At 70.6% G+C, this 55,933-nt stretch carries 51 protein-coding genes (2 of these 51 running past the window's edge); 18 read left to right on the top strand and 33 right to left on the bottom strand.

Features of this window, described 5'->3' with window-relative positions:
* Positions 1 to 1,331, top strand: partial view of a PucR family transcriptional regulator gene (locus ACZ5VQ_RS03325; protein WP_469103430.1) — the 3' portion only. It extends 322 nt beyond the left edge of the window; only the last 1,331 of its 1,653 coding nucleotides appear in the window; the start codon falls outside the window, past its left edge; the stop codon is at positions 1,329 to 1,331.
* A gap of 7 nt (positions 1,332 to 1,338) precedes the next feature.
* On the opposite strand, the gene ACZ5VQ_RS03330 is transcribed toward ACZ5VQ_RS03325, so the two are convergent.
* Genes ACZ5VQ_RS03330 through ACZ5VQ_RS03345 form a run of 4 tightly spaced genes read right to left on the bottom strand, consistent with a single transcriptional unit; the run spans position 1,339 to position 6,230 of the window.
* A complete protein-coding gene (locus ACZ5VQ_RS03330) occupies positions 1,339 to 2,535 on the bottom strand; it encodes an XdhC family protein (protein WP_469103431.1) in 1,197 nt (398 codons plus the stop codon).
* Positions 2,528 to 4,657 (bottom strand): xanthine dehydrogenase family protein molybdopterin-binding subunit, encoded by a 2,130-nt coding sequence (locus ACZ5VQ_RS03335; protein WP_469103432.1) that lies wholly within the window; start codon positions 4,655 to 4,657, stop codon positions 2,528 to 2,530. The genes ACZ5VQ_RS03330 and ACZ5VQ_RS03335 overlap by 8 nt, the downstream gene beginning before the upstream one ends.
* Complete coding sequence (locus ACZ5VQ_RS03340) at positions 4,654 to 5,646, bottom strand: FAD binding domain-containing protein (protein WP_469103433.1); 993 nt, start codon at positions 5,644 to 5,646, stop codon at positions 4,654 to 4,656. The genes ACZ5VQ_RS03335 and ACZ5VQ_RS03340 overlap by 4 nt, the downstream gene beginning before the upstream one ends.
* Positions 5,643 to 6,230 carry a (2Fe-2S)-binding protein gene (locus tag ACZ5VQ_RS03345; protein ID WP_469103434.1) on the bottom strand — a complete coding sequence of 196 codons (588 nt, stop codon included), beginning with the start codon at positions 6,228 to 6,230 and terminating at the stop codon, positions 5,643 to 5,645. The genes ACZ5VQ_RS03340 and ACZ5VQ_RS03345 overlap by 4 nt, the downstream gene beginning before the upstream one ends.
* A 223-nt stretch (positions 6,231 to 6,453) precedes the next feature.
* On the opposite strand from ACZ5VQ_RS03345, the gene ACZ5VQ_RS03350 reads away from it, so the two are divergent.
* Together ACZ5VQ_RS03350 and ACZ5VQ_RS03355 are read left to right on the top strand one after the other, a co-directional pair.
* Positions 6,454 to 7,062, top strand: coding sequence for a TetR/AcrR family transcriptional regulator (locus tag ACZ5VQ_RS03350; RefSeq protein ID WP_469103435.1), 609 nt, complete (start codon positions 6,454 to 6,456; stop codon positions 7,060 to 7,062).
* A 128-nt stretch (positions 7,063 to 7,190) separates the two neighbouring features.
* A complete protein-coding gene (locus tag ACZ5VQ_RS03355) occupies positions 7,191 to 8,636 on the top strand; it encodes a glyceraldehyde-3-phosphate dehydrogenase (RefSeq protein ID WP_200394098.1) in 1,446 nt (481 codons plus the stop codon).
* Here the strand turns inward: ACZ5VQ_RS03355 and ACZ5VQ_RS03360 are convergent.
* Positions 8,615 to 9,109 (bottom strand): DUF6010 family protein, encoded by a 495-nt coding sequence (locus ACZ5VQ_RS03360; protein ID WP_469103436.1) that lies wholly within the window; start codon positions 9,107 to 9,109, stop codon positions 8,615 to 8,617. The two genes, ACZ5VQ_RS03355 and ACZ5VQ_RS03360, sit on opposite strands and share 22 nt — an antisense overlap.
* Before the next feature lie 272 nt (positions 9,110 to 9,381).
* Here ACZ5VQ_RS03360 and ACZ5VQ_RS03365 point away from each other — a divergent pair, with 272 nt between their 5' ends.
* Positions 9,382 to 9,876: a lamin tail domain-containing protein gene (locus ACZ5VQ_RS03365; protein ID WP_469103437.1), complete on the top strand. Its 495-nt coding sequence runs from the start codon at positions 9,382 to 9,384 to the stop codon at positions 9,874 to 9,876.
* Positions 9,877 to 9,934: 58 nt separating this feature from the next.
* Here the strand turns inward: ACZ5VQ_RS03365 and ACZ5VQ_RS03370 are convergent, their stop codons facing one another.
* Positions 9,935 to 10,789 (bottom strand): NAD(P)H-binding protein, encoded by an 855-nt coding sequence (locus tag ACZ5VQ_RS03370; protein WP_469103438.1) that lies wholly within the window; start codon positions 10,787 to 10,789, stop codon positions 9,935 to 9,937.
* Positions 10,786 to 11,229 (bottom strand): nuclear transport factor 2 family protein, encoded by a 444-nt coding sequence (locus ACZ5VQ_RS03375; RefSeq protein ID WP_469103439.1) that lies wholly within the window; start codon positions 11,227 to 11,229, stop codon positions 10,786 to 10,788. The genes ACZ5VQ_RS03370 and ACZ5VQ_RS03375 overlap by 4 nt, the downstream gene beginning before the upstream one ends.
* Positions 11,230 to 11,318: 89 nt before the next feature.
* On the opposite strand from ACZ5VQ_RS03375, the gene ACZ5VQ_RS03380 reads away from it, so the two are divergent.
* Positions 11,319 to 11,903: a TetR/AcrR family transcriptional regulator gene (locus ACZ5VQ_RS03380; RefSeq protein ID WP_469103440.1), complete on the top strand. Its 585-nt coding sequence runs from the start codon at positions 11,319 to 11,321 to the stop codon at positions 11,901 to 11,903.
* 134 nt (positions 11,904 to 12,037) lie between these two features.
* Here ACZ5VQ_RS03380 and ACZ5VQ_RS03385 read toward each other — a convergent pair whose 3' ends face one another.
* Both ACZ5VQ_RS03385 and ACZ5VQ_RS03390 read right to left on the bottom strand, forming a co-directional pair.
* Positions 12,038 to 14,179, bottom strand: a complete 2,142-nt coding sequence (locus tag ACZ5VQ_RS03385) for a DUF1996 domain-containing protein (protein WP_469103441.1) — start codon at positions 14,177 to 14,179, stop codon at positions 12,038 to 12,040.
* Positions 14,180 to 14,673: 494 nt separating this feature from the next.
* Positions 14,674 to 15,879 (bottom strand): cytochrome P450 family protein, encoded by a 1,206-nt coding sequence (locus ACZ5VQ_RS03390; RefSeq protein WP_469103442.1) that lies wholly within the window; start codon positions 15,877 to 15,879, stop codon positions 14,674 to 14,676.
* Between the two features lie 160 nt (positions 15,880 to 16,039).
* Between ACZ5VQ_RS03390 and ACZ5VQ_RS03395 the strand changes: the two genes are divergently transcribed.
* Positions 16,040 to 16,609: a hypothetical protein gene (locus ACZ5VQ_RS03395; protein ID WP_469103443.1), complete on the top strand. Its 570-nt coding sequence runs from the start codon at positions 16,040 to 16,042 to the stop codon at positions 16,607 to 16,609.
* A gap of 33 nt (positions 16,610 to 16,642) precedes the next feature.
* Here the strand turns inward: ACZ5VQ_RS03395 and ACZ5VQ_RS03400 are convergent, their stop codons facing one another.
* A complete protein-coding gene (locus ACZ5VQ_RS03400) occupies positions 16,643 to 16,885 on the bottom strand; it encodes a DUF6296 family protein (protein WP_469103444.1) in 243 nt (80 codons plus the stop codon).
* Between the two features lie 270 nt (positions 16,886 to 17,155).
* On the opposite strand from ACZ5VQ_RS03400, the gene ACZ5VQ_RS03405 reads away from it, so the two are divergent.
* Complete coding sequence (locus tag ACZ5VQ_RS03405; protein WP_469103445.1) at positions 17,156 to 19,954, top strand: SpoIIE family protein phosphatase; 2,799 nt, start codon at positions 17,156 to 17,158, stop codon at positions 19,952 to 19,954.
* 17 nt (positions 19,955 to 19,971) lie between these two features.
* Here ACZ5VQ_RS03405 and ACZ5VQ_RS03410 read toward each other — a convergent pair whose 3' ends face one another.
* A complete protein-coding gene (locus tag ACZ5VQ_RS03410) occupies positions 19,972 to 21,627 on the bottom strand; it encodes an MFS transporter (protein ID WP_469103446.1) in 1,656 nt (551 codons plus the stop codon).
* A 119-nt stretch (positions 21,628 to 21,746) separates the two neighbouring features.
* Positions 21,747 to 22,118: a helix-turn-helix transcriptional regulator gene (locus ACZ5VQ_RS03415; protein WP_469103447.1), complete on the bottom strand. Its 372-nt coding sequence runs from the start codon at positions 22,116 to 22,118 to the stop codon at positions 21,747 to 21,749.
* A 133-nt stretch (positions 22,119 to 22,251) separates the two neighbouring features.
* Between ACZ5VQ_RS03415 and ACZ5VQ_RS03420 the strand changes: the two genes are divergently transcribed.
* The gene (locus ACZ5VQ_RS03420; protein WP_469103448.1) at positions 22,252 to 23,127 is read left to right on the top strand and encodes an anti-sigma factor antagonist; all 876 of its coding nucleotides are present in this window, start codon (positions 22,252 to 22,254) and stop codon (positions 23,125 to 23,127) included.
* 201 nt (positions 23,128 to 23,328) lie between these two features.
* Here the strand turns inward: ACZ5VQ_RS03420 and ACZ5VQ_RS03425 are convergent, their stop codons facing one another.
* Positions 23,329 to 23,706, bottom strand: a complete 378-nt coding sequence (locus ACZ5VQ_RS03425; RefSeq protein ID WP_362084072.1) for a winged helix-turn-helix transcriptional regulator — start codon at positions 23,704 to 23,706, stop codon at positions 23,329 to 23,331.
* A 150-nt stretch (positions 23,707 to 23,856) separates the two neighbouring features.
* Between ACZ5VQ_RS03425 and ACZ5VQ_RS03430 the strand changes: the two genes are divergently transcribed.
* Positions 23,857 to 24,732, top strand: coding sequence for an NAD(P)-dependent oxidoreductase (locus ACZ5VQ_RS03430; protein WP_469103449.1), 876 nt, complete (start codon positions 23,857 to 23,859; stop codon positions 24,730 to 24,732).
* A gap of 173 nt (positions 24,733 to 24,905) precedes the next feature.
* Positions 24,906 to 25,985 (top strand): AraC family transcriptional regulator, encoded by a 1,080-nt coding sequence (locus ACZ5VQ_RS03435; RefSeq protein WP_469103450.1) that lies wholly within the window; start codon positions 24,906 to 24,908, stop codon positions 25,983 to 25,985.
* 55 nt (positions 25,986 to 26,040) lie between these two features.
* Here ACZ5VQ_RS03435 and ACZ5VQ_RS03440 read toward each other — a convergent pair whose 3' ends face one another.
* Genes ACZ5VQ_RS03440 through ACZ5VQ_RS03450 form a run of 3 tightly spaced genes read right to left on the bottom strand, consistent with a single transcriptional unit; the run spans position 26,041 to position 29,680 of the window.
* Complete coding sequence (locus ACZ5VQ_RS03440; RefSeq protein ID WP_469103451.1) at positions 26,041 to 27,483, bottom strand: aldehyde dehydrogenase family protein; 1,443 nt, start codon at positions 27,481 to 27,483, stop codon at positions 26,041 to 26,043.
* Positions 27,459 to 28,337: an SDR family NAD(P)-dependent oxidoreductase gene (locus ACZ5VQ_RS03445; protein ID WP_469103452.1), complete on the bottom strand. Its 879-nt coding sequence runs from the start codon at positions 28,335 to 28,337 to the stop codon at positions 27,459 to 27,461. Before ACZ5VQ_RS03445 ends, ACZ5VQ_RS03440 begins: the two co-directional genes overlap by 25 nt.
* Positions 28,334 to 29,680 carry a flavin-containing monooxygenase gene (locus ACZ5VQ_RS03450; RefSeq protein WP_469103453.1) on the bottom strand — a complete coding sequence of 449 codons (1,347 nt, stop codon included), beginning with the start codon at positions 29,678 to 29,680 and terminating at the stop codon, positions 28,334 to 28,336. The genes ACZ5VQ_RS03445 and ACZ5VQ_RS03450 overlap by 4 nt, the downstream gene beginning before the upstream one ends.
* 272 nt (positions 29,681 to 29,952) lie before the next feature.
* Between ACZ5VQ_RS03450 and ACZ5VQ_RS03455 the strand changes: the two genes are divergently transcribed.
* Together ACZ5VQ_RS03455 and ACZ5VQ_RS03460 are read left to right on the top strand one after the other, a co-directional pair.
* A complete protein-coding gene (locus tag ACZ5VQ_RS03455; protein ID WP_469103454.1) occupies positions 29,953 to 30,756 on the top strand; it encodes an SDR family NAD(P)-dependent oxidoreductase in 804 nt (267 codons plus the stop codon).
* Positions 30,757 to 30,772: 16 nt separating this feature from the next.
* Complete coding sequence (locus tag ACZ5VQ_RS03460; protein WP_469103573.1) at positions 30,773 to 31,522, top strand: SDR family NAD(P)-dependent oxidoreductase; 750 nt, start codon at positions 30,773 to 30,775, stop codon at positions 31,520 to 31,522.
* Positions 31,523 to 31,938: 416 nt separating this feature from the next.
* Here ACZ5VQ_RS03460 and ACZ5VQ_RS03465 read toward each other — a convergent pair whose 3' ends face one another.
* From ACZ5VQ_RS03465 to ACZ5VQ_RS03545, 17 genes are all read right to left on the bottom strand, one after another.
* The gene (locus ACZ5VQ_RS03465; RefSeq protein ID WP_469103455.1) at positions 31,939 to 32,997 is read right to left on the bottom strand and encodes an MBL fold metallo-hydrolase; all 1,059 of its coding nucleotides are present in this window, start codon (positions 32,995 to 32,997) and stop codon (positions 31,939 to 31,941) included.
* Positions 32,994 to 34,580, bottom strand: coding sequence for a class I adenylate-forming enzyme family protein (locus ACZ5VQ_RS03470; RefSeq protein WP_469103456.1), 1,587 nt, complete (start codon positions 34,578 to 34,580; stop codon positions 32,994 to 32,996). Before ACZ5VQ_RS03470 ends, ACZ5VQ_RS03465 begins: the two co-directional genes overlap by 4 nt.
* Positions 34,581 to 34,758: 178 nt before the next feature.
* A complete protein-coding gene (locus ACZ5VQ_RS03475) occupies positions 34,759 to 35,079 on the bottom strand; it encodes an EthD family reductase (RefSeq protein ID WP_469103457.1) in 321 nt (106 codons plus the stop codon).
* 55 nt (positions 35,080 to 35,134) lie between these two features.
* Complete coding sequence (locus ACZ5VQ_RS03480) at positions 35,135 to 35,554, bottom strand: hypothetical protein (RefSeq protein ID WP_469103458.1); 420 nt, start codon at positions 35,552 to 35,554, stop codon at positions 35,135 to 35,137.
* Positions 35,551 to 35,901, bottom strand: a complete 351-nt coding sequence (locus ACZ5VQ_RS03485) for a nuclear transport factor 2 family protein (protein ID WP_469103459.1) — start codon at positions 35,899 to 35,901, stop codon at positions 35,551 to 35,553. The genes ACZ5VQ_RS03480 and ACZ5VQ_RS03485 overlap by 4 nt, the downstream gene beginning before the upstream one ends.
* A 131-nt stretch (positions 35,902 to 36,032) precedes the next feature.
* The gene (locus tag ACZ5VQ_RS03490; protein ID WP_143641214.1) at positions 36,033 to 36,659 is read right to left on the bottom strand and encodes a TetR/AcrR family transcriptional regulator; all 627 of its coding nucleotides are present in this window, start codon (positions 36,657 to 36,659) and stop codon (positions 36,033 to 36,035) included.
* A 133-nt stretch (positions 36,660 to 36,792) separates the two neighbouring features.
* Positions 36,793 to 37,581, bottom strand: coding sequence for an enoyl-CoA hydratase-related protein (locus ACZ5VQ_RS03495; protein ID WP_469103460.1), 789 nt, complete (start codon positions 37,579 to 37,581; stop codon positions 36,793 to 36,795).
* Complete coding sequence (locus ACZ5VQ_RS03500) at positions 37,578 to 38,360, bottom strand: SDR family NAD(P)-dependent oxidoreductase (RefSeq protein WP_469103461.1); 783 nt, start codon at positions 38,358 to 38,360, stop codon at positions 37,578 to 37,580. The genes ACZ5VQ_RS03495 and ACZ5VQ_RS03500 overlap by 4 nt, the downstream gene beginning before the upstream one ends.
* Entirely contained in the window at positions 38,357 to 39,133 is a 777-nt protein-coding gene (locus ACZ5VQ_RS03505) for an SDR family oxidoreductase (RefSeq protein WP_469103462.1), read from the bottom strand. Before ACZ5VQ_RS03505 ends, ACZ5VQ_RS03500 begins: the two co-directional genes overlap by 4 nt.
* Positions 39,130 to 40,344 (bottom strand): acyl-CoA dehydrogenase family protein, encoded by a 1,215-nt coding sequence (locus ACZ5VQ_RS03510; RefSeq protein WP_469103463.1) that lies wholly within the window; start codon positions 40,342 to 40,344, stop codon positions 39,130 to 39,132. The genes ACZ5VQ_RS03505 and ACZ5VQ_RS03510 overlap by 4 nt, the downstream gene beginning before the upstream one ends.
* A gap of 12 nt (positions 40,345 to 40,356) precedes the next feature.
* Positions 40,357 to 41,328 carry a phosphotransferase family protein gene (locus tag ACZ5VQ_RS03515; RefSeq protein WP_469103464.1) on the bottom strand — a complete coding sequence of 324 codons (972 nt, stop codon included), beginning with the start codon at positions 41,326 to 41,328 and terminating at the stop codon, positions 40,357 to 40,359.
* Positions 41,325 to 42,536 carry an acyl-CoA dehydrogenase family protein gene (locus ACZ5VQ_RS03520; protein ID WP_469103465.1) on the bottom strand — a complete coding sequence of 404 codons (1,212 nt, stop codon included), beginning with the start codon at positions 42,534 to 42,536 and terminating at the stop codon, positions 41,325 to 41,327. Before ACZ5VQ_RS03520 ends, ACZ5VQ_RS03515 begins: the two co-directional genes overlap by 4 nt.
* A gap of 31 nt (positions 42,537 to 42,567) precedes the next feature.
* Positions 42,568 to 43,716 carry a thiolase family protein gene (locus ACZ5VQ_RS03525; RefSeq protein WP_469103466.1) on the bottom strand — a complete coding sequence of 383 codons (1,149 nt, stop codon included), beginning with the start codon at positions 43,714 to 43,716 and terminating at the stop codon, positions 42,568 to 42,570.
* Positions 43,713 to 44,084, bottom strand: coding sequence for a Zn-ribbon domain-containing OB-fold protein (locus ACZ5VQ_RS03530; protein ID WP_469103467.1), 372 nt, complete (start codon positions 44,082 to 44,084; stop codon positions 43,713 to 43,715). Before ACZ5VQ_RS03530 ends, ACZ5VQ_RS03525 begins: the two co-directional genes overlap by 4 nt.
* Entirely contained in the window at positions 44,069 to 44,872 is an 804-nt protein-coding gene (locus ACZ5VQ_RS03535; RefSeq protein WP_469103468.1) for an enoyl-CoA hydratase/isomerase family protein, read from the bottom strand. Before ACZ5VQ_RS03535 ends, ACZ5VQ_RS03530 begins: the two co-directional genes overlap by 16 nt.
* Before the next feature lie 79 nt (positions 44,873 to 44,951).
* The gene (locus ACZ5VQ_RS03540) at positions 44,952 to 46,103 is read right to left on the bottom strand and encodes an acyl-CoA dehydrogenase family protein (protein WP_469103469.1); all 1,152 of its coding nucleotides are present in this window, start codon (positions 46,101 to 46,103) and stop codon (positions 44,952 to 44,954) included.
* A gap of 146 nt (positions 46,104 to 46,249) precedes the next feature.
* Positions 46,250 to 47,050: an SDR family NAD(P)-dependent oxidoreductase gene (locus tag ACZ5VQ_RS03545; protein ID WP_469103470.1), complete on the bottom strand. Its 801-nt coding sequence runs from the start codon at positions 47,048 to 47,050 to the stop codon at positions 46,250 to 46,252.
* Positions 47,051 to 47,137: 87 nt separating this feature from the next.
* Between ACZ5VQ_RS03545 and ACZ5VQ_RS03550 the strand changes: the two genes are divergently transcribed.
* The 6 genes from ACZ5VQ_RS03550 to ACZ5VQ_RS03575 all read left to right on the top strand — a co-directional run.
* A complete protein-coding gene (locus ACZ5VQ_RS03550; protein WP_469103574.1) occupies positions 47,138 to 48,232 on the top strand; it encodes an NAD(P)-dependent alcohol dehydrogenase in 1,095 nt (364 codons plus the stop codon).
* 127 nt (positions 48,233 to 48,359) lie between these two features.
* Positions 48,360 to 49,688, top strand: coding sequence for an FAD-dependent oxidoreductase (locus ACZ5VQ_RS03555; RefSeq protein ID WP_469103471.1), 1,329 nt, complete (start codon positions 48,360 to 48,362; stop codon positions 49,686 to 49,688).
* Between the two features lie 239 nt (positions 49,689 to 49,927).
* Complete coding sequence (locus tag ACZ5VQ_RS03560; RefSeq protein WP_307518809.1) at positions 49,928 to 50,797, top strand: branched-chain amino acid ABC transporter permease; 870 nt, start codon at positions 49,928 to 49,930, stop codon at positions 50,795 to 50,797.
* Positions 50,798 to 50,809: 12 nt separating this feature from the next.
* Complete coding sequence (locus ACZ5VQ_RS03565) at positions 50,810 to 53,338, top strand: ATP-binding cassette domain-containing protein (RefSeq protein WP_469103472.1); 2,529 nt, start codon at positions 50,810 to 50,812, stop codon at positions 53,336 to 53,338.
* 57 nt (positions 53,339 to 53,395) lie between these two features.
* Positions 53,396 to 54,592 (top strand): ABC transporter substrate-binding protein, encoded by a 1,197-nt coding sequence (locus tag ACZ5VQ_RS03570; RefSeq protein WP_469103473.1) that lies wholly within the window; start codon positions 53,396 to 53,398, stop codon positions 54,590 to 54,592.
* A gap of 95 nt (positions 54,593 to 54,687) precedes the next feature.
* Positions 54,688 to 55,933: the 5' portion of a serine hydrolase gene (locus ACZ5VQ_RS03575; RefSeq protein ID WP_469103474.1), read on the top strand. Its footprint extends 374 nt past the window's final position; the window shows 1,246 of its 1,620 coding nt (coding positions 1-1,246); the start codon lies at positions 54,688 to 54,690; the stop codon falls past the right edge of the window.

The raw sequence follows: 55,933 nt of genomic DNA on the forward strand, positions 1-55,933 counted from the left end.
TCCGCCGGTACCACCGTCCGCCCGAGGCGCTGGTGCACGCCTGCCGGAGCCGCGGTCTGCCGCTCGTCACCCTGTCCAAGGACGTCAACTTCCTTGAGGTCACCCAGGTCGTCCACGCGCTCATCGTCGGCAACCAGATGCACGCGATGCGCAGGACCCAGCAGATCCACGAGGCGTTCACCGCGCTGACGCTGCGCGGCGCCTCCCCGGAGGAGGTGGTCCGGGCGGCGGCGGAGACGAGCGGCCACACCGTCGTGCTGGAGAACCTGGTTCACCATGCGGTGATCTGCGAACCCTCGGGCCGTACCGTGGAGGAGTCGCTCACCGGGTGGGAGCGGCGTTCCCGGGCGACGCCTCCCTGCGACCACACGGAGGTGCTCGGTCCCGAACACTGGCTCGTGGCACCGGTGGAGTACCGCGGCGAACCCTGGGGCCGGGTCATCATGCTCCCCGCACCGGCCCGGACCCCCCGTACCCCTTCGTTCGGCCCCGAGGACGTGGCCGTGCTGGAACGGACGGCGATGACCCTGACCATCGCCCGTCTCATCCATGCCACGACCTGGGAGCGAAGCGCTCACCGCACCACGCTGCGGGACATCGCCGAGCAGCGCCACCGCTCCCCCGACGAGGCCCGGGCCCGCGCCGCCGCGCTGGGCCTGCCCACCGAGGAGTGCCGCTTCCTCGCCGTCCTGATCGACACCCGCACCCACCCGGGCGGCGAGGAGCTCGAAACCCGGCTGGCCGAGGACCTGCGGACGGTGACCGTGCCTGCCCTCGTGGGCGAACTGGCCCCCGGACGTGTGGGCGTGCTGCTGTCCCTGCGCCCCTCGGGGTCCTGGCGGCCCACGGTCGAACAGCTCGCCCGCACCGCGCTGAACCTGGACCCGGGGGCCGTCGTGAGTGTCGGCTCCGAGGTCACCGACCTCTCCCGCGCGGCCCGTTCCTTCCGAGAGGCGACGCGTGTCGCGGAGGCGGCCCTGCCGCACTCCACGGACAAGCCCTTCCACGAGCTGTCCGACATCGGCCTTCGGCACCTCCTGTACGCGCTGCGCCAGGACCCACGCGTCCAGAGCTTCGCCGAGCGGCAGCTCGCCCAGCTCATCGACCACGACAGCCGGCACGGCACCAGCCTGCTGACGACGCTGCGCCACTACCTGGACGCCGCCGGCAACAAGACCACCGCCGCACGCCGGGGCGAGTTGTCCCGGCAGACGCTCTACCAACGGCTGCACACCATCGAGCGGCTGCTCGACCTCGACCTCGAATCCGGCGAACACCGGACCGAGCTGCACGTGGCCCTCATCGCGCTCGACGTGTCCCGGCTGGGCTGACACCCCTTCAGGCGGCCACCGCGGCGCCCCGCTCGCTCCCCTCTCCCTGGATCGGCTCTCTGTGGATCGGTGCGTCCGAGCCGGTCAGCGGGACGCCCGTACCTCCCCGCCGGGCCGCGACGATCTCCGCCGCGATGGACAGGGCCGTCTCCTCGGGCGTACGGGCGCCGAGATCGAGCCCGATCGGCGAGCTGAGCCGGGCCAACTCCCGTTCGGTCAGGCCCACTTCACGCAGTCGGCGTTCGCGGTCCTCGTGCGTGCGGCGCGAGCCCATCGCGCCGACGAACGCGACCGGCATCCGCAGTGCCTCCGTCAGCAGGGGCACGTCGAACTTGGCGTCGTGCGTGAGTACGCACAGGACCGTGCGGGCGTCGGTCGTGGTGCCACGCAGATAGCGGTGCGGCCAGTCGACGACGATGTCGTCGGCGTCGGGAAAGCGGGCCCGGGTGGCGAAGACGGGGCGGGCGTCGCAGACCGTCACGCGGTAGCCGAGGAACTTGCCGACACGGACCAGCGCGGACGCGAAGTCGATCGCACCGAAGACGATCATGCGGGGCGGCGGGACGTTCGACTCGACGAGCAGCGTGATCCCGCCGGGGCAGTGCGAACCTCCCCCAGACTCCGTCCGGGGGGACCCCCATCTCGCTTCGCTCGCGGAGAGCTCGATCGTGCCGGTGCTGCCGTTGTCCAGCATGGCGCGGGCCTGCGCCGCCGCCGTCCTGTCCAGCTCGGGGTGCCCGCCGAGCCCGCCCTCGTACGACCCGTCGGGCCGCACGAGGAGCGCCTGGCCCAGGAGTTCGGCCGGGCCCCGGACGACCTGCGCGAAGGCCGTCGGCTCGCCCTGGGCGGCGGCCGACAGCGCCGACCGGAACACCGTCCGTGCGGGCGCTGTCGCGCGTATCGGTGTGACCAGGATGTCGATGATCCCGCCGCAGGTCAGGCCGACCGCGAAGGCGTCATCGTCGCTGTAGCCGAATCGCTCCAGGACGGTCCCGCCGTCCGCCAGCGCCTGTTGGCAGAGGTCGTACACCGCTCCTTCCACGCAGCCGCCGGACACCGAGCCGATGACCGTTCCCTCGCTGTCGACCGCGAGTGCGGCGCCGGGGCCGCGCGGGGCGCTGCCGCCGACGGCCACGACGGTGGCGACGGCGAAGTCCCGGCCCTCCTCGGCCCAGCCGTGCAACTCCTCGCTGATGTCAAGCATCCTCGCCCGCCATGAGGACGCGGTCGGGACGGATGGGCAGGTTCCGGTGGCGTACGCCGGTGGCGTGCCAGACCGCGTTGGCGACGGCCGCCGCCGCGCCCACGATGCCGACCTCTCCGATGCCCTTGATCCCGACGGGGTCGTCCGGGTCGGGGTCGTCCACCCAGTCCGCCTCGATGTGCGGCACGTCGGCGTGCGCGGCGACGTGGTAGCCGGCGAGGTCGGCGCCGTAGTGGCCGCCGGTGGCCCGGTCCCGGACCGCTTCCTCGTGCAGGGCCATCGAGATGCCCCACGTCATTCCGCCGACGAACTGGTTGCGGGCGGTGAGGGGGTTGACGATCCGGCCCGCCGCGAAGATGCCGAGCATGCGGCGCACCCGGACCTCGCCGGTGGTGACGTCCACGGCCACCTCGGCGAACTGGGCACCGAAGGAGTGGCGTTCCTTCGGAGCGAGGGCACCGATGGCCTCGGTCGTGTTCGACCGCGCCGTGATCCCTTCCGGCGGAATGCCGTCGGTGAGGGCGAGTTGCTCCCGCAGGTCGCCGGCCGCGGCGGTGATCGCCCAGGCCCAGGAACGGGTGCCCGCCGAGCCGCCCGCGATCATCGCCGGTCCGAGGTCGCTGTCGCCGAGGCGCACGTGGATGCGGTCCGGTGTCACCTCCAGCGCGTCGGCCGCGATCAGGGTGAGCGCGGTCCTGGCTCCGGTGCCGATGTCCGCCGCGTTGATCCGCACGGTGAAGGTTCCGTCCGCCTCCGCCGTGATCGCCCCCGTGGACGGCATGGCCATCGCGCCGAAGGAGGCGGCCGCCGTGCCGGTGCCGAGCAGCCAGCGCCCTTCGCGGCGCAGTCCGGGACGCGGATCGCGGTCCGCCCAGCCGAACCTGCCCGCGCCCGTCCGGAAGCAGGCGAGGAGGTTGCGGCTGCTGAACGGCAGCCCGGACACGGGGCCCAGCTCGGGTTCGTTGCGTACGCGCAGTTCGATCGGGTCGAGGCCGCACTTCTCGGCGAGTTCGTCGAGCGCCGACTCGATTGCGAACGACCCCGGCGCCTCGCCCGGCGCGCGCATCCAGGTCGGGGTGGGCACGTCGAGCCGTACGACCCGGTTGGCCGTGTGGTGGGCGTCGGCGTCGTACATCACCCGGGCCACGCCGGCGCTGGGCTCGACGAACTCGTGCACGGTCGAGGTGAGGCTCAGCGAGCTGTGCTCCAGCGCGCGCAGCCGCCCCTCGGCGTCGGCGCCGAGCCTGACCTGCTGTGTGGTGGGGCTGCGGTAGCCGGCCAGCGAGAACATCTGACGGCGGGTCATGACGACCCGGACCGGGCGCTGCAGGACGGTCGCGGCCATCACCGCGGACACCTGGTGCGGGCGGACGCCCTTGCTGCCGAATCCGCCGCCGACGTGTTCGGACCGCACCCGCACCGAGGCCGGGTCGAGCGAGAACAGGTTCGCCAGTTCGCCCGCGACCCACGTCGTGCCCTGGTTGGAGTCGACGACTTCGAGCCGGCCGCCGTCCCAGCGGGCCGTCGCCGCGTGGGGCTCCATCGGGTTGTGGTGTTCCTCCGGGGTGGTGTACTCCTCGTCCACCACGACGGCGGACGCGGCGAGTTCGGCCTCAAGGTCGCCCTTCGCCGTCACGCCCGGCATGTGGCCCTCCGCCGCGTACGCGTCCGGGTGTCCGGCGAAGAAGTCGACGTCGTGCGGTTCCTCCTCGTAGTGCACCACGAGTGCTTCGGCGGCCTCGCGGGCCTGTTCGGAGGTCTCGGCGACGACCAGGGCGACCGGCCAGCCCATGTGCGGCACCCGGTCGTGCTGGAAGACGGCGACGGTCGGATCCGGCGAGGACCCGAGCAGCCCCGGGTAGTCGGTCTCGACCCGTGGGGCGTTCTCGTGGTGCAGGACGGTGAGTACGCCCGGCATGCCGAGAACGGGCGCCGTGTCCACGGAGCGAACACGGCCCCGGGCAACGGTCGACAACACCAGCCAGCCGTGGGCGAGTTCGGCGAAGGGGATCTCTCCGGCGTAGCGGGCGGCTCCGGTGACCTTGTCGCGGCCCTCGACGCGGGTGTGCGCCGTGCCGACGGCTCCCTTCACGGCCCTGGTGCCGGTCGTGACGGTGGTCATCGGCCGGCCTCCTCGGCGAGTCGGGTCAGCTCGGCCACCACGAGGTTGCGCATCAGGGTCACCTTGTATCCGTTGTGCGGCAGCGGCCGGGCGGCCGCGAGTTCGGCGTCCGCGGCGGCGGCGAACGTCTCGGCGTCGGCCGGTGCCCCGGCCAGCACCCGTTCGGCCGCGCGGGCCCGCCACGGCCGGGACGCGACCGCCCCGAAGGCGAGGCGCACATCGCGTACGACGCCGTCCTGGACGTCGAGCGCGGCGGCGATCGAGCCGATCGCGAAGGCGTACGAGGCCCGCTCGCGCACCTTGCGGTAGCGGGAGTTGGCGGCGACCGGGGCGGGCGGCAGCGTGACATGGGTGATCAGCGCGCCCTGCGGCAGATCCGTCTCGCGGTGCGGAGTGTCTCCCACGGGCAGGTAGAGCCAGCTGAGCGGCACTTCCCCCGGTCCGTCGGCCGTTTCGTACGACACGACGGCGTCGAAGGCGGTCAGCGCCACGCCCATGTCCGAGGGGTGGGTGGCCACGCAGTGGTCGGAGGCGCCCAGGATCGCGTGGTTGTGGTGCTCGCCCCCGATGGCGGGGCAACCACTGCCCGGGACGCGCTTGTTGCAGGGCTTGGTCACGTCGGCGAAGTAGCCGCAGCGGGTGCGCTGGAGCAGGTTCCCGCCGACGGTGGCCATGTTGCGCAGCTGCCCCGAGGCGCCGGCCAGCACCGCCTGGGCCAACGCCGGGTAGCGGCGCCGGACTTCGGGGTGCGCCGCGAGGTCACTGTTGGTGACGGTGGCACCGATTCGCAGGCCTCCGTCCCGCGTCGACTCGACGGTGTCCAGCGGGAGTTCACGGACGTCGACGAGCCGCGCGGGCCGCTCGACGCCGGTCTTCATGAGGTCGACGAGATTGGTGCCGCCGCCCAGGAAGCGGGCGTCGGGATCGGCGTCGAGCAGCGCGACCGCGCCGGAGACGTCGAAGACCCGCTGGTATCCGAACTCCCTCATGCCGCCGCCTCCTCGGTCTGCGGGAGGTTCGCGGACGTCACGGCCTGCGTCTCGGCGGCCCCACGGGCGACGGCCTCGACGATCGACACGTACGCGCCGCAGCGGCACAGGTTGCCGCTCATCCGCTCGCGGATCTCGTCGGCGCTCAATGGTGGTGGTCCGGCTTCGGGCCGGACGTCGTCGGTGACGGCGCTCGGCCAGCCCGCCGCGTGCTCCTCGATCACCGCGATCGCCGAACAGATCTGGCCGGGCGTGCAGTAGCCGCACTGGTAGCCGTCCAGGTCGAGGAACGCCTGCTGCACCGGGTGCAGTTGATCGCCCACGGCCATGCCTTCGATGGTGGTGATCTCACGTCCCTCGGCCGCCACCGCGAGCTGCAGACAGGACACGGCCCGGCGGCCGTCGAGCAGGACGGTGCAGGCACCGCACTGCCCCTGGTCGCAGCCCTTCTTGGTGCCGGTCATGTCGAGGCGCTCGCGCAGGGCGTCGAGCAAGGTGGTGCGGTGGTCGACGGAGAGCGTGTGTTTCTCGCCGTTGATGTTCAGACTTATGGCGCTGTACGTCGTGGGGGTGGCTGGGGCCATGATCAGCCTTCTTTCACGTTCCCGGAGTGCGTCCGGGGGACGGTCCGGCGGGCAGAAGAGTCAGAGAGGGAATGCTGGTGACAACGGTCACGGGCGCCCACGCCGGCCGCGCCCAGCGCTAGAATGGGCGCAACCGGACAGTTGTCCGCTCACAGGAAACGTAACGGACAGTTGTCCGGTTGAGCAAGGTCGGGATTCGGACACGGACCCGCGAGGAGGACGAGTGCAGCCGGAGAAGGGCGCACCCCAGCGCTCGGACGCGCAGCGGAATCGCGAACGCATCCTGGAAGTGGCTCTGGTGGAGCTGACGATCGACGCGGACACCCCGCTCAGCGTGATCGCCAAGAAGGCGTGTGTCGGGCAGGGCACGTTCTACCGGAACTTCCCCAATCGGGAGACCCTCGTCCTCGAGATCTACCGCCACGAGATACAGCAGGTCGCCGACAGCGCAGCCCAGCTGCTCAAGACGCGGCGACCCGAGCAGGCGCTGCGTGAGTGGATGGACCGGCTCGCCCAGTTCGGCATGGCCAAGGCCGGCATCGCGAACGCGATCCAGCAGGCGACGAGCGGCCCGGGGAACCTGGCGAAACCGGGGCACGCCCCGGTGTCCGAAGCGGCCGAACTCCTCCTCCGCGCCAACGACGAGGCCGGCACCATCCGCCCGGGCGTCACCGCGGACGACTTCATCCTCGCCATCGGCGGCCTCTGGCTGATCGACCCCGCCGGAGACTGGCGGCCGCGCGCCACCCGGCTCCTGGACCTGATCATGGACGGGCTGCGCGTGGGAGCGCCAGGACCAGGCACACCCGGACCGACCGGACCCGGACACTGAGCGACGCCGTTCGGCCACCGCGAGCGGGCGCGCCATCCGCTCGACCAATGCCGCTGGCGATGCCGCTGGCATGATCGAAAAGGCGACGGTTTAGCATATGAGCGCCGCCTAGCTCGAAAGATAAACCTGTGACTGTCAATGACGACTCGTTCACCAACTGGAAGACCCGCGAGGAGATCGCGGAGTCGATGATCCCGCTCATCGGGAAGCTGCACCGGGAGCGGGACGTCACGATCCTGCTGCACAGCCGCTCCCTGGTGAACAAGTCGGTGGTCAGCATCCTCAAGACCCACCGATTCGCCCGGCAGATAGCCGGCGAGGAGCTCTCGGTCACCGAGACGCTGCCGTTCCTGGAGACCCTCACCGAGCTCGACCTCGGGCCTTCGCAGATCGACCTCGGCATGCTCGCCGCGACGTACAAGGCCGACGACCGCGGCCTCTCGGTGCGCGAGTTCACCGCCGAGTCCGTGGCCGGAGCCACGGGCGCCAACAAGATCGAGCGCCGCGAGCCGCGCGACGTCGTGCTCTACGGCTTCGGCCGTATCGGCCGCCTCGTCGCCCGCCTGCTCATCGAGAAGACCGGCTCCGGGAACGGTCTGCGCCTACGCGCGGTCGTCGTCCGGCGGGGCGGCGAGCAGGACATCGTGAAGCGCGCCTCGCTGCTGCGCCGCGACTCCATCCACGGCCAGTTCCAGGGCACGATCACCGTCGACGAGGCGAACAGCACGATCATCGCCAACGGCAACGAGATCAAGGTGATCTACGCGAGCGACCCGTCGGAGGTCGACTACACGGCGTACGGCATCAGGGACGCCATCCTCATCGACAACACCGGCAAGTGGCGCGACCGCGAGGGCCTGTCGGGGCATCTGCGCCCGGGTATCGACAAGGTCGTCCTGACAGCGCCGGGCAAGGGCGACGTCCCGAACATCGTGCACGGCGTCAACCACGACACGATCAAGCCGGACGAGCAGATCCTGTCCTGCGCCTCCTGCACCACCAACGCGATCGTCCCGCCGCTGAAGGCGATGGCGGACGAGTACGGCGTGGTGCGCGGCCACGTGGAGACCGTCCACTCGTTCACCAACGACCAGAACCTGCTGGACAACTACCACAAGGCCGACCGCCGCGGCCGCTCCGCGCCGCTCAACATGGTCATCACCGAGACGGGCGCCGCATCCGCCGTCGCCAAGGCGCTGCCCGACCTCAAGGCGCCGATCACGGGCAGCTCGATCCGCGTGCCCGTGCCGGACGTCTCGATCGCCATCCTCAGCCTGCGGCTCGGGCGCGAGACCACCCGCGACGAGGTCCTCGACTACCTCCGCAATGTGTCGCTGACCTCGCCGCTCAAGCGCCAGATCGACTTCACCAGCGCCCCGGACGCGGTCTCCAACGACTTCATCGGCTCACGCCACGCCTCGATCGTCGACGCCGGCGCCACCAAGGTCGACGGCGACAACGCGATCCTCTACCTCTGGTACGACAACGAGTTCGGCTACTCGTGCCAGGTCATCCGAGTCGTCCAGCACGTCTCCGGGGTGGAGTACCCGACCTACCCGGCTCCGGCGGTCTGATCCCGCGGGACCGCCCGTCCCGGCTGCCCCGCCTCGGCGTGCGGGTCGGCCGGGACGTTCGCGTCGTGGGCCCGGGTCCTCCCGGACCGCAGCTTGCGCAGGAGTTCACTCGGTGACGGGCCCCCCATGAAGCACCAGAGCGCGATGACCGGGTCGCAGATCGCGCAGCCCAGCGACGAGTCGTGGGCGAAGGGGATGATCGGGTTGCCCTTGATGTGGTGCACGACGTCCCACGCGGTGTGCAGCAGCCAGCCGATACCGATGAAGGTCCACGAGTCGAGACCGCGGTACGCGACATACGTCACGACCGCCGTGAACGCGAACTCCCAGCCGCCCATCCCGCCGCCGCTGAGGTACGCGGCGCCCGCCCCAGCGACCATGACGGCGTTGAAGCGCCGCCGGTGCGGTTCCCGGATGAGGGACATCAACAGCGCGTAGAGGACGCCGATGACGATCGGCAGGAAGTACTGCATGCCTGTGCTCTTTCCTGGAGTGTGAACGTGCCGCCGGACGTGCGCGGGAACGGCTCACCACGCTAGGAGCGCGGGCATTCACCCCACAGGGGCATTACCGACAGGTTTCAACGGATTTCCGTCCTCGACGGGACACCCAGCCACATCCCTGAACCTCTGCGTGCCTCTATCACGTTTTCATGACGGAAAATGCGATAACCCCCAATCCGACACACATCGTTCACGGCATGGCTAGGCTCCAGTGCCTCATAGCGATCTGGAGGGGGATTCTCATGCGAAAGCACCCTGTCATAGCCGTGTCCTTCACAGCCGGTGCGCTGGCGGTACTCGTTGCCGCCCCGGCCCAGGCGGCCGAGTACACCTCGGCGTTGAAGGTCCGGGGCATTCAGTACGACGCGCCCGGCAGCGACTCCAACAGATGCACCACCGGCAACACGCACCAGGAATACCTGACCATCAAGAACTACTCGTCCTCGGCGACCGTGAATCTCAAGGGCTATGTCGTCAAGGACAAGACCGGCAACCGGTTCGCCTTCACCGCGAACCACTATCTCCAGCCCGGTGACTATGTGAAGTTGCGCGGCGGCAACGGCAACGACTCCGATGCCGGCAACGTCGTCTACCGCGACAACTGCAACTTCATGTGGAACAACGACGCCGACACCATCTACCTCTACAAGCCCTCCGGCAGCCGTGCGGACGTGCACAGCTACACGAAGAGGAACAACGACCGGGACGGCAACGGCTACATCGGCTACCACGGCTGACAGCACGCGGTTCGTCGGGCGCCGGGCCGACCCGGTGCCCGGCGAACGGGTGCGGCCACTACGAGGTGACCGGATTGCTCAACTCGCGTTCGGCGACCGCGCGGAAGCCGTTCGGCGGGCGGCCGGTGAGGAGTTGGACGGTGCCGGTGGTGTGGTCCTCGGCTCCGCCGGCGATGGCGCGGTCCATGTCCGCCAGCAGCGTGGCGAACTCCAGCGGCATGAACGCCGCGAGGCGGTCACGCAGTTGTTCATGGGCCAGCGGGTGGTGGACCACGGGTCGACCGGTGACCTCCGTGACGATCGTGGCGACGTCGTCGTAACTGAGCGCCTCCGGACCGGTCAGGACCAGTTCGGCGTTGGGGGCGCGGTCGTCGGTGAGGGCACGCACGGCGACGGCCGCGATGTCGTCGGCGTCGACGAATCCGACACGGCCGGTGCCGGCCGCTGTCAGGATGGCGCCGTCCGCACGAATGCTGTCGGCGTGGGCGTGCGCTCCGGTGAAGTTCTGCATGAACCACGAGGGCCGCAGCACCGCCCACTCGTCGAACAGGCCGGGCAGGGCCCGATGCACCATTCCCACCGCCGGGCCGCCCTCGGGTATGGCCGAGGAACTGAGGAGCACCGCGCGGCGCACCCCGGCGGCACGGGCCTGCCGCAGGAAGGGCAGCATGACCGAGGCCGGGTCGGAGTCACCCAGGGGCGGAATGAGGTAGACGCGGTCGACTCCGTCGAGGGCGCCGGCGTGGGTCCCGGGATCGCCCCAGTCGAAGCGGACCGGTTCAGCGCCCGGCACCGGGGTCGCGCGACGGCCGGCGGCCTTGACGCGGTGGCCGGCGGCGGTCAGCTGCGCGGCGGTACGGCTGCCGGTCGTGCCGGTGGCACCGATGACCAGAGTCGTGCCGGTGCCGCTCATCGGGCGCCGCTCGCGGTGAAGTCGACGCCGGGTTCCTGAACGGCGATCGGGTTCCAGTAGTCGCGGTAGGAGGAGATGAGCCCGTCCCGGACGGTCACTACGGCGATGTAGGTCATGTCGTAGGGGCTGTCGGTCTCCACGAGACGGCCCACACCACGCATCTCCACCACGATGACGTCCGGCTCGGTGGTCTGGTGAATCCGCAGGTCGGGGAAGTCGTGCAGGTCGATGTGGTCGGGATAGTGGCGCATGTAGGCGGCGATGGCCTCCTTGCCCTCCAGCCGCCCGGGCCAGCCCTGCGGCGCGAAGGGGAATTCCAGGATGCCGTCCTCGGCCCACAGGTCGACCCAGGCGGGGATGTTCTTGTCCAGCAACAGCCGCAGGCTGTGGCGGTACAGCTCTGCCGGTGAGGTATCTGCCAGTGAAGTGTTCGCGGGCACGCGCTTCTCCGTCCAGTACGATACGGACCAGCGGTCCGCTTCGAGTGACGATACGGACCGTGGGTCCGCTTTGCAAATGGAGGAGCAGCATGACCGAGCGCAGACCACGCAAGGACGCAGCCCGTAACCGGGTTGCCGTGCTCGCGGCTGCCGACACGCTCTTCACCGAGTGCGAGAGCCCCGAGGACGTCACCATGGCCGACATCGCGACGGTGGCCGGCGTCGGCAAGGGAACCCTCTTCCGGGCCTTCGGCGACCGCACCGGGCTGATCCGGGCGCTGTACGCGACGCGGCTCGAACCGGTCGGGAGCGCCGTCGAGGAGGGCCCACCCCCGCTGGGGCCCGACACGCCGCCGCTTGAGCGCGTACCCGCCCTGCTCGACGCCCTCCTGTGCTTCAAGCTCGACCACCGCCATCTCGCCCTGGCCCTGGAGGCGACGGGCAGCGACAGCCCCTACCAGGCGGAGCACTACGAGCGATGGCACAGCCTGCTCCGGTCCGCACTGGAGCAGATTCCCGGCCTCACCAACAGCGACTTCACCGCGCACGCGCTGCTCGCCACCGTCCGAGCGGACCTCGTGGAGCACCTGGCCGGCCAGAAGGGCGTGCCCCGGGAAGAGATGCGGAAGCAGCTGGCGGGCTTCGTCGCGGGGGTCATCGGCACTGGCCCGTGAACGAGCGAGGAGCCGACCGGGTTTCCCCGGCCGGCTCCTCGACGCCGTTACTGCGAAACGGCGTTACTTCGTCGTGGCTCTACCGCGCTGTGGCGCTACCACCTTGTGCGCTGCCTCGTTCTGGCGTTGCCGCGTCACGTCTGCCTGCTGTTGATACGGCGGAGCAGTACGAAGCCTGCGAGCAGGAGCAACGCTCCGGCCGCTGCCGGCCACAACTGCGTCCCGGTGTCGGCGAGTCCGCCCGAGGTCGCCTGCGGTTCGAGCACCGAGGCGCCCGACGGTTCGGGGCCCGGCACGGCGCCGCCGAGGTCGTTGTCGTCGCCACCCGTCGCCGCGGCCTCGTCGCTCTGGACGGCCGACGGGGACGATTCGGCCTTCGGCACCGCTTCGGCATCGCCCTTGTCCTCGCCGGCGGCGGGGTCGGGGGCCTGCGTGCTGTCGGTGGAGGGCTTCTGCGTGTTCTCGGCGCCGTTGTCGGCGGGGTCCTCGTCCTGGTTGTTCCCACCGGACGGGGCGGTGGCCGTGGGCGACGGGGTGTTCTCGCCACCGTTGCCGTTGTCGCCGCCGTTCCCGTTGCCGTTGTCCGCGGGGTCGTCGTCGCCGTTGTTCCCGCCGGGCGGGTCCGAGGGCGTCGGCGACGGGGAGTTGCCCGGTTCCTCGCCCCCGCCGCCACCGCCCCCGTCACCCGCACCGTCGGCGGCGTCGCACTTCCGGCCTCCGTTGATGCAGTCCACCATCTCCCCCATCAGGTCCTCGTCGAAGACGTTGATGAAGTCGCCGTGGTCGGTGACCGGCTTGTGCAGCTGCTCCGGGAAGGAGTCGACCGCGAACAGCGGGGTCGTCCGGCCGCCGTCGTTCAGGCTGGGCGCGTCGATGTCGTAGACGATCCGCTGGACGAGCTGCGGGATGGCCTTGAAGCCGTTCGCGCAGACGCCGTTGGCGTCGGCGAAGGCCACATGGGTGCGGTGGTTGGCGCTGTCGATGTTGTTGCCGTCCCAGCAGCTCTGGAACTTGAAGGTGCGGACCACGTCACTGCCCTGCGGGCAGAGCGGGTACTTGTCCTTCAGCTGCCGGTCCTCGAACCCGGTGCAGCTCCATGAGGCGTTGGCGTTGGCGGTGCCGTTGACGAACGCCTTGGCGTCACCGGTGATGATGCGCAGCAGCTTCGGCATCTCGGTGACCTTGCTCTGCGGGTTGCCCACGAAGGTCATGGTCACCTGCTTGGGCGTGACGATCTCACCGGCGTTGCCCTCGATGCCGCCGCCGGGAGAACCCGCGTCCTGCTCCTGGGCGCCGTTCTGCAGACGGATCACGGGCCAGAAGTACGAGGACTTGTCGCCCTTGTTCTCGCAGGACGTGTCGCCGTTGGCCAGGTCCTGGTCGCTCGCGAAGGCGTTGTTGTCCTGGTTGCCGACGTAGTCATGGAAGTGGTGGGCGCCGTTGGTGACACCGGGGGCCACGATCACGTTGTCTGAGTTGAACAGGCCGTTCGCGTTCACACCGCAGGCGGTGCTGAAGGTGCCGCGCGAGGCGTTGCCCTGCTTGCGCGGGCTCTGCACGTTGGGCTGGACCGACTTGATGTCCACGAAGTCGGCGGCCACAGGACCGTTGCCGGCCTGGCCGCCGTTGCCGCCCTGCTGATCGCCCTGCTCGTCGCCCTGGCCCTGACCGTTGTCCTGGTTCTGGCCGTTGTCCTGGCCTTCGTCCTGGTTCTGACCGTCCTGGCCCTGACCGTCCTGATCGGCGCCGTCCTGCTGCTGGCCTTCGCCGCCCTGGTCGCCGTTCTGTCCGTCGCCGCCCTGCTCGCCCTGGTTGCCCGAGGCGCGAAGTATGCAGGCCGCGAAGGGCTCAAGGCCCTGCGGGCGGTCTCCCACCCGGTCGACGGCGATCGCGATCCGCTCGATGGTCGCGGCTCGCTTCTCCTTCAGCGGGTTCATGATCGAGTTCTCGGCGAAGGCACCGTCCTGCTGGATGGCCTGCGTCGACTGCTGCAACCGCTGGTAGGCCTCGGCGATCTGCTTGTCCAGGAGGGCGAGTTCCTTGTCGACCTCCGCCTTCGCCTCGTCCGGCACCGCCGTCAGTTGACTGCCCACGTCCGGGCAGTCGATCGTGGCGGCGCCCGAGGCCAGGACCTGACCGGCCTGGCTCTGACCACTCTCGGAGGCCGTCGCGTAGACGTTCGCCGCTACCAGCCCACCTCCCCCCAGCATCAGCGCGACCGCCCCAATGGTCGCGCGTCGTGCGCCTGTTGGGCGTCTGCGCGTGTTGCGTCCCAAGGATCTACTCCTACGCTTCTGTTGGCCGGAGCCGGCATGGCAATCCCCCGCCCTATACGGAGGGGAGGCCCCGAGTGTTCAAACGTCCCGCGGATTCATAGAAACCTCTCATGAACCAGCCCGCCCGAGGGCGCCATACGGCTTCTTGCTCCTCGTCCGCGTACGCCCTCCTCGTCCGGCAGGTGTACACGGCCGGACAATGTGACGGAGAGACACGGGCGCCTCCGAAGTGACGAGGACCTTACCCCAGAGAGCGGCGGCGAGCGCGCGTCGCGTCTGCGCCGCCTCCATCGCCACGCAGCGGGCACCGACCCGGAAACGCATTGCGGCGCCCGGCGGACAGGCCTGCCGGGCGCCGCGAAGTCATGGTGTGGACGAGGGCGTACCACCGCGTACGTACTGGGGCGGCCGGAGTTCGGCGAGAGCGATCCAGTTACTGCCGGTCACCGGCGAGGGCCGGACCGCCGGCGGTCACCGGCGTGGTGCGCCGACGGTCACCAGCGCACGGGAAGTTCGCGGGCACCCCTGATCAACAGCCCCCGCATCCACGGCAGCTCGGTCTCGTCGGCGTCCAGCCTCAGGTCCGGGCAGCGTTCCAGGAGGGTGCGGATCGCGATGCGGCCCTCCAGCCGGGCCAGCGGGGCGCCCAGGCAGTAGTGCAGGCCGTGGCCGAAGGCGATGTGGCCGCGGGAGTCCCGGCGGATGTCGAACCGGTCGGCCTGCTGGAAGCGCTCGGGATCACGGTCGGCGCCGGCCATGGCGATCAGGACGGTGGAGCCGGCGGGGATGGTCACCCCACCCATCTCCACGTCCTCCAGTGCCAGTCGGTCCGTGCAGTTCTCCACCGGGCCGTCGTAGCGGAGCATTTCCTCGATCGCGCCTTCGAGCAGCCCGAAGTCGGCGCGCAGGTCGGCCAGTTGGCCGGGGTGCGCGAACAGGGCACGCATGCCGTTGCCGATCAGGTTGACCGTGGTCTCGTGGCCGGCGATGAGCAACAGCACACACATGCCGATGAGTTCGTCGGGCGAGAGCCGGTCGCCGCCCTCGTCAACGGTGTGGATCATCGCGCTCAGCAGGTCCTGGCCGGGCCGGCTCCGCTTGTCGGCGACCAGTTCGGCGAGGTACGCCGGCATCTCCTGGTAGGCGCGCGCCTCCGACTCCGGACTCGTACGGGCGACCATCTCGTTGGACCAGCCACGGAAGGTGTCCCGGTCGAGCGCGGGCACGCCGAGCAGTTCGCAGATGACGGTCATGGGCAGCGGAAAGGCGAAGGAGGCCACCAGATCCGCCTGCCGCCCCTCCCCCGCGAGCATCGCGTCCAGGAGTTCGTCGGCGATCTGCTGGACCCGAGGGGCCAGGGCGTCGATACGGCGCGGGGTGAACTCCCTTGCCACCAGCCGCCGTAGCCGGGTGTGGTCCGGCGGGTCCGACATCAGCATGTGGGCGAGCGCCGGCTGGTCCTGCTCGGTGTTGACGATCTGGCCGATGTTCCCGGACTTGCGCCAGTCCCGGCTGAGCCGGGGGTCGGTGAAGGCGGTACGGCACGCGTCGTAACCGACGACGAACCACACCTCCTCGCCGTCGGTGTCGAGCACCCGGTGCACGGGTCCGGCCGCACGGAGTTCGGCGTAGACGGGATAGGGATCGCGGGTGAAGTCCCCTCCGAGTTGCTGCAGATCGACAACAGGCCCTGCTGACATGCTGTTTCCCCCTGATGATCGGTTGAAAAGCACGCTAACCGGGACTCGGCACAGGACCAACGGTGCTTTCGGCCAGGCACATCGCGCCGTGCCGTACATGACATGCGGCCGCTGCCCGATCACCCCCACCCACCCACCCCGGAATCCGTGAGTCGAGTGCATGAGAACCGCCCGCGTCGTGACCGACGTACTTCAGCCCCGCAATGTCCTGGTCGCCGGAATGACCGGGATCGGGGCCGCCGCCGCGGGTGACTGGACCGGCGTTCCGTGGGGTCTGCTCGGCGCCCTGTGCGCGGGGATCGTGCCGGCCGCGTACATCCAGTGGGAGCGCGGGCGTGGCACCTGGGGCGACCGGCACGTGGTGGACCGTACGCAGCGGGCGCCGATCTTCTTCGTGATCCTCGGCTCCCTCGGGCTCGGGACCCTGGTCATGCTCCTCGGCGGAGCGCCCACGGGAATCCTGGTCGCGATGCTCGGGCTGTGGGTCACGACAATCGTGCTGCTCGCCGTGAACACGGCGTGGAAGATCAGCGTGGACTCCGCCGTCGCTTCGGCGGTCGTGGCGATGCTCGCCGCCACGCACACCGTGTGGTGGCTCGCCGCGTACGTCCTCGTGGTCGGGGTGTGCTGGTCACGGGTCGCGCTCGGCCACCACTCCACCGCGCAGACGGTGGCCGGCGCCTCCCTCGGCGCGAGCAGCGCCGCCGCGCTGCTCCTCGTCCGGAGCTAGCCCGGGACCCACCTGAGGCTTCCCTGAGCTCTCCTAGGACTGCCGGAGCGGTTCGGCGGACGGCGGAACGGGCGACTGGTAGCCGCCGCTGGCCAGCATCCGCACCTCCCCCGCCGGGCTGATCTCGGCACGAAGAATGCCGGTGGGGTCGCAGTAGACCGGGTTCCCGCCCGGTCCCAGGGTGTCGGTCCGTTCGACGACCACCTTGTCCGTGGTCGCGCCGACGCCCGATCCCTCATGGGTGAAGGTCAGCCGGTACCGGTCCGGGGTGGGCATGACGACCTCCCGCGCTTGAGGCACAAATGCGCACAAATGGAACCCATCTCCATCATGCGGCACGATCGTGCCGACGGCAGCACCGGACGGCCCGCGATCATCGGCACCGGGACGCGGCCACCAGTACCGCCCCACATCCCCGAGCCGTGCCGCCCCAGGGGCCTGAGGCCCTCATTCCGCCATTGGTCTGGGCCACCCGGTCCGGGCGGTCTCCCCTCGCGGGGCATGACCCTCTCGCCTCATGGCGCCCGGCAGTGTAGACATGGGCTTATGGTGCGACTCTTGGGTCGATCCTGGGCTCGGTCGACCCCCCGCCCGGGCGGCCTGCGCGCGCGGCGCAGGCGTGACCGCCCTCGCCGAGCGCATGCGCGGCGGGCACGGCAGACGCCGCGCCATCCAGTCGATCCTCGGGGGGCCCACGACGGCGGGCAGGGGCCCTCGGCGGGGTTGCGGTCGGCGCTGGGCGGGCGCAGTGTCGCCGGCCAGGTGTTCGTCCTGCAAGTGGTGATCGTGCTGCTGCTGGTCGTGGCCGCGGTGGTCGCTCTGGTGCTGCAGGTGCGGCACGACAGCACCCAGGAGGCCACGAACCGCTCCCTGGCCGTCGCCGAGACGTTCGCCAACGCCCCCGGCACCCGCGACGCCTTGAGCACCTCCGATCCCACCGCGGTGCTTCAGCCGCGGGCCGAGGCGGCCCGCGAGCAGTCCAAGGTGGACTTCATCGTGGTGATGAACACCGACGGGGTCCGCTACACCCACCCCAAGCCCGACCGGATCGGCAAGACGTTCGTCGGAACCCTCGAACCGGCGCTGGAGGGCCGCTCCTTCACCGAGGAGATCACGGGAACCATCGGGCCGCTGGTGCAGGCCGTGGTCCCCGTCAAGTCGGACGACGGCGAGGTCGTGGGCCTGGTGTCGGCAGGCATCACGACCGAGAACGTCGGCGGTGTCGCGGACCGGCAGCTCCCGCTGCTGCTGACCGCCGCGGCCGCGGCACTCGCCCTGGCGCTGGGCGGGACGGCACTGGTGAGCAGACGGCTGCTGCGCCAGACACACGGGCTGGGCCCGTTCGAGATGACCCGGATGTACGAGCACCACGACGCGGTGCTGCACGCGGTCCGGGAAGGCGTGATCATCGCCAGCGGCGAGGGACGGCTGCTGCTCGCCAACGACGAGGCGCACCGGCTGCTGGATCTTCCCCGGAACGCCGAGGGACGGCATGTGCTCGAACTCGGCCTCGACACGGACACGGCCGGTCTGCTGGCCTCGGGGCGCGTCGCGACGGACGAGGTGCACCTGGTCGGGGACCGGCTGCTGGCGATCAACCAACGGCCCACGGACCTCAAGGGCGGCCCGGCCGGCAGCGTCGCGACACTCCGCGACTCGACCGAGCTGCGCGCCCTGTCCGGAAGGGCCGAAGTGGCCCGGGAGCATCTCAAGCTCCTGTACGACGCCGGGGTGGGCATCGGTACGGGCCTGGACGTGACCCGTACCGCCGAGGAACTGGCCGAGGTGGCGGTACCGCGGTTCGCGGACTACGTCACCGTGGACCTGGCCGACGCCGTGCTGAGCGGCGAGGAGCCGGAGGCGGGCACCGATCTGCGCCGTACCGCGTTCAGCGGTATCCGCAAGGACGCTCCCCTCTATCCGGTGGGCGAGCGGATCAGATTCGTCGCGTCCACACCTCAGGCCCGCAGCATCGGCACCGGCCAGGCCGTGGTCGAGCCCAGCCTCCGGGAGGCTCCCGGGTGGCTCGCGCAGGACCTGGAGCGCACCGCGCAGGTCGTGGAGTACGGGATCCACTCGCTGATCATCGTTCCGGTGCGGGTCGGACACCTGGTGATGGGCGTGGTCAACTTCTGGCGCTCGGAGAAGCCCGAGCCGTTCGACGAGGAGGAGCTGGCCCTCGCCGAGGAGCTGGTCGCCCGTGCCGCGGTCTCCATCGACAACGCGCGCCGCTACACGCGCGAGCACACCATGGCCGTGACGCTGCAGCGCAGCCTGCTGCCCCGCAATCTGCCCGAACAGAGCGCCCTGGACATCGCCTACCGCTATCTGCCCGCGCAGGCGGGGGTGGGCGGCGACTGGTTCGACGTACTGCCGCTGTCCGGCGCCCGGGTCGCGCTCGTCGTGGGCGATGTCGTCGGCCACGGGCTGCACGCCGCGGCCACGATGGGGCGGCTGCGGACCGCCGTGCACAACTTCTCCGCGCTCGACCTGCCGCCCGACGAGCTGCTCGGACTCCTCGACGAGCTGGTCGGCCGCATCGACCAGGACGAGGCCGCGGAGGACAGCAGCGCCGCGATCACCGGCGCCACCTGTCTGTACGCCGTCTACGACCCGACCTCCCGGAAGTGCACCGTCGCCCGGGCGGGCCACCCACCGCCGGCCGTCGTCAGCCCCGACGGCAGCGTGGAGTTCCCCGAGGTGCCCGCGGGTCCGCCGCTCGGTCTCGGCGGCCTCCCGTTCGAGACGGCCGAACTCACGCTGGACGAGGGCAGCCGGCTGGTTCTCTACACGGACGGGCTCGTCGAGGACCGGGAGCGGGACATCGACGCCGGCCTGGAGCTGCTGCGTACCGCGCTGGCCGGCGCCGACCGGTCGCCCGAGGACACCTGCCAGGGCGTCCTCAACGCCCTCCTTCCCGACCGGCCCAGCGACGACATCGCGCTGATCGTCGCCGGCACCCGCGCCCTCGGAGCCGACCGCATCGCCGAGTGGCAGGTGCCGTCCGACCCGGCCGCCGTCGGCGAGGTGCGCGCGTCGGTCACCCGGCAGCTCACGGAGTGGGGGCTGGACGACCTGGCGTTCGCCACCGAGCTGATGCTCAGCGAGCTGGTCACCAACGCGATCAGGTACGGCACCGGCTCCATCCAGGTCCGTATGCTGCGCGACCGCAGCCTGATCTGCGAGGTCTTCGACGGCAGCAACACCTCACCGCACCTGCGGTACGCGGCCAGCACGGACGAGGGCGGACGCGGTCTGTTCCTCGTCGCCCAGCTCGCCGAACGCTGGGGCACTCGCTACACCCCCGCGGGCAAGGTCATCTGGACGGAACAGCCGCTGCCCTGAGGCTCAGCCGCTGAGGTTCAGCCGCGCGAAGGAGGATCCTCGCGAGGCTCCGAGGCGTCCGAAGACCGTTCGCTCGCATCGGCCGGGCTCTCCTGTACGTCCCCGGCCTCCGGGACATCCCCGGCCGCCACGGGCGCCATGGCACCGTTTCCCTGGAGGCGTTCCAGGTCGTCGGGGCGTACCTGAATGACGATCAGGGCGATCAGGGCGCCCACGACGGCGATGATCGCCGCGACGATGAACGCACTCGAAATGCCCGAGGTCAGCACCTGGTCGCTCCAGGGCGGCGGGAGTTCGCCGGTTCTGCGGAATTCGAGGCGCTGGGCAGGGGTCGCCTCCGCCATGAAGTCGCGGACCTGATCGGTGGCTTCGTTGCGGCTCGCCGTACCGAAGACGGTCACCAGCACCGACAGGCCGAGCGAACCGCCCACCTGCTGGGTGGCGTTGAGGATCCCGGAGGCCGCTCCCGCGTCCTGCGACTGGACTCCCGAGACCGCCATCAGCGTCAGTGCCACGAAGTTGAGACCCATACCGAAGCCGAAGACCAGCATGGGTCCGAGGATGCTGCCCGCGTAGGTGCTGTCGACCTCGGTCAGGGTCAGCCAGCCGAGTCCGATGGCGGACAGGACCGCGCCCACCGTCATGAACGGCTTGGGCCCCCACTTGGGCAGCAGTTGTGAGGCGAACCCCGCGCCGATGGCGATGATCGCGCTCACCGGCAGGAAGGCGAGACCGGCCTCCAGCGGGCTGAAGCCCAGGATGTTCTGCACGAAGAGCGTCAGGAAGAAGAACATCCCGAACATCGCCGCGGCCAGGCTCAGCATGATCGCGTAGACGCCTGCCCGGTTGCGGTCGCGGAACATCCACAGGGGCGTGATGGGCTGTTTCGACCGGCGCTCGACGGTGATGAACGCGGCGAGAAGCACGACGGCCGCCGCGAAGGACGCGAGGGTCAGGCGGTCGCTCCAGCCGTCCTCCGAGGCCCGGATGAAGCCGTAGACGAGCATCACCATGCCGGCGGTGGAGGTGAGCGCGCCGAGGATGTCGAAGTGGCCCGGATGGCGCTCGGACTCCCGGATGTAGCGGGGCGTCGCCAGCACGATCAGCAGGCCGATGGGCACGTTGACGAAGAGGACCCAGCGCCAGTCGAGCCACTCCACGAGCAGTCCGCCCGCCAGCAGGCCGATCGCGCTGCCGCCAGCCGAGACCGCGGCGAACACACCGAACGCCCTGTTCCGCTCGGGCCCTTCCTCGAACGTCGTGGTGATCAGCGAGAGGGCCGTCGGGGACGCGATGGCGCCGCCAACGCCCTGCAGCGCGCGCGCCGCGAGCAACTGCCAGGATTCCTGCGAGAGTCCGCCGAGCAGGGAGGCGAGCACGAAGAGCAGGACGCCGAACATGAAGACACGGCGACGGCCGAGGATGTCGCCCAACCGCCCGCCGAGCAGGAGCAGACCGCCGAAAGTCAGCGTGTAGGCGTTGATCACCCAGGACAGGCTCTCGGTCGAGAAGCCGAGCGAGCTCTGGATGTGCGGAAGGGCGATGTTCACGATGGTGATGTCGAGGACCACCATCAACTGGCAGGAGGCGATGACGAGTAGAGCGATCCCCCTGCCTCGGCCCCGCTCCGGGGACTTGGCAGTTTCCGAGGGTGTCGTCCGAGCGCCCGTCATGGCATGTGTCCTGCGTGTACGACGACGTGAACGTCGACGTTCGCTGTACCGACGGTAGTCCTGGGCGCCCGGCCCCACCAGTCGATCTTGCCGTGGTCCGAGGGTCCCGGCGCCACTCGTCACTCGTCGGCGGTGGAACCCTGCTCGGAGACGGATGCCGTCTGCAGTTGCTGAGATCTGGTGTCGCGCTCGGCGTCGTGCTGCGCCAGCACGGAGAGCAGACCCGCGACCGACAGCCCGGCATCGGCCGGGTGGCGCAGGCCGGTCCCCGGCTGGATGTGGTACTCGTTCGTGCGCCCCTGCCTGGTGTGGGTGAGATACCCACCCTGCTCCAGATCGGCGATGATCTTCTGCACGGCCCGCTCCGTGAGCCGGCAGCGTGCGGCGATGTCCCGGATGCGGGTTTTCTGGTCATCGGCGATGGCAGCCAGTACGCGGGCGTGGTTGGTGAGGAACGTCCAGCCGGAATGTGTCTCAGGTACTCCACCCATGGGCCACAGCATAGGACCTGTCGTTCACGCATTCAAAAGGGCGAAAGAAATTTCATGTATCGCTTGACGTGTGACGCTCGGGAGCTGAGCCTGGGGGAGTCAGAGACGGCCGGATGCCTCAGGAGCGGCTGCCATGCGAGACACTGCACTCTCCGCGCAGTTCGAGAGCGGGCCCGAGCCCGTCTGCGCGGCATCGGTCGTCGCGGCGAGGGGGCGTCCGTCGGCCTCCCTGAAGATCGAGGCACACCAGGTCGGCGCGCGTACGGTCGTCGTGATCGCCGGTGAGATCGACCTCGACGGCGAACAGCTGCTGAAGCAGGAGCTGCGTCGCGCCCTCGCCCGGTCGGTCACCGGCGTGGATCTCGATCTGAGCGGAGTCGAGTTCTGCGACTGCTCCGGTCTCAACGTCCTGCTGCGCCTGCGTCGGCGTGCACTGAAGGACGCCAAGACCGTCGTCATCCAGGCTGCCGACCCGGTGGTCGAGCGGCTGCTCGCCCTCACCCGAACGTCGTCGCTGTTCGCGCCCGCATGCGCACCTACGGGTGATGCCGCCGGGGCGGCGACCCTTCCGGACCAGGACGCGCACCCCGTTCGGAAACCACGCCCCACGGAGGAGAACGTGTTGCACGACGATGCCGAGCGGGACCTGCGCGCGGAAGTCGTCCAGCTCAAGCGCGCCATGCAGACCCGGCCGGTCATCGACCTGGCCCGCGGAGTCCTGATGGCCTCCTTCGCCCTGAGCCCGGAGAACGCCTGGAACGTCCTGGTGACGGTCTCCCAGAACACCAACACCAAGCTCCACCATCTGGCCCAGGACATGGTGGGCGCCGTCCAGGGCGAGCCCCTCCCCGAACCACTCCAACAACAACTGGCGGCGGCGGTAGCCGAACTGACCACTCCCCCACCGACCGACACGACCGACGCCGGCGGCACGGCCCCCGACCACCCCAAGGACGAGGGCAAAGACGAGGACAAGGGCAGGGAGGGAGCCCCGGAATCAGAGCCGTGAACGGCGGTGACGCGGGCGGTCCGTGCCCCTCGTGACGCAGGCCCTCGTTCAGGTCCAACCCTCCTCCCGGCCACGGATCTCAGTCCTCGACGAGACGCTCCGTGGACGTCGGCTCCCGGCGCAGCGCCTCCGCCGACCTGGACGCGATCCTCAACCGCGCCCTGCCGTAGGCCGGTTGAGCCTGCCCGGCAGTTCAGGTGCCTAGCTCTGAGGGGTCCCCGCGGCGTCGACGGGGACCTTCTCGGCGCCGATCCGCCGGATGCGCTCGGTGCCCCACGCCCCGAGGGAGGCCAGGGCGGCGTTGAGCGAGACACCGTGCTCCGTCAGGGAGTACTCGACCTTCGGTGGCACCTCTCGGTACACCTCACGATGGACGAGCCCGTCCTCCTCCATCTCCCGCAGATGCTGAATCAGCATCTTCTCGCTGACGCCCGGCAGTCCGCGGCGCAGCTCGGCGAACCGGCGGACCCCGTAGTGGTCCAGCTCCCAGAGGATCAGCGACTTCCACTTGCCGGCGACCACGTCCATGGCCGCGTCGATGCCGCAGAAATAGGGACCACGCCGTGCCGAAGTCGCCATCCGTCCCCCAAGACCCAAGAACCCAAGTACCCAAGAACCAAAAGGTACTTACCAACAGGTGAGTACCCGACTAATTAGTCCGTACTGGTCAACCCTACCGGCCGTGGAGAGGATCGAACCGAACCACAAACACGAGGGGAAACGCCGGAAATGACGACCGAAAACAGCGTCCGGGTGAGTGTTCTCGGGCTGGGTGCGATGGGGACCGCTCTCGCGGGCGCCCTGGTGAAGGCCGGATACGCGACCACATGCTGGAACCGCTCTCCGGGGAAGGCGGACCAACTCGTCGCGCAGGGCGCGGAGGTGGCCGCCACGGCCCGGGACGCGGTCCGGGCCGGCCGACTGGTGATCGTGTGTCTGCTGGACCACGCGTCGGTCCACGAGGTGCTCGATCCGCTCTCCGACGAACTGGCCGGACGAACCGTGGTCAACGTGACGACGACGTCTCCGGCACAGTCACGGGAGTCGGCGGACTGGGCCGCCCGGGCCGGGATCGCGTATCTGGACGGCGGCATCATGGCCGTGCCGGACATGATCGGCCGGCCCGGGTCCTCGATCCTCTACAGCGGATCGGCCGAGGTCTTCGAGGAGTACAAGCCGCTGCTCGAACTGTGGGGTGCCAGTACCTACTTCGGCGAGGACGCCGGGCTGGCGTCCCTGTACGACCTCGCCCTGCTCGCCGGCATGTACGTCATGTTCGCCGGATTCATGCACGGTGCCGCCATGGTCGCGCCGGCCGGTGTGACGGCGGGCGAGTTCGCCGCGCTGGCCGCGCCCTGGCTGACGGCCATGACCGGTGGCTTCCAGGGGTTCGCCGAGGTCATCGACGGCGGGGACTACACCGTGGCGGGGCAGCAGAGCCTCGCGTTCTCCGACCTCGGCGACCTCGTGGCGGCCAGTTCCGACCAGGGCATCAGCACCGAGGTGGTCGACATGGTCCAGCGGCTCGTCCGGCGCCAGATCGACGCCGGGCACGGAGAGGAGGGCTTCGCGCGGATCATCGAGAGCATCAGGCAACCGGCCTGAGTCGAACGTGCGGGGCGGTGGGGCCGGATGCGAGGGTCGCCAGGGGCCGGGCAGGGGACTTCACCAGCCAGACATGCTGCCGCTGGGGTCCCGCCGCCTACAGTGGGGCGCCCAGGCAAGCGGTGGGTGTGCTCAGGCTGGACGTGGGTGTGCCCAGGCAGGAGGTGAGCGCGATGCCCGGTGTCGACGTCCCGGCGGCCCCCGCGGGAACCAGCCGCAGCACATCGGCCACGATCCAGCCGAACATCCTGCGCTATCTCACGTCGGTCACCTTCGAGCGCGGTGTCGACCTGCGGCCGCATCTGGAGCAGGTCGGTCTGGACGAGACCCTGATGCGTTCGGCGGCCCTCAGGGTCTCCTACCGTCAGGGCAGCGCCGTGATCCGGCGGGCCCTGGAGCTCACCGGTGACGAGCACCTCGGCATGAAGGTGGGCGCGGCGCAGCACCTGACCGCCTGGGGGCTGCTGGGTTTCGCGCTCATGGCCGCGGAGAACCTGCGGCGGGCCGCCGAGACCGGGGTGACGTACCAGAATCTGTCCGGGGCGATGGTGGTGTGGTCGGCCGGCGAGGAGGACGGCGGCTTCGCCATCCGTGCCGAGCTGCCCGATCCGGCCTTGGATCCAGGCGTGGCAGTCTTCCTGATCGAGGAGGCGCTGACCTCGGCGGTCACGCTGGCCCGGTTGACCGTCGGCCCCGAATTCGCCCCGCGCGTGGCGGAGTTCGCCTTCCCCGCACCGGCCCACAGTGACCCGTACGGATCCTTCTTCGGCTGTCCGGTCCGTTTCGGTGTTCCGGTCAGCCGTGTCGTCATCGATCCGGTGTGGGCCCGGGCGCCGATGCCGGGCCGGGATCCGGTGACGTTCGCGTCGGCGTTGGAGACGCTCGACGAGCAGATGGCCTCGCGTCGGCACCACCAGGAGCTGCTTGAGGTCATGGAGATCTCCATCGCGCAGAGCCTCCCGGTGGTGCCGTCGTTCGCCGAGCAGGCACGTCGGCACACGGCCAGCGAGCGCACGCTCCGGCGCCGGCTGGCCGACTGCGGCACCACGTACGAGGCTCTCGTCGACGGAGTGCGCAGGGAGCGCGTCGAACAGTTGCTGCGGCGCCCGGAACTGACCCTGCGTGACATCGCCCATCAGGCAGGTTTCTCCGACGAGCGGACCCTGCGCCGAGCGGTGCGCCGCTGGCACGGCACCTCTTCGCGGCGGCTCCGGGAGGAAGTGCTCGGCGCCGAGGGGCCGGCCCGGGGCTGACGCCGGAAGGGGCGCCACGGACGCCCCGTACGCGCCCGTGTGCACGGCGTGTCGGTCAGCGGCTCCGGATCCAGATGGTCTTCTCCCTGGTCCACTGTTCGAAGGCGTTCGTGGACTTCTCCGCGCCGCCGAAGCCGGACTCCTTCCAGCCGCCGAAGGGGGTCGTGATGTCGCCTTCGCTGTAGGAGTTGACCGAGACGACCCCGGCCTGGATGCCGCGTGCCAGGCGGAGGGCGGCGTCGAGGTCGCGGGTCCACACGGAGGCCGCGAGCCCGTACGCGGTGGCGTTGGCCAGGGCGATCGCCTCGGTCTCCGAGGTGAAGGTCTGCAGCGTCACGACCGGCCCGAACAGCTCTTTGGTGAGGACGTCGCTGCCTTCGGGGGCGTGGGTGACGACGGTCGGCGGGTAGTAGGCGCCGTGCGGCGGCAGGCCGTCGGGCAGACCCGCGGTGTGGATGTGGGCTCCGTCGGCGCGGGCGGCCTCCACGGCTCCCGCGACCCGGTCGAAGGCGCCGCGGTTGACGAGGGGTCCCATGTGCGTCCGAGGGTCGGCCGGGTCGCCGATGACCAGATCCCTCGCGGCGACCGTGAACCGGGCCAGGACGTCGTCGGCGATGCTCCGGTGGACCAGGATGCGGGAGCCCGCCGTGCAGTTCTGGCCCATCGTCAGGAACGCGGCCTCGATCATGCCGTCGATGAGATCGTCCCCGTAGACGAGGGCGTCGGCCATCAGCACCTGAGGGCTCTTGCCGCCCATCTCCAGCGAGACGCGCTTGAAGTTGGTATCGGCCGCGTCCTTGAGGATCCGCCGCCCGGTGCCGGTGGACCCGGTGAACGACAGCGCTCCCACGAGGGGGCTGCGGGCCAGGGCGGTCCCGGCGACCGGGCCGTATCCGGGCAGCACCGTGAGGACGCCGTCCGGGAGGCCGGCCTCGGCGGCCAGCCCGGCCAGGTGGAGAGCCGAACGCGGTGTCGCCTCGGCGGGTTTCACCAGCAGGCAGTTTCCCGCGGACAGCGCGGGCCCGACCTTCCATGCGGTCATGGCCAGCGGGTAGTTCCACGGCAGGATCGCCGCGACCACCCCGATGGGCTCCCGGATCGTCAGGCCCAGGCTGTCGGACCCGGTGGGGGCCACGCGGCCGAAGACCTTGTCGGCCGCCTCCGCGAACCAGCGGATCGACTCGATCGCGCCGGGTACGTCGCCCGCCCGGCACTCGGAGATCGGCTTCCCCGCGTCCTCGCTGTCCAGCCGGGCCAGCAGCTCGGCGTCGCGTTCCATCAGAGCGGCCAGCCGCAGCAGCACCGCGCTGCGCTCACGGACCGGCAACCGCGACCAGACTCCCGAGTCGAAGACCTGTTGGGCCTGCTCCGCGGCCTTGGCCACGTCCTCCGCCGTCGCGGCGGGGAGCGTGGTGTTCAGCTCTCCCGTCGTGGGGTTGAGAACGCGCAGTACGGACCGGCTCTCCACTGTGGTCATGCCTCCTCCACCAGTTCCCATCGGTCGTCGACCCGGCACGCAAGACCCCTGCGGCGCAGGTCCTCCAGATAGCGGGCCATGCCGCGGTCGCCTCTCCCGCGGAAGAGCGGGAGGACCTTGGGCAGCAGGTTCGGCGCGAGCATCGCCAACCGGACGAGCCACGACTCACCCGTCCGGGCGTACGCCTCCAGGCGGGGCCTGTCCAAGAGGCCGACCACGGCCGCCACGACGTCGGCGGGCCGCTGCGGCCGGTCCTGGAACTGCATGGAGTTTCCGCCGTCCACGGCCTCCTGGCGCAGCATCCGGGTGTCGGTGGCCGACGGGAGCACCGATCCGGCGAGGATGCCCTTGCTCCTCAGGTCGAGCCCGATGGCGAGCATCGCCCCGCGCAGTCCGAACTTCGACGCCGTGTAGATGGGGGTCTCGCCCAGCGGGAAGATCCCGCCGAGGGAGACGGTGGTGACCACCCGGGCGTCCCGGGACGCCCGGAGCAGGGGGATCGCGATCCTGGTCGCGATCAGCGGGGAGGTCAGGTTGAGCGTGATCTCCCGCTCGATGCTCTCGACGCTGCGGACGTCGAAGCGCTCGGTGCTCGTCATGCCCACGTTGTTGACGAGGACGTCGAGCCGGCCGTACGTGTCGGCGACCAGGTCGAAGAGTCCCTCCACCTGGGAGCGGTCCAGGACGTCGCAGCCGATGCCCAAGTGCCCGGTGCCGGGCAGTTCGTCGGCGGTCTTCTCTGCGCGGGCCGCGTCGATGTCGACGACCACACAGCGGGCACCGCCGGAGGCGAAGCGGCGGCACATGGCGCTGCCGATACCGCCCGCGCCGCCGGTCACCAGCATGACCTTGTGGGTGAAGTCGAAGCCGCTCACGACACCGTCTCCGCCCGTCGTGGGGACCTCACCGGAGGCGGCTGGCCCTCGGTGCGCCAGCCCATCCTGGCCGCGACCCTGGCGAGGTGCTTCACGATGGTCGCGCTGTCGACGTAGCCGGTGTGGCGGGGCGAGGCGACGAACTTCAGGCCCCCGGTCAGGTCCGGCCGGTCGCTGCGGATCATGTGCGCGAAGCGCTCCGCGTTGGGCAGCCCGTGCCGCGTGTCGTGGATGTACCCGGCGATCAACTGCGCCTGGGTGTCGAACAGTTGGTACGCGCCGGAGTTGGTCTCGATGAAGCCGACGCCGAACAGCCCCTGGTGCTCGCGGGAGAACGACGACAGGTACAGGTCGGGGTGCTGTTCGTCGCCGAAGTACTTCTGCGCGACCGGCACTTTGTGGACGTAGCCGGTGGCCATCAGGACGAGGTCGAAATCGTCGCTCGTGCCGTCGGTGAAGTACACGGTGCTGCCCTCGGCGCGGGCGATCCCCGGTCTGGCGGTGATGTCCCCGTGCTGGAGGTGGTGGATCAGCATCGAGTTGACCGCGGGGTGCGTCTCGAACAGCCTGTGGTCCGGCTTCTGCAGGCCCAGACGCCTCGGATCGCCGTTGACGATCCGCAGGAGGGCGCCGAAGACCCGCTGCTCCAGCCACATCGGCAGCTTCGGCCCGCCGGCCGCGATGGTGTCCACCGGTCGCCCGAACAGATGCTTGGGGATGAACCAGTAACCGCGCCGCATGCTGATCACCGCGTGGTCCGCGCTGCGCGCCGCGTCACAGGCGATGTCACAGCCGGAGTTGCCCGCGCCCACGACCAGCACCCGCTTCCCGCGCAGTTCCTCCGCGCTGCGGAAGCCGACCGTGTGGCGGACCTCGCCGGTGAAGTTCCCGGGCAGTTCGGGGAGATTGGGGTGCCACTGTGCGCCCGTGCACACCACGACCTGGCCGTGCACGCTCTGCCGTCCGTCGGCCCGGGTGACGGTCCAGGTCCCGTCCGCGTTCTTCTCGACGCCCTCGACGCCGACGCCGAACTCGATCCGGTCCGTCAGCCCGTAGGCGTCGGCGAACGAGCGCAGGTACGACAGGATCTGGCGGTGCGGGGGATAGTCCGCGAAGTGGTCGGGCATCGGCCAGCCGCCGTATCCCGAGAGCGTCCTGCTGGAGATGAAGTGGGCCGACTCGTACATCGGGCTGCCGGGATTGTCGATGTCCCAGATACCGCCGGGCCCGGTGTGCCGCTCCAGATGCGTGTAGGGCAGGTTCCTCTCGGCCAGGGCCCTCGCGACCGCCAGCCCGGCAGGTCCCGCCCCGATGACACAGGTGTCGTACTGGGTCTTCTCCACGAACCCGCCTCCTTTCTCCTCGCACTTCGCCGGTGTTGCCGGAAACCTATGCACCGGGCGCTCGGCGCGAACTGGTCCGCGCGGCCAGGGAGGGGACCTCAGCGGCCATACGTCTGCCTCCTTGGGTCCGGCCCCTTCACCGGACGGCGCTGGGCCCGGCGGAAGGCGCGTTCCGAGCCTTGTCGCCCTCGCGGCCCGGACCTAGACTCGACATCGAACTGAAGTTGGTTCAGTTATCTGGATCCGACGGCTCACGGACGGGAGTGAACGGCATGGTGGGTTCTCTCGACGGCAAGACCGCCCTCGTCACCGGGGCGGGCCGGGGCATCGGGCGGGCGATCGCCGTGGAGTTCGCCCGGCAGGGGGCCTCGGCCGTCGCCGTCGCCGACCGGAACGGCGAAACCGCCGCCGAGACGGCCGAGTTGGTGCGCGCGGCGGGGGCGAAGGCGGAGTCGATCGTCTGTGATCTGCGGGTGCGCGACGACATCGAGGCGATGGTGACGCGGTCGGCGGAGCGGTTCGACGGGCTCGACGTGCTGGTCAACAACGCCGGGGTGATCGAGACCACGTTCACGTCCGACCCCGGCCGGAGCGTCGAGACGCTCGCCGAGGAGGTGTGGGACGCGGTCTACGAGGTCAACCTCAAGGCCGTGTGGCTCACCACCAAGTACGCGGCGCCCTTCCTGCGCGCTTCCCGGCGTGGTCCGGCCATCGTGAACACCGCCTCCGTATCCGGTCTCACCGGCTTCCCCAATGCCCCCGCCTACGGGGTGACGAAGGCGGGTGTCATCCATCTGACGAAGGTCACCGCCGTCGATCTCGCCCCCGTGCGCTGCAACTGCTTCTGCCCCGGCGTCATCGACACACCGCTCGCGCAGGACTTCTTCGCGGCGGCCGAGGACCGTGAGGCGATGGAACGGGAGCTGACCGCACCGCAGTTGGTGGACCGGCTCGGACGGCCGGAGGAGGTGGCCCGCCTCGCCTGCTTCCTGGCGTCCGACGACGCGGCGTTCATCACGGGCTCCTCGTATGTGATCGACGGCGGCGCGCTGGCCTGGCGCGGCGTCAAGGACTGAGCACGTGGGAGACACGATGGACCCGAGACTGGCCGGGAAGGTGGCGCTGGTGACCGGCGCGACCGGAGGAATCGGCGAAGCGGTCGTACGTCGGCTCACGGCCGAGGGCGCGGCCGTGGTCGTGACCGATGTCGACGCCGACCGCTGCGCGAAACTCGCCGAGGAGGTCGGGGGCGGTGCCCTGGGCCTGGCCCTGGACGTCACCGACGAGTCGGCCTGGGAGGCGGTCGTCACCCGCGCGACCGCCGAGCTGGGCGGTCTGTCCGTGCTGGTCAACAACGCCGGCATCGCCGCGATGGGCACCGTCGAGACGGAGACGCAGGAGACCTGGGACCAGGTCATCGGCGTGACGCAGACCGGCGTCTGGCTCGGTATGAAGCACGGCGGCCCGTCCATCGAGCGCTCCGGCGGCGGCTCGATCGTCAACGTCGCGTCGATCTTCGGCACGGTCGGCGGCTTCGGTGCCCAGTTCTCGTATCACGCGGCCAAAGGGGCCGTACGCCTGATGACGAAGAACGCCGCGCTGCACTGGGCGAAGCGCGGTGTACGGGTCAACTCCCTGCATCCCGGCTTCATCGAGACACCCCGCTCCCGCGAACTGTGGCGCGGCACCCCGCGGTTGACCGCCATGCTCGACGGCACCCCGCTCGGCCGCCTCGGCACACCCGAGGAGGTCGCGGCGACCGTCGCGTTCCTCGCCTCAGACGACGCGAGCTTCATGACCGGCTCGGAGCTGTACGTCGACGGGGGCTGGACAGCGCGATGAGTGAGGCTGAGACCCGACCGGGCGGTCCCGTCATACGGGGTACGGGCCGTGCGACCCGCCCCGCCGCAGTGGGCGCGGTGGGTCGCACGGTCGTGCTCAGCACTGCGGGATCTGGGACTTCCAGGTGCCCGGGCCGCCCGTGTCCAGGTACCAGTCGTTGACGTAACCGTCACCGATTCCGTTGTCCACCCGCATCCAGTAGCGGTAGCCGTGGCCGCGAGCAGCCCGGCCCCGGCGGGCAGGACGGTGGCCGCCCCCGCGACGGCCGCCGAGCCGGTTCAGGACCTGAGTGGCCGTGACGTCAGCATCGGTTCCTCCGTTCGATGGTCATGGTCGACGACCTTGGCATCCAACGGAGATGGGCACATCCTGTGATGTCTCAGGGTGCTGGTGCGGCCGCGTCGGCGAGAGGCCCGCTAGGCAGGGGCGGGGACGACCGCGTACAGGTCGACGCCCTCCTCCTGCGTGCGACGCGCACGTCCTTCGGCCACCAGGACGTCCAGATGTGCCGCGGTCTCGTTGACGGCGAGCATCTGGTTGAACGGGCTGAGGCCGGCGAAGGCCAACTGGCGCCGGGTCCAGCCCAACTCCCCCGCGACGGCGTGCGCGTTGAGCCTGCGATCGCCGAGAACCGTGAGCGCCTCGGTGAGCCGGTCGTCGTGGTGGGCAAGCAGTTCGCCGACGCGTGCGTGGACGCTGTCGCCGACCGGGCCGTGCGCGGGCAGCAGCCGAGCGTCGGAGAGCGTGGTCATCAGCCGCAGCGAAGCGAGGTAGTCACCCAACGGCAATGTGCCGCCACCGAGTTCGAAGCCGATGGACGGGGTGATGTGCGGCAGGACATGGTCACCGGAGAACATCAGGCCTCGGGCCCGGTCGAGGTAGACGACATGGCCGCGGGTGTGGCCGGGCGTCGGAATCACCGTCAACTTGCCCTCTCCGAAGCGGAGTTCCTCGCCCTCCAGCCAGCGGTCCGGCGCCTCCCACACGCTCGGGTCGAAACCGCCGTGGTCCATCGCGGCGATGCGCTCGGCGAGTTCATGGGCACCGGCCCGGCGCAGCGTCCGAAGCGAGCCGACCGGCTGGTCCGTGCGCAGTTCCCCGAGCAGTTCCAGGCCGCGGCGCTCACCGGATCCCAGGTAGACCCGGGCACCGAGCAGTCTGCGCAGTTCGACGGCCTGGGTGTAGTGGTCGCGGTGGATGTGGGTGACCAGGACGTGACTGATCGCGCCGAGGTCGTGGCCGAGCCCGCCCAGCGCGTCCTCAAGTGCCTTGCGCGACTGGGGGATCGACCATCCCCCGTCGATCAGGACCACCCCCTCCGTCAGCCCTTCGAGGGCGTAGACGTTGACGGCCCGCAGCCCGTCGTCCGGCAGCGGGAGCGGGATGCGGTGGACGCCGGGACGTACGGTCTCGGCGCCTGCCTCCGCCCACCCGCCGCGGTCGAAGCGGGTGACACGGGTCGTGGGGGTGGTCATGCATCTCCTTGACGAGGCTGTTCCTGCTCCGACTCCGACTCCGGTTCCGGCGTCGGCGTCGGCGTCGGCGTCGGTTCCGACTCTGCGGAGAGTCGTGCGTGCAGTTCACGTGCGAGTTCGCGGGCTCCCGACCGGTCGAGCTTGCCGACGGTGGTCTGTGGCAACTCGCCCACGGTGAAGGCGAATTCGGGCCACTTGGCCTTGGACAGGCCGGTTCTGGCGAGGTGTGCGGTGATCTCGTCGAGGCCGAGTGCGTCGTCGCTGTCCTCGGGCACGACGAGGACGGCGGCGCGTTCGCCGAGCAGCGGATCCGGTACGGGTGCCACGCAGACGCGGGCCACCGACGGGTGCCCGGCGACGGCGCGCTCGATCTCGGTGATGTCGAGGTTGCGGCCGCCGCGGATGATGACGTCCTTCTCGCGGCCCATGACGGTGACCGTGCCGTCGTCGCCGGTCATGAGCAGGTCCCCGGTGGGGAAGAAGCCGTCCGGGGTGAGGACGGGCGGTTCGACCTTGCCGTCGCGGGCGTAGCCGAGGAAGAGGGAGGGGCCGCGGACCTCGGCCCGGCCCGTCCGGCCGGGGCCCAGGACCGTTCCGTCCGGAGCGACCGCACGCAGTTCGGTGCCGGGGAAGGGCCGGCCGTCGCGGTCCAGGCGGAGCTCCTCGGTGTCCTCGGGCCGCGGCGAGGTGTGCCCGAGGCACTCGGACATGCCGAACACCCGCAGGATCCTCGTACCGAGGGAGCGTTCGGCGCGGGCGAGCGCGCCGCGGTCCATGGGGCCGCCGCCGACGGTGATCGACCGAACGCGTTCGAGGACACGCGATCCGGCCGCCGCCGAGCCCATCTGGAGGGCCATCGTCGGCACGCACATGGTCCACCGGACGTCGTGGGCCGCCATCCGCGCCGGTGCCTCCTCGCGGTCCCATCGTCCGCTCAGGACGAGCGGTCCGCCGAGCATGAGCGCCATGCTGACGCCGAAGCAGTACGCGGCTGTGGAGGAGAGGGGAACTACGGCGGCCACGGCGTCACCGTCGCGCAGCCCGTTGATGTCGGCGGTGCTGGAGCAGGCGTACCGCAGTGCGCTCTCGGACTGGACGACACCCTTGGGCCGTCCGGTCGAGCCGGAGGTGAGGCCGATGAGGGCGCCGCCGGACCAGCGGGAGACATCGCGCGGACCGCGGCCTGCGAGGACCGTCCAGCCGTCCAGTGCCTCGGCCTGCCGCGCCCCCGGCAGGCCCTCCCTGCCGTGCCACTCCTGGAGGGGGGCCGGTTCGGCGATCACGACGTCGGGGCGGATGTCCTCCAGGGCGGCGGCGAACTCCGCCCGGGTCGTATGCCGGTTGACCAGGGCCAGGACGCCGCCGGTCATCCCCACGGCGAGGGTTGCCGCCACGGTGCGCCAGGTGTTGTCGGCCTGGAGGAGGACCGTGCCCCCGGGTGTTCCGTCAGGTGTCATGGTGTCGGCCAGGTCGGCCGCGCGCGCCAGGAGTTCGCGCGCGGTGTGCGGCCCGGTGTCGTCGACGACGGCCGTGAAGTCGGCCTCCTCGGCCCGCTCCTGGAAAGCTCGTACTGTCTGTCGCATCCGCTTCCTCGCCTCGTCGCGCGAAAGGTGGTGATGTCCGTTCCCGCCGGCCGGTCCGCCCGCCGCCCCACTCGACGCGCTCGGCCGCTCGGCCCGCTCGGCCCGCTCAGCCCGCTCAGCCCGCTCAGCCCGCTCAGCCCGCTCAGCCCGCTCAGCCCGCTCAGCCCGCTCAGCCCGCTCAGCCCGCGAGCATGTCCTTCTCGCCGCCCATGACCGCGATCCGGCGGCCCTTCATGTCGCCGACCTGGGCGACGGCCGCCGCCCATTCGGGGCTGTCGAGGGCCTTGCGCAGGTCCTCCGCGGTGTCGAAGCCCAGGACGGAGACGCCGTCCCAGCTCTCGGAGCGCGGTTCGAGGGCCGTGTCGATCTCGGTGTGCCGCCAGGACCTGAGTCCGGGCAGGGTGCGGGTCAGTTCGGCGTGGTCGCCGCGCCACCAGTCGATGAACCGCTCATGGGTCCAGTCGGACGGCCGGGCGGCCATCAGCACGAGGTTGTACATCGTCGCTCCTCACACTTCTCGAGTTTGTAGGGCTTCTCGGGCTTGTCGGAACTCCTCAGGTGAACAGCACGGAGGGCGAGCGCCCGATGAGCAGCCGCCGCACCCGGCCCGTGTCGGTCAGGCGCGCGGAGGCCACGAAGGTCGCCTCCGGTTCGCCGTGACGCCGCACCTCGCCAAGGAACAGCTCGTCCCGGCCGACGGTGCTCGCGGAGAGCAGGTGGTGGGTGCGGACGCCCACCTCGCGCTGAGCGAGGTAGCCCTCCATCTCGGCCCGGCCGCCGTGGAAGTCGGTCGCGCCGTCCCCGCCGGTGGAGAACAGGATGGAGAAGGAGAAGTCGTCGCTGATCAGGTCGAGGATCCGGTCGGCGTCCTCGCTGTCCAGGATCCCGAACCAGGTCGTCAGGAAGGAGGCGCCGGGCTTCGAGGCGGCGGACTGGGAAGCAGCGGACTGCGAGGCGCGGGACTGTGTGGTCATGGCCGGTCCACCAGGTCGAAGTCGGTGGTGAAGAAGGACTGGTAGCGCGCCATCAGCCCGGCGGGCGAGATCTGCGCGGCGGAGAGGAAGGCGCCCGCCGTCACACCCTTCTCGACCACGAAGCCGTACACAGTCTCGACGTCGCCGTCGACCGCGTACCGCACGATCTCGTGGGTACGGTCCACCGCGGCGCGCCCTGCGATGTAGCCGGCGAAGTCGTCGCGGGACTCTCCGGTCCGCTGTCCGCCGGGAAGTGCGATGAGGAAGCGGAAGTCCGGCTCCAGGAGCTCCAGGGCCTTGTCGGGGTCCTGGCCGTCCATGGCGGCCATGTACGCGCGAAGCACCATGCTGATCGTTCTCCTCAGCGTTCCTGTCAGCGTTCCTGTGCTCTAAAACAACCTGAGTTCACTTCAGTTTGAATGTAAGGCGGGTCGCCCGCCTCCGGCAAGAGGCGGGACGTGGTCGGCAGCCGGGACTACTACTCGGCGACCATGCGCACCACGCATCCTTCGATCATGTCGCTGATCTCCGGGAGCGGGATGGCTCCGCTCGGGCGGTACCAGCGCCAGACGCTCACGATCATTCCGAGGACGGCCAGCCCGAGGGTGTGCGCGTCCCGGACCGGGAAGGCACCCTTGGACATGCCGCGCATCAGCAGGTTCGTCCAGTCCCGCTCGACCATCTGCACCAGCTGGCGGGCCGCGACGCGCTCGGTCTCCTCGCGCTTGGACTTCCGCGGGGTGGCGAGCAGGGACATGTTGGCCTGCAGGATGCGCATCTGGCGGATCTCCTGCTCGGTGACCGCGAAAGCGGTGCGGACCCCCGCGCGCAGCTCCTCGACCGGCTCCGACTTCCCGGCCGTGGCCTCGACGAACATGTCGTGTGAGCGCTGCAGTTCCAGGCGCATGATGGTCAGCAGGCAGTGGGCCTTGGACTCGAAGTAGTGGTACAGGGCGGTCTGCCCGATGCCCACCCGGTCGGCGACTTCGGACCACTTCGTGTTCTCGTAGCCGTCCTCCCCGAACCGCTCCACGGCCGCCACGAGAATCGCGGCCCGCTTGGACCTGGGCCCCTCGTCCGGATCCACGATCCGCGCGCTCACCATCGTCTCTCCCTCTTCTCGCCACGAGCGGCACCGATCACCGCTCGGGTGTCCGAGAGTAGACCCAAGTTCAAGTCGGTTACGAATGGAAGGCCGGTTACGAAGGAAAGAGGAACGACCGGCCCACCCCCGGTGCTCACGGGACCGGGGCGTGCGTGAAGTCGGGCCGGCGCTTGGCGAGGAACGCGGCCACGCCTTCCCGCCCCTCGGCGGAGACCGCGGCGGCGGCCAGTTGGCGGGCCTCCGCGTCGAGGTGTTCGCCGAACCCAGCCGACAGCGCCCCGGCGACCAGCCGCCGCGTCGCCCCGTACGCCCCCGTGGCCCCGCGTGCCAGCGCGCCCGCGGCCTCGGCGGCCTCCTCGTGGAGCAGCTCCGGCGCGACGACTCTGCTCACAAGGCCCATCTCCAGGGCCTCCGCGGCCGGGACCCGGCGGTTGGTCAGCAGCAGGTCCGTCGCCCGTCTCACTCCGACGAGGCGGGGCAGCGACCAGCTGACCCCGGCGTCCGGTGAGTACCCGATGCCGGTGTACGCGGCCGTGAAGCCGGCGTCCGAGGCCGCGAAGCACAGGTCGGCCGCCGCGGCGAGCCCAAGGCCGGCGCCCGCCGCACTCCCCTGCACGGCCGTCACCAGTGGCGCGTCCAGCTCGGCGAAGATCCGCAGCGCTCCGTGCAGCGCGTCGGTGACCTCTGTGAGGTGCACGACCAGCCGCTCATCGGCGAGGGTCGCAAACTCCTTGAGGTCGCCTCCGACGCAGAAGGACCGCCCCTGCCCGGTGAGCAGCACCGCTCGTACTCCCGCCCGCTCGCACTCCCGCGCTGCATCCAGCAGCGCCCCGGCCATCGCCAGGTCGATCGCGTTGCCGTCCCCGCGGCACATCTCGACACGCGCCACGCCGTCACCGTCGACCTCGGCCGTCGCCCTCATCGCGCCGTCCATCCGCCGTCCACGGTGAGTACCTGGCCGGTGCAGTACGAGGACGCGTCCGAGGCCAGATAGAGCAACGCCCCGTCCAGTTCGCCCTGTTCACCGCCCCGGCCGAGCATCGTGCCGCGCTCGACCCACCGCCGGGACCGCTCGTCCGCGAACAGCTCGTAGGTCATCTCGGTACGGAACCAGCCGGGGGCAAGGGCGTTGACGCGAATCCCCGACTGCCCCCACTGGCCGGCCAGTTCGCGGGTCAGCCCGACGAGTCCGGCCTTCGAGGCGGCGTAGGCGGCACCGCCCATCGGCGCACCGGAGACCAGCCCGAGGACGGACGAGACGTTCACGATGGATCGCGTACGACCGGAGGGCGGCGCCTCCGCCAGCAGCCGGGCGAGGTGGAAGGCGGCCACGAGGTTCACGGCCAGTACGTCCGCGAAGTCGTCGGCGCTCTCGTCCTGGGCCCGTACCGCTCCGGGCGCCCCCGCGTTGTTGACGAGGATGTCGAAGCGTCCGGCGGCCGCGAGTACGGTCTCGGCCAGTCGCACGCGGTCCACCTCCCGGGAGACGTCGCAGACGACGGGGTGGATGCGCGGATCGTCGTCGGCCAGTTCCTTCAGCCGGTCGGGTCTGCGGGCCGCGGCGAACACCGTGGCGCCGGCGGCGGCCAGGACGGTCGCGAACCGTGCCCCGAGCCCTGAGGAGGCCCCGGTGACGACAGCAGTCCGGCCGTGCAGCGAGAACAGGTCCGCGTCCCGGTTGGTCGGTGAGGCCGTCGTCATGCGTCCACTCCGATCGGCAGCACGGTCGCCCCACCGTCCAGGACGAGTGTCTGGCCGGTCATCCACGCGGACGCCTCGGAGGCGAGGAACACCGCGGCGTTCGCCACGTCCTCCACGGTTCCCAGCCTGCGCAGTGGCAGCTTCGCGGTGAGGATCGGCTCCCTCGGCTCCCAGACGGCCCTCGCCAGCTCGGTCTTGATCAGACCGGGCGCGATCGCGTTCACCCGCGCCCGCGGCCCGAGTTCGTACGCGAGCTGCCGCGTCATGTGCAGCATCGCCGCCTTCGTGGCGTTGTACCAGCCGATGTGCGGATCGACGATCAGCCCGCCGACGGAGGCGATGTTGACCACCGCTCCCCCGTGCTCCGCCATCCACGCCCGCCAGGCGCACCGGGTCCAGGCGATCATGCCGTACTGGTTGACCCGTACGGTCTTCTCCGCGCGCGGCAGGTCGAGGTCGAGCAGATCGCCCATGTACGGGTTGGTGGCCGCGTTGTTGACCAGGATGTCGAGGCGGCCGAACCGCGCCATGGTCTCCTCGGCACAGCGCTCGGCGTCGTCCGGTTCCCCGGCGTTGGCGACCACCTCGTGCACCTCGCCGTCGCCCTTGACCCGGAGCAACTCCTCGCGTGCGACGGCGAGTCCGTCCGGTTTGCGGGCGGCGATCACCACATGGGCTCCCGCCTCCCGGTACGCCTTGGCGATGCCCAGGCCGATGCCCCGGGAACCGCCGGTGATCACGGCGACACGGCCGTTCAGTGCGTGTCCGCTCATGCCGACTCCTCGCGGTACTTGGTCAGTTCACGGCGCGCCACGGTCCGCAGATGCACCTCGTCGGGCCCGTCGGCGATCTTCAGCGCCCGGGTGATGGCGAACAGCCGTGCCAGTACGGTGTCGTCGCTGACCCCTGCGGCCCCGTGCGCCTGGACCGCCCGGTCGACCACCCGGTGGGCGACCTCCAGCGCGGCCACCTTGATGGCGGCGACCTCGGTACGGGCGGCCGCGTTGCCCGACGTGTCCATGAGCCAGGCGGACTTGAGGACCAGCAGCCGCAGTTGCTCGATCTCGATCCGGCTGCGGGCGATCCACTCCCGGACGACACCCTGTTCTGCGAGGGCGCCGCCGAAGGCAGTACGGGTCAGGGTCCGGCGGCACATCAACTCCAGGGCTCGCTCGGCGAATCCGACGGCGCGCATGGCGTAGTGCATGCGTCCGGGCCCCAACCGGCCCTGGGCGAGGGCGAATCCCTCCCCCTCACCGCCCAACAGGCCCGACACGGGCACCCGCACGTCCTCGAAGAGGACATCGCCGTGGCCGCAGCGGTCGGTGTAGCCGAACATCGGCAGATCACGCAGGACGGTGATGCCGGGGGTGTCGCGCGGGATCAGCAGCATGCTCTGCTGCTGGTACGTGGGCGCGTCCGGGTCGGTCACGCCCATGAGGATGATCAGCCGGCAGTCCGGATCGAGGATCCCGGAGGTGTACCACTTGTGGCCGTTGACGACGTACTCGTCGCCGTCGCGGGTGATCCGGGTGCGGATGTTGCGTGCGTCGGAGCTGGCGACCTCCGGCTCGGTCATCGCGAAGCACGACCGGATCTCAGCCGCGAGCAACGGCCGCAGCCAGCGGTCCTGTTGCTCCGGTGTGCCGAACAGGGCGAGCAGTTCCATGTTGCCGGTGTCCGGGGCCGAGCAGTTGAACACCTCGGGGCCGATGACCGACCGTCCGGCCAGTTCGGCGAGCGGCGCGTATTCGAGGTTCGTCAGGCCGGCACCCCAGTCGCCGTGTGCGAGGAAGAGGTTCCACAACCCCTCGGCTCGTGCCTTTTCCTTCAACTCGCGCATGACCGGTGGCAGTTCGTGGGGATTGCCCGCCTGTGCCAGCTGCCGGTCGTACACGGGCTCGGCGGGAAGGACGTACTCGTCCATGAACGCGGCCATGCGCGAGCGGAGTTCGTCGGTCCTCGGGGAGAGTCCGAAATCCATGGTGGTACTCCTTCAAGACCATTGCGCGAGGATGTCGAGCGCCGTGCGGATCATCGCCGCGATGGTCGGCGGCAGCCGCTCCTGGTCGGGGTCGTGGTGCTTGCCCTCGCGGTGTCTGCGCAGGTTGTGGCCCATGATCGCGGCCATCTTGGTGCGGGCCAGGGCACGGAACCAGGAGAGGTCGGGGAGTTCGGTGCGGCCGTCCGCATAGGCGGCGATCAGCTCCTCCTCGGTGGGCAGGCCCGGGACCGGTCGGCCCAGCTGAGGGAAGTTCCGGTGGTCGGCGAAGAGAAGGAACCAGCCGAGGTCGATGCGAGGGTCCCCGAGGCTCCAGATCTCCCAGTCGACGACGGCCGCGGGTCGCTCGCCCCGGCACAGGACGTTGCCGAGCCGGAAGTCGCCGTGGGTCAGGGTGGGTGGCATGCCGTCCGGGACCATGGAGGCGAGGCGGCTCAGCAACTCCTCCGAACGCGGCCGGAGGTTCTCCGGCACGGCCCGCATGGTGCGTGCCCATCGCTCCAACTCGCCTGCCGGATCGAGGCGTTCCGAGGTGACCTCGGTCTTCGTGCCGTGCAGATCCCTCAGCACCCCGGCCAGAGCCAGCATTCGTGTCCGGCACAGCCCCGGGTCGAGTCGGTGCTCGTCCAGGACCGGCTCGACCGCCTCGCCGTCCACGAACCCCATGGCGAACCAGGCCGGTTCCCGCTCGTCGACGGCGACCACCTCGGGCACGGGGACCGGCGATCCGGTGAGGGCGCGCAGCACCTGGGCCTGGCGGAGTACGTCGTTGCGACCGACAGGCTTCTGCCCCGGCGGCACCGCCTTCACGACGTACGAGTCCGATCCCGCCGCTATCGAGTAGGTGAGCCCCGAGTGGCCACCGGGCAGGGTGCGCAACTCCCCGAAGGGCACGCCCGGATGCCGGGCGGCGAGCCGCTCGCGCACCCGTCCGGCGAGTGCCGTCACTTCGGTCGCGGTACTCAACTCACCGTCCCTTTCGGCTCCTTGGCCAGTCCCAGCACCCGCTCCGCCAGGATCGTGCGCTGGATCTCGTCACTGCCGCCGGCGATGCGGTATCCGGGGGCACCGAGCAGATGCTCGGTCCAGGCGAACGTGCCCCACTCCCCCGTGTCTGCGGCCAGCCGCGGTCCGAGCAGCTGCTGTACGAGGTCGGTGGTGGCCCGCATGGTCGCGGTGGCGTGGAGCTTGCCGACGGAGGCCTCCGCGCCCGGTTCACGGCCGGCGGCCACGGCTGCCGTGACTCGGAGTCCGATGAGCCGCTGAACGAGGGTGCGGACGAACAGGTCGGCCGCCTGCTGCCGTTCACCGCCGGTGAGCGGGCGGGGCAGTCGGCGGGCGAGCTGGAGGGCACGGTCCGCGTTGTCCAGTCCGAGGCCTCCGGAGTCCAGCCGCTCGGCCGCGAGCACGGTGAGCGTCACCCGCCAGCCCTGCCCGACCGGGCCGAGCCGGTCGGCGTCCGGTACGAACACGCCGTCGAGATAGACCTCGTTGAAGCTGGAGCCGCCGGTCATCTGCCGGATGGGCCGCACGGTCACGCCGGGCGCGTCCATCCGGACCAGGAAGACCGTGATGCCCGCGTGCTTGGGCACGTCCGGGTCGGTGCGGCAGACGGCGACGCCCCAGGTGGCCACGCGGGCGCCGGACGTCCATACCTTGTGGCCGCGCAGCAGCCAGCCGTCGCCTTCACGCACCGCTCGTGTGCGGACGGCGGCGAGGTCGGAACCGGCCTCCGTCTCGGAGAAGAGCTGGCAGGCGAGTTCGTCCGTGCGGAGCATGGGGCGCAGCCAACGAGCCTTCTGTTCGTCGGTGCCCCAGATGCGGATCGCGGGGGCGACGAGCTGCTGGGTGACCGGGAAGACCTCGGTGCGCCGGGGCACATCGAAGGCGGCCTCCTCGGTCCGGTACAACTGCTCGTAGTACGAGGGCAGTTCGCGGCCTCCGTATTCCGGCGGCCAGTCGAGCGCGCCCCAGCCCCGGTCGTACCGGGCGCGCTCCCAGTCCCGTATCCGCTCGGTGTGCGCGCGCTCCTCGGTCTCGGTCCAGTTCTCGAAGACGGCCACCGAGTCGTCGCCGCTGCCCCAGTCCTGGCGTGCGTCACGTGTCTCCGCCGTGCCGGCCAGCCAGCGCCGGGCCTCGGCACGGAACTCCTCGGGTTCGGGGATCTCGCTCATGGTCCTCCCTTCGGCGAATCAGGTCCCGGGATCACCGGGTCAGCACGGTGCAGGCGCTGACGCCCGGTGCCCCGTAGACATGTGTGAAGCCGGTCGACGGTTCGCCCGGCACCTGCCGATCACCCGCCCTGCCGCGCAACTGCTGGACGATCTCGTGGACTTGGCGGAGCCCGGAGGCGCCGATGGGCTCGCCGTTGGCGATACAGCCGCCGTCGGTGTTGACCGGTAGCGCCCCGCGGATCGCGGTGGCGCCGGAGGGGATCAGCCGCTCCTGTTCGCCGTGTTCGCAGAACCCGCACTCGGCCATGTGCATCACCTCGGCACCGCTCTCGGTGTCCTGGAGCTGGCACACATCGATGTCGCCCGGGCCCAACCCGGCCTCCTCGAAGGCCAGTCGGGCGGCGTCGGCGCTCACGCTGGTCGGCGTCCCGGGCGGTGCCCAGGGGCTGAACACCTCGAAGGAGCCGAACCGCCGGGTCCGTACGACCGCCGCCCGCAGTGCGACCGGAGTGCCGTCCAGTTCGTCGGCGACCGCGCGGTTGCACAGGATCAGGGCGACCGCGCCCTGTCCGGGCGAGCAGAACATGTACCGGGTCAGCGGGTCGTTGACCATGCCGGATGCCAGGATCTCGTCCGCGTCGACCGGTTTGCGGCGCCAGGCGTGGGGGTTGCGGGCCCCGTTCGCGTACGCCTTCTCGGCGACCAGTGCGAGAGTGCGGGCGCTGATGCCGTGGTCGTGCATATACCGCTGGATCTTCATGGCGAAGAACTGGGTGGTGACCATGAGCCCGTCGCGCCCGTAGGCCTCGTCGAGCCCCCAGTCGGCGGGCCGCGGGTCGAAGGCACCGCGTGGGTGTTTGTCGAAGCCGACGGCGAGGGCGACGTCCGCGGCGCCGGAGCGGATCGCGCCCACGGCCGACACCAGGGCGCTGCCGCCGGTGGCGCAGCCATTGCGGACGTTGATGAACGGCACACCGGTCAGGCCGAGTTCGGCGACGAGCGTGTCGGCGTTGCCCGCCGCGTCGCTGCCGCCGTAGGCCGCCCGCACCCGGGACCAGGGCAGTCCGGCGTCGGCCAGTGCGGATCGGACGGCCCGCACGGCGAGCTGTCTGCCGTCGTCCTCCGTACGGGCGAAGGAGGTGATTCCGGCGCCGCAGACCAGCACCTCTTCGGCGCTCATACGGTGGCTCCCACGGCCCTCGGCACGCCGTCCCCCGCCGCGAGGCGCAGCGGCATGCCGATCCTCGCGTCCTCGGGCCGGATGTCGAGCACGGCCAACACCCGGACGCCCTCCGGCAGTTCGACATAGCCCACAGCGAACGGCTGGAACCCGGCGGCGGGGACGGCGTACGGCGGCGACTTGGGCGCGTACCGCTGTACGGTCCACGTCCACAGCGTGCCCGTACCGGAGAGAACGACCTCCTCGGCCGGCCCCCCGCAGCGCGGGCACGCCGGGTCGGCGGGGTAGACGGCCACCGCGCAGCCGGCGCACCGGGAGCCGCGGAGCCGGCTCCCGGGGTCCGCCGTGGTGCTCAGCGTCCCTTCCACTGCGGTTCCCGCTTCTCCAGGAAGGCCGCCACACCCTCCGCCGCGTCCTCGGAGTTGAGCATCACGCCGACCGCGAGGTGCTCCATGACCATCAGCGACTGGATGTCGGCGTCGAGGCTGCGGTCGATGGTCATCTTGGTGATCCACATGGTGAACGGGCTCTTGTCGACCAGCTGGTCGGAGAACTCCTCGACCGTCGCGTCCAGCTTGTCGGCAGGCGCCGAGGAGTTGATGAGCCCGAACTCCACGGCCTCGACCCCGGTGAGCAGCTTGCCGGTGAGCATGAGCTCCTTGGTCTTGCGGACGCCGATCATGCGCGGCACCCGGTAGATGGGCCCGGCCCCGCCGAACAGCGCGCGGCGGATGTGGAAGTCGCCGATCAGGGCGTCGTCCGCGGCTATCGCGAAGTCGCAGGAGATCATCAACTCGAAGCCGCCCGCGGTGACATGGCCTTCGAGGACGGCGATCGACGGCGTCTTCATCGAGTAGAGCCGGTCGCAGACCTTCGCCGACAGCACGGCGACGTCGATGGCGGTGGAGCTGCCGATGAAGTCGGCCTTGAGGCTGTCCAGGTCGAACCCGGAGCAGAAGGTGTTGCCCCGCCCGCGCAGCACCAGCACGCGCAGCTCGGGGTCGGCGTCGACCTCGGTGATGATCTCGTCGAGCCGGTTGAGGATCGGCACGGTCACGCAGTTCTTCTTGTGCGGCCGGTTGAGCCAGACCCGCGCGACGTGACCGTCCCGCTCGAACTGGATCTCGTCTTCCTGGATCTCGTCTTCGACTGCCATGAGCTCCTCCAAACTGAACTGAATTCAGTAAGATTCTGCGGGCAGTAGATGCCCCTGTCAATGGATCGTGAGCCGCCGCTCAGTCCGAAGTGCCGACGAGGCCGAGCAGTTCGGCCAATCGCAGCCGATGACCGTCGGCCGTGCCGAACAGCGCCTCGTCGGCCCGCGCCCGGCGGACGTACAGATGGGCCGGGTGTTCCCAGGTGAAGCCGATACCGCCGTGGAGCTGCACGTATTCGGTCGTGGCGAGGCGGTACGCGCCGGTGCACGCCACCGCCGCGGCGCTCGCGGCGACGGGCAGCTCGGGGGTCCACTCCGCCAGACAGGCGTTCGCGTAGGCCGACGCCGACCGCGCCCCTTCCACCTCGACCAGCAGATCGGCCAGTCGATGTTTGACCGCCTGGAACGAGCCTATGGCGCGACCGAATTGAGTTCGTTGCGAGACGTACTCCAGAGTGGCGCCCAGGGCATGCAGGCTGCCGCCGACATGCTCGGCGGCGAGCGCCACCCGCCCGGCGTCGAGGACGGCGTCGACGATTCCGGGCGCCTGTCCGGGCTCGCCGACCGGTTCGGCCGGTGTTCCCCGGAAGCGGACGAGCGCCTGACAGCGGGTGGGGTCGAGGACGCGCCTGGCCGTGCGATCGCAGGTCGAGCCGTGCCTCCCACCCGGCGGCGCCGGTTCACAGGCGAACAGCCGCTCCCCGTCCGGCGTCCGGGCCACCACCAGCAGCAGATCGGCGCCCTCGCCGTCGGGCACGAAATCGGCTTCCCCGCGCAGCACCCAGCCGTCGGGCCCGCGCTCGGCCGTCACCTCGGCGGCCTGTACGAATCCGGCGACCGTGGCCGTGACCGCGCCGGAGGCGATCCCGGGCAGCCAGCGCTCACAGGCCCGCCGATCACCACTGCCCAGCAGGGCATGCCCCGCGAGCACGACGGTCGTCAGCAGCGGTGCCGGACACAGCACGCGCCCGGCCTCCTCCAGAGCCACGGCGAGTTCGGCGAAGGTGTACCCCCCACCGCCGTACTCCTCCGGCAGGGCAAGCCCGTGCACCCCGATCTCCCCGGCGAGCCGGGCCCAGAGCGCCTGGTCGTACCCGCGCGGACCTTCCACCTGCTTGCGCACCTCTTCGGGCCCACAGGCCTCGGCGAACAAGTCCCGCAGAACCGCCCGCAGTTGACGCCGCTCCTCGGTCTCCAGCAAAACCGCCGGATCCACATCGAGGCGATTCACACAGACCTCCCCAGATCGAACAACTCGGGTTCCATGGGCGCCCCGTCAGGGGCGCGGGGCTGTGACATCGTGCGGCTCCGCCGCGTGGGCGCGACCAGCCACAGCGAGCCCGCAGCGACAATCCGAAGCGGAATCCCAGGAACCCCTCACACCGTGAATCGCCCCCCGTTGGCGAGCAGCACGGTCCCAACGAGATTCACCGCCTCATCACTCGCCAAAAACAACGCGACATCGGCGATCTCGCCCGCCGTGGCGTAGGGCCGAACCCGAGGACCGGCCAGATCCTGCCGCAACGCGACAAGCGTCCGCGCCGCCATCCCCGTGTCGGTGGGCCCCGGCGCCACCGTGTTCACGCGGACGCCGAACGCGATCGCCTCCTTGGCGACGGCCTGGCTCAACGCGTGCGCGCCGGCCTTCGACGCCGCGTAGTGCGGATAGCCGGCCGGAGCGTCGAAGGCCGAGGAGGAGCCGACGGTGACGATCGCACCGGACCGGTGGGGCGCCATGACCCGCAACGCAGCCCGCAGGACATGGAAGGTGCCATCCAGGTTGACCCCCATGACACGCCGCCACGCGGCCCCGTCGAGCCGGGTGAGGACGTCGGGCGGCCGTTCGTCGAGCAGCGCGTCGGCGATCCACTGCTTCGCCTCCGGGTCGTCGACTCCGGCCGCGTGCACCACGACGTCCAGGCACCCGCGCTCCCGTACGACCTCTTCGACCGCCCGGTCGACCTGGTCGGCGTCCGAGACGTCCACGGTCACGGATCTCGCGCCGGGCAGTTCCTTGGCGACAGCCTCGGCAGCGGAGCCGTCGACGTCCGCGGCGAAGACGGTGGCCCCTTGCGCCGCGAGTCGTCGGGCGACCGCGGCGCCGATGCCGGAGCCGGCTCCCGTGACCAGCGCGGCTCGACCCGTGAAGCGTCCGCGTGACACGTCTTCGTCGTCCATCGGGTTGACCCGCCTCCGCTCACTTGTTGAGCTACTTATTGAACTGACTTCATTTTTGCTACCGTTTCGCTCATGTCAACAGGCAGGATGAGAGCAGTCCGGATGACACGCTGGGGCGGCCCACCGGTGCTCACCGAAGTGGCACGCCCAAGCCCCGAGGCGGATGAGGTCCTGATCCGGGTGGAGGCGGCGGGCGTGTGCCGCTCCGACCTCCACGTCCTGGACGCCGGGCCCGATGCCCTGCCGTACCGAACTCCGTTCACTCTCGGGCACGAGGTCGCCGGGCGCGTGGCCGAGCGCGGCCCAGGGGCCACCGGTCCGGCGGTGGGTGAGCGCGTGGTCGTCTACGGCCCCTGGGGGTGTGGGCGGTGCAGCCGCTGCAGAGCCGGCGCGGAGAACTACTGCGACCGCCGCTCGGAACTCGACGCGGTCCGGACCGGCACGGGAGCGGGGCTCGGGCGCGACGGCGGAATGGCCGACTTCCTGCTCGTACCGTCCGGGCGGCTGCTGGTTCCGGTGGGCGATCTGCCCGCCGCGCAGGCGGCTCCGCTGTCGGACGCCGGGCTCACCGCGTACCACGCCGTGACCGGGATCCGGCCGTCGCTGCCACTCGACGGCGAGGGCGGTGGAGGTGGCAGTGGCAGTGGAGGTGGCAGTGCGAGCGTGGCCGTCATCGGGGTCGGCGGACTGGGGCATCTGGCGGTCCAGATCCTGCGGGCCACGACGTCGGCGCAGGTCCTCGCCGTGGACGTACGCGAGGAGGCGCTCGCACTGGCCGACGCCTGCGGAGCGCACTTCGGGACGCTGCTGCGGCCCGACACCGCGGCGGCCCTCCGCCGACGGGCCGGTGGCGTCGGCGTGGATGCCGTGCTCGACTTCGTCGGCAGCCACTCCAGCCTGGAGCTAGCGGTCGGCGCCCTGCGGGCGGGCGGCGAGCTCGCCGTCGTCGGGAGCGGCGGCGGGGAGCTCACGGTGCGCAAGCCCGGCGCACTGCCTCCCGGGGTACGGATCTCGCTGCCCTTCTGGGGGACGCGGCCGGAACTCGAAGAGGTCGTCGCCCTGGCACGCAAGGGTGCGGTGAGGGTGGAGACGGAGGAGTTCGCCCTGTCGAGCGCGCCGGAGGCGATCGACAGGCTGCGCTCCGGCCAGACGCGGGGGCGTGCGGTGCTCGTCCCCGACTGATCCGGACCGCCTTGCCCGGCCGAAAGCAGCTCTGTCGAACCTTGTGTCGACACACCTCTCGACTACAGAAGTGAGTTCAATTAGGGTTCAGGTCACTCAGCGACACGACAAGGCGGTGGGACCCGCTATGGGTGTTGGAACAGTGGATCTGCTGGTGGTGGGCGGCGGAATGGCCGGGCTCTCGGCCGCCGCCCGGGTGGCCGCGGAAGGCGGCTCCGTGGTTCTCGCGGAGAAGGCGGAGCGCACCGGTGGCTCCGCGCGCTTCGCCGGCTTCGTATGGACGACCCCCACCTTCGACGAATTGCGTCGCGTCAATCCCGACGGCGACGCGGAACTCGCCGCGGCCCTGGTGGACGGGTTCGCCGACGCGGTGGCCTGGATCCGGTCGCTCGGCGTGGAATGCCGGCCGCCGGTGCCCGTACTCGGCTTCGGCCGGGGACATCAGATCGACACGAACCACTACCTCGACACCTGCGAGCGGTTGATCCGCGACCGGGGCGGCGAGGTACTGACCACCACCTCGACGCGCAGCCTGCTGACGGAGAACGGCGCGGTCACGGGTGCGGAGTGCGAGCTGCCGGACGGATCGATCCGCCATATCGACGCCACCTGGACCCTGCTCGCGACCGGCGGATTCCAGGGGGATCCGGGCCTGCGCATGGAGCACGTACATCCCCAGGCCGCGGACATCGAACTGCGGGCGAACCCGCACAGCCAAGGCGACGGGCTGTCGCTCGGTCTCGCGGCGGGGGCGGCCTTCGGCAAGAAGGACGCGGGTTTCTACGGGCATCTGATGCCCGCCGGCGTCTCTCTCGCCGACCCCGCCCGATTCGTCGACCTCGCCCTCTACTACAGCGAGCACGCCCTGCTGTTCGACCTCACGGGCGAACGGTTCGTCGACGAGACCGTCGGGGACCATCTGACCACCATGGCGCTGCTGGAAAGACCGCAGGCCCGTGGACTGCTGGTCGCCGACGCGCGGGTGCACCGGGATTGGATCTCCGCGTCATACGTGGAGGGCATCCCCGGCGTGGACAAGTTCCAGCTCTGCCATCGCGCGGGCGCCCGCAGCGCGGTCGCCGACAGCCTGGAGGAGTTCGCCTGGATGCCTGAGGAGTGGGGTTACCCGGGCGGCAGGATCCGTGACCGGGTCGAGGAGTACAACGCCACCGTCGGCGGGGGCGGCGAGCCGGCCCCGGGGCGGCTGCTCGACCGGCAACCCCTCGACGAGCCGCCCTTCTATGTGATCGAGGCCGCGCCCGCGATCACGTTCACCTTCGGCGGTCTGATCATCGACGCCGAAGCCCGCGCCCTGGCGGCGGACGGGCGGCACACCGTGCCCGGCCTGCTCGTGGCGGGTGCGGACGCGGGCGGGCTCTACCGGCGCGCCTACGCGGGGGGCCTCGCTCCGGCGCTCGTGTTCGGTCTGGCGGCCGCGCGGACCGCGCTGCCCTAGGGCCTGCCTCAGTACCTGCCTCAGGACCTTCCCGTCGGGCAGATCGTGCCGGACAGGCACCAGATCACCCGCACTCCGACAAATCCCGTGCACGAGTCTTGCCCGTCCGGCACCGGAGTGCCTAGCTTACTGAATTGAGTTCACTTTACTAAGCGGCGAGAACCGCGTGCACGGCTTTCGAGCACGTGGCGCGAACACGCCGCACGCGCATCCCGAAGTTCTTCGAAGAAGGAGGGACCGTGAGTCAGTTTCTGCTGGTCCTGGTCAGCGGCGTGGCCAGCGGAGCCGTGTACGGCCTCATGGGACTCGGCCTGGTCATCATCTATCGGGCCACGGACGTCGTGAACTTCGCGATGGCGTCCCTGGCGACCCTGGGCCTGTATGTGGCGGTCTCGCTCCGGGACCAGGGGGTGGCGACGGTGCTCGGCATCGTCGCGGCCGTCACCATCACCGTCGTGGCGGGCCTGCTGGTGCGTGAGACCGTGATCAGGCCCCTGGGCCAGGGACAACTGTTCTCCGCGCTGGTCGTGACGATGGGCGTGTCCCTGGTGGTCGAGAACGTGGCCAGTTCGATCTGGGGCGACGAACCGAAGTCCTTCCCCAACCTGGTCAACGGCACGGTCAGCTGGTCGGGCGCGGCACTGCCGGTACAGAGTCTGGTGACGATCGCCGTCGCCGCGGTGGCGATGGCCGTCGTGGGCTATCTGTTCGCCCGCACGACGCTCGGCTCCGCGATGCGCGCGGTGGCCGAGAACGCGGACACCGCACGCGTCGTCGGGCTGGGGGCACAGCGCCTGGCCAGGATCGCCTGGGCACTCGGCCTCGGCCTCGCCGCACTCGCCGCGTGTCTGTACGCGCCGAGGTCGGGGCTGGTACCGACCGCCCTCGTCGCACCGCTGTTCCGCGCCTTCGCCGGGATCTTCCTGGGCGGCCTGACGAGCATGTACGGCGCTGTCGTCGGCGGACTCACCGTCGGTGTGCTGGACAACCTCGCGGCGAACTACGCCTCCGCCAGCCTCCGGGACACATTCGTCTTCTCCTTCACTGTTCTCGTGCTGCTGATCCGCCCTCAGGGCATCTTCGGCACCCGCACCTTCCAACGGGTCTGAGGGGTCGTATCCATGGTCTTCAACCGTTCCCTCCTCGCGAAGGCCGCGCTCGGGCCGGCCGCCGGCGCGGTGCTGATGGCCTTCATGGCCTCCGGCGCGATCCCGGCGTACCAGATGTACTCCGTGGCGCTCGCCGCGATCTACACCGTCGTCGTGCTGTCAGTCGGCCTGCTCGCGGGCTGGTCGGGCATCTGGTCGGTGGGCCACCCGGCGTTCTTCGCCATCGGCGCCTACTTCGCCGCGTACGGCAGTGGCCACGGCTGGTCGCTGGAGACGGTGGTCCTGGGAGCAGTGGTCACCGGAGCCGTCCTCGGCGGCTTCCTCGGGTACGCGGGTGCCAGGTTCTCCATGCTCTACATCGCCCTGCTGACGCTCGCCTTCACCATGGTGACGCTGGAGCTGGTCAACCGCTGGAGCAGCGTGACCGGCGGCGACCAGGGCGTCGCGGTGCTCCAACTGCGCAGTTCCCTGGGCCTGGGCACCCTCGCGGGCGGCAGCACCGAGTCCCAGTACCTCGCGGTCGGCGCCGCGGCCGTGGTGCTCGCGCTGGCGGTACCGGCCGCCGCGTCCGGACTGCGGATGCGGCTGGTGGCCGCGAAATCGCATCCCCTGGCGGCCCGTACGATCGGCATCGCGCCCGAGGCGCAGTCGGCGCTGGCGTTCGCGGTGAGCGCCGCGTTCACCACCTTCGCGGGTGTACTGCTCGGACTCATCACCGGTTTCGTCAGCCCGGATCCGTTCTCCCTCAACCTCGGCATCGCGCTCATCGCGGCGTGCGTGCTGGGCGGCGTCGGAACCATCGTCGGCGCGGTGGCCGGCGGCGCCTATCTGACCTGGAACCCTTCACTGTCGTCCGCCGTGGGACTCCCCCAGCCGGTCGTGCAGGGCCTCGTGCTGGTCGGGGTGCTGCTGTTCCTGCCAGGCGGAGTGGTGCCGTTCCTCAGCGCGCCCCTGCGGTCGGTGCTCCGGCGTGTGGGGCGACGGCCGGCATCGGCACCCGCGCAGTCGAAGCCGAGCCCTGCCGTCGACCTCGAACCGCGGCAACCGACAACCGCCACCGCCACCGCCACCGGTGAAGCCGACGTCGTGCTGCGCCTGGAGCACGTGTCGGTCGCGTACGGCGGGCTGAAGGCACTGGAGGATGCCTCGGTGTCGCTGCGGCAGGACGAGGTCCTGGCCGTGATCGGGCCCAACGGGGCGGGAAAGACAACCCTGTTGAACGCGGTGTCGGGGCTGACCGGCAACGGCCGGGTGAGCGGGACGATCGACTTCGCGGGCGGTTCCCTGCTCAAGGCGCGGGCTACCGCGCGGCGCCGACTGGGCATCGGCCGTACGTTCCAGCACGCGGAGGTTTTCTCCGAACTCACCGTCACCGAGAACGTGTTGTGCACGCGCCGCTGGATCACCGCCCGGGACCGGGCCGACGTCGCGCGGCTGCTCGACTCGGTCGGCCTCGCCGACGTGGCCGACCGACGGCCCGGAGAGCTGCCGTTCGGGCTGCAGAAGCGCCTGGACCTCGCCCGTGCGATGGCCGAGGAACCGAAACTCCTGGTGCTGGACGAACCGTTCGGCGGTCTGGACGCCGGCGAACGGGCACTGCTGGCACAGCAGATCAGGCGGCTGCACGCCCAGGGCACCGCCGTGCTGGTCATCGACCACGTCCTCGACGACCTGTTCTCCGTCGCACACCGGGTGCTGGCCTTCGACTTCGGCCTCACCATCGGCGAGGGCACCCCGGACACCGTGCTGGACAACCCCGAGGTGCGGTCGTCGTACCTGGGTACGGTCGGTGGCCGGGCCGAGCTGCCCGAGCAGGTCGGTGAGCGGAGCGTGCTGCGGCTGAGCGGGGTCGGTCACAGCTACGGCGGCGTGGTCGCCCTGCGGGACGTCGACCTCGACGTACGCGAGGGGGTCGTGCTCGGGATCGCCGGGGCCAACGGCGCCGGGAAGAGCACCCTCGCCGGGATCCTGCACGGCTCGCTGAAGCCCGCGCGCGGGAGCAGGGAGACGGGCGGGACCGTCGTCCGTACCAGCCTGGCGCCCGAGGGACGGGCCCTGTTCAAGACGCTGTCCCTGCGGGAGAACCTCGAAGTGGCGGCCTACGCGGCGGGCATCACCGGGGCCCCGCTGCGCGAGCGCCTCGCGGAGACCACCGAGTGGCTGCCGCCCCGGCTGCGCGACCGCATGTCCGTGTCGGCCGCCGGACTGTCGGGCGGGGAGCAGCAGATGCTCGCCATCGCCCGCGCCCTGATCGTCAAACCCGACGTCCTGATCGTCGATGAGCCGGCGCTCGGGCTCGCGCCCGCGCTGGTCGACGAGGTGTACGACCGGCTGGTGCGGCTGGCCCACGACGGCCTGACGGTCGTTCTGCTGGAGCAGTTGCTCAGCCGTGCCATGTCCGTCTGCCACGAGGTGGCCGTGCTGCACGAGGGGTCGGTCGCCGCTCAGGGGCGGCCCGGGGACCCGTCGTTCGCCGCCCTCGCCGAAGCGGCGTACTTCAGCGGCGCCCGGGAGACCGCCGCGACCACCGCTCGACTGTGAAACAAACTGAACTCATGTTGTGAACTGTTGTGAACGAGGTGGACCGTGTTCCGGACAATGAGAAAGTTCCGCCGCGCCGCGGGAACGACGGCCGTCCTGGCCGTGGTGGCGCTGACCGCCAACGCATGCGCCGACCAGGACTCCGCAGGAGCCGGCGGCAACGCGTCGGAGATCCACATCGGGGCGTGGCTCCCGACGACCGGCGCCACCGCCTCGTACGGCGTGCCGCAGAAGGCGGGCGCCGAGGCGTACTTCAAGATGATCAACGCATCCGGGGGCATCAACGGCCGCAAGGTCCGGTGGACCGTCAAGGACAACGCGGCCGACCCTCAGCAGACCGTGCAGATCGCACGCGAACTCGTCGGCCAGGACAAGGTCGTGGCCATAGTGAACGCGAACGGCACCTCCCAGGCGGAGGCGGCCTTCCCGTTCGTCCTCAACCAGTCCAAGGTTCCGGTTCTCAACGAGGTGGGCGGCAACGAGTCCTGGTTCAAGCCGCCGCGCCCCGGCCTGTTCGGCACCCAGACCCTGTACGAGGACCAGGCAGCGGCGATCGCGGCGTGGGCGGTGCAGGACGGCGCGAGGAAGATCCTCGTCGTGCACAGTGACCCGGCCGCGTTCGTGAACGTGGCCAAGCAGGTCGAGCCCGTCGCGAAGAAGGTGGACCCCTCGGTCGAGGTCGACCGGCTGACGGTCAAGTACCAGACCACCGACTACACCCCGGTGATCAGCAAGGTGAAGGCCGCGAAGACCCAGGCGGTGATCCTCATCCTCACCTCCCCCGAGGCGGCCGCCTTCCTGAAGGAGGCCAAGCTGCAGGGGCTGTCACTGCCCACGTACGCCTACGCGCCGGTCGCCGCGGAGTCGACGGTCTCCCTCGCCAAGGACGCGGCCGAGGGGCTCAAGGCCGTACAGCTGGTCAAGGCGCCCACCGACTCCGACCCCGCGGTGAAGGAGTTCCGCACCGCGATGGCCAAGTACGAGCCCAAGCAGCCCGCTGGATTCCTGGCGCTGTGGGGCTGGAGCAACGCGAAGGTGTTCGCGGAGATCGCGAAGACCATCAAGGGGCCCGTCACGGCCGACGCGATCGACAAGGCGTACGAGAAGGCGACGAAGGTGGACACGGGGGTGTCGCCGGTCATGAACTTCAGCCCGAGCAACCACCTCGGCACCCGCAGCGTGCAGCGAGTGGTCGTGAAGGACGGGGTCTGGACGTCCGAGGGCGACTTCTACACTCCGCCGAAGCGCGGCTGAGCCTGTTCGGGGCTCCGGCCGGGCGAGGGCTGGCCGGGCGGGGGCCGGCGGGGCTCCGCAGGACAAGGTCCGGTGCCGCGCGTTGAATGGGATGTATGGGTGTTCGGCGACAGGCGAGGCACCACGGAAGCACGGCGGTGACAGCGGCCGCCGTGGCCTCCCTCCTCGCCGCCGGGTACACCGCCACCCCATCCGCCGCGGCACCGGCGGCGGATCCGCCGCCCCAGCCGCCACCTCAGCTCACGCAGTCGAAGGTGGACGACGCCGTGGACCGGCTCGACGGGATCGTCCGGGACGGGATGAAGGAGACGGGCGTTCCGGGTGTCGCGGTGGCCGTGGTGTACAAGGACCAGGTTGTCCATCTGAAGGGCTTCGGGGAGCGGCGGGTAGGTCAGTCCGGGGACGTCGGACCGGACACCGTCTTCCAGCTGGCGTCCCTCTCCAAGCCGCTCGCCTCGACCGTCGTCGCGGGCGCGGTCGGCGACAAGGTCATCACGTGGGACGACCCGGTGGCCGAGCACCTGCCCGGCTTCGCGCTCAAGGACCGCTGGGTCGGTGACCATGTCACGGTCGCCGATCTCCTCTCGCACCGCAGCGGGCTGCCCGACCACGCCGGTGACCTGCTCGAAGACCTCGGATACGACAGGGCGTACATCCTGGACCATCTGCGGGAGGAGCCGCTCACGCCGTTCCGGGCCAGTTACGCGTACACCAACTACGGCGTCACGGCGGCGGGCCAGGCGGTCGCGAACGCCAAGGACACCACCTGGGAGAAGCTCGCGGAGGACACGCTCTACTCCCCCGCCGGCATGAACTCCACCAGCTCCCTCTTCGCCGACTACGACAAGGCGACGGACAAGGCGGCCACACATGTGAAGGACGCGGACGGTACCTGGGAGGCGAAGTACGTACGGGACGCCGACGCCCAGTCGCCCGCGGGCGGCGCGAGTTCCACCGCGAGCGACATGGCCACCTGGCTGCGGCTCCAGCTCGCCGACGGAAAGCTGGGCGGGAAGCAGATCGTCCCCGCCGACCAGCTGGAGCGCACTCATCTGCCCGAGATCGTCTCCAGCCCGCCGCCGGCACCGGCGGGCCGCGCCGGCTTCTACGGCCTTGGCTGGAACGTCGGTTACGACGACCAGGGGCGGCTGCGGCTCAGCCACTCCGGCGCCTTCGAACTCGGCGCCAACACGAACGTGACGATGCTGCCCGGCGAGCAACTCGGCATCGCCGTCCTCACCAACGGGGCACCGGTGGGGCTGGCCGACTCGGTCGCGCTCGACTTCTTCGACATCGCCCAGCACGGCGAACCCACCACCGACTGGCTGCCCCTGGTCGACA

The organism is Streptomyces sp. NPDC033178 (assembly GCF_055577685.1).

Coding starts and splice junctions, on each gene's coding strand:
- ACZ5VQ_RS03475 (WP_469103457.1), bottom strand. CDS start 35,079: ATGTACAACCTCGTGCTGATGGCCGCCCGGCCGTCCGACTGGACCCAT.
- ACZ5VQ_RS03345 (WP_469103434.1), bottom strand. CDS start 6,230: ATGGCCCCAGCCACCCCCACGACGTACAGCGCCATAAGTCTGAACATC.
- ACZ5VQ_RS03555 (WP_469103471.1), top strand. CDS start 48,360: ATGGGTGTTGGAACAGTGGATCTGCTGGTGGTGGGCGGCGGAATGGCC.
- ACZ5VQ_RS03570 (WP_469103473.1), top strand. CDS start 53,396: ATGAGAAAGTTCCGCCGCGCCGCGGGAACGACGGCCGTCCTGGCCGTG.
- ACZ5VQ_RS03550 (WP_469103574.1), top strand. CDS start 47,138: ATGAGAGCAGTCCGGATGACACGCTGGGGCGGCCCACCGGTGCTCACC.
- ACZ5VQ_RS03490 (WP_143641214.1), bottom strand. CDS start 36,659: ATGGTGAGCGCGCGGATCGTGGATCCGGACGAGGGGCCCAGGTCCAAG.
- ACZ5VQ_RS03510 (WP_469103463.1), bottom strand. CDS start 40,344: ATGGATTTCGGACTCTCCCCGAGGACCGACGAACTCCGCTCGCGCATG.
- ACZ5VQ_RS03465 (WP_469103455.1), bottom strand. CDS start 32,997: ATGACCACCCCCACGACCCGTGTCACCCGCTTCGACCGCGGCGGGTGG.
- ACZ5VQ_RS03435 (WP_469103450.1), top strand. CDS start 24,906: ATGCCCGGTGTCGACGTCCCGGCGGCCCCCGCGGGAACCAGCCGCAGC.
- ACZ5VQ_RS03370 (WP_469103438.1), bottom strand. CDS start 10,789: ATGAGCGGCACCGGCACGACTCTGGTCATCGGTGCCACCGGCACGACC.
- ACZ5VQ_RS03520 (WP_469103465.1), bottom strand. CDS start 42,536: ATGAGCGAGATCCCCGAACCCGAGGAGTTCCGTGCCGAGGCCCGGCGC.
- ACZ5VQ_RS03380 (WP_469103440.1), top strand. CDS start 11,319: ATGACCGAGCGCAGACCACGCAAGGACGCAGCCCGTAACCGGGTTGCC.
- ACZ5VQ_RS03400 (WP_469103444.1), bottom strand. CDS start 16,885: ATGCCCACCCCGGACCGGTACCGGCTGACCTTCACCCATGAGGGATCG.
- ACZ5VQ_RS03420 (WP_469103448.1), top strand. CDS start 22,252: ATGCGAGACACTGCACTCTCCGCGCAGTTCGAGAGCGGGCCCGAGCCC.
- ACZ5VQ_RS03330 (WP_469103431.1), bottom strand. CDS start 2,535: ATGCTTGACATCAGCGAGGAGTTGCACGGCTGGGCCGAGGAGGGCCGG.
- ACZ5VQ_RS03365 (WP_469103437.1), top strand. CDS start 9,382: ATGCGAAAGCACCCTGTCATAGCCGTGTCCTTCACAGCCGGTGCGCTG.
- ACZ5VQ_RS03525 (WP_469103466.1), bottom strand. CDS start 43,716: ATGAGCGCCGAAGAGGTGCTGGTCTGCGGCGCCGGAATCACCTCCTTC.
- ACZ5VQ_RS03460 (WP_469103573.1), top strand. CDS start 30,773: ATGGACCCGAGACTGGCCGGGAAGGTGGCGCTGGTGACCGGCGCGACC.
- ACZ5VQ_RS03455 (WP_469103454.1), top strand. CDS start 29,953: ATGGTGGGTTCTCTCGACGGCAAGACCGCCCTCGTCACCGGGGCGGGC.
- ACZ5VQ_RS03410 (WP_469103446.1), bottom strand. CDS start 21,627: ATGACGGGCGCTCGGACGACACCCTCGGAAACTGCCAAGTCCCCGGAG.
- ACZ5VQ_RS03395 (WP_469103443.1), top strand. CDS start 16,040: ATGAGAACCGCCCGCGTCGTGACCGACGTACTTCAGCCCCGCAATGTC.
- ACZ5VQ_RS03335 (WP_469103432.1), bottom strand. CDS start 4,657: ATGACCACCGTCACGACCGGCACCAGGGCCGTGAAGGGAGCCGTCGGC.
- ACZ5VQ_RS03425 (WP_362084072.1), bottom strand. CDS start 23,706: ATGGCGACTTCGGCACGGCGTGGTCCCTATTTCTGCGGCATCGACGCG.
- ACZ5VQ_RS03390 (WP_469103442.1), bottom strand. CDS start 15,879: ATGTCAGCAGGGCCTGTTGTCGATCTGCAGCAACTCGGAGGGGACTTC.
- ACZ5VQ_RS03415 (WP_469103447.1), bottom strand. CDS start 22,118: ATGGGTGGAGTACCTGAGACACATTCCGGCTGGACGTTCCTCACCAAC.
- ACZ5VQ_RS03360 (WP_469103436.1), bottom strand. CDS start 9,109: ATGCAGTACTTCCTGCCGATCGTCATCGGCGTCCTCTACGCGCTGTTG.
- ACZ5VQ_RS03565 (WP_469103472.1), top strand. CDS start 50,810: ATGGTCTTCAACCGTTCCCTCCTCGCGAAGGCCGCGCTCGGGCCGGCC.
- ACZ5VQ_RS03500 (WP_469103461.1), bottom strand. CDS start 38,360: ATGACGACGGCCTCACCGACCAACCGGGACGCGGACCTGTTCTCGCTG.
- ACZ5VQ_RS03470 (WP_469103456.1), bottom strand. CDS start 34,580: ATGCGACAGACAGTACGAGCTTTCCAGGAGCGGGCCGAGGAGGCCGAC.
- ACZ5VQ_RS03405 (WP_469103445.1), top strand. CDS start 17,156: ATGGTGCGACTCTTGGGTCGATCCTGGGCTCGGTCGACCCCCCGCCCG.
- ACZ5VQ_RS03505 (WP_469103462.1), bottom strand. CDS start 39,133: ATGAGCGGACACGCACTGAACGGCCGTGTCGCCGTGATCACCGGCGGT.
- ACZ5VQ_RS03440 (WP_469103451.1), bottom strand. CDS start 27,483: ATGGGAACTGGTGGAGGAGGCATGACCACAGTGGAGAGCCGGTCCGTA.
- ACZ5VQ_RS03495 (WP_469103460.1), bottom strand. CDS start 37,581: ATGAGGGCGACGGCCGAGGTCGACGGTGACGGCGTGGCGCGTGTCGAG.
- ACZ5VQ_RS03545 (WP_469103470.1), bottom strand. CDS start 47,050: ATGGACGACGAAGACGTGTCACGCGGACGCTTCACGGGTCGAGCCGCG.
- ACZ5VQ_RS03480 (WP_469103458.1), bottom strand. CDS start 35,554: ATGACCACACAGTCCCGCGCCTCGCAGTCCGCTGCTTCCCAGTCCGCC.
- ACZ5VQ_RS03340 (WP_469103433.1), bottom strand. CDS start 5,646: ATGAGGGAGTTCGGATACCAGCGGGTCTTCGACGTCTCCGGCGCGGTC.
- ACZ5VQ_RS03535 (WP_469103468.1), bottom strand. CDS start 44,872: ATGGCAGTCGAAGACGAGATCCAGGAAGACGAGATCCAGTTCGAGCGG.
- ACZ5VQ_RS03485 (WP_469103459.1), bottom strand. CDS start 35,901: ATGGTGCTTCGCGCGTACATGGCCGCCATGGACGGCCAGGACCCCGAC.
- ACZ5VQ_RS03430 (WP_469103449.1), top strand. CDS start 23,857: ATGACGACCGAAAACAGCGTCCGGGTGAGTGTTCTCGGGCTGGGTGCG.